Consider the following 57,136-nt stretch of genomic DNA (forward strand, 5'->3'; position numbering starts at 1 on the left):
GTCGGTGAAGACGTCGACGTAGTTGCGGAAACCGACGAAATGCCGCGAGCCCGGACGCACCAGGTTCCACGACTGGAACGAGTAGAACAAGGTGAGCAGGAACGGAATCTGCGTCACCGCGATCACGAAGATCAGCGCGGGCAACAGCGGAAGCCGCCGTTTCCCGGCCGAACCGGTCACCTTCTTCGCAGCTGGCTTGGCGGTCGCCGGCGCGGTTCCGGCGGGGACGGAGAGGGTGCTCATCGCTGCACCTCCTGATACGACTTTCCGACGGTTTCCGCGTATTTCTGCGATTGCGCGAGCGCGTCGGCCACGGAGGTCTGACCGGCGATCGCGGCGGACAGCTGCTGGCTCACCCGGGTGCCGAGGTCCTGGAACTCCGGGATCCCGACGAACTGGATGCCCGGATACGGCACCGGGTTCACCATCGTCTTCTGCTGGTTCGCCGCCGCGATGCCGTCCAGCGTCGGCTGGGCGTAGGCCTTCGCGGCTTCCTTGTACTGCGGGATCTCATACGTCGACTTGCGCGTGCCCGGCGGCACCCGGTTCCAGCCGTAAGTCTGGCCGACCTTCTTCGCGTACTCCTTGTTCGTCATCCACGCCATGAACTTCCAGGCGTCGTCCTTGTTCTTGCCGACCTTCGGAATGCCCAGCGCCCAGGTGTAGAGCCAGCCGCTCGCCTGCGTCTTGTCCACCGGCGCGGCGACGTAGCCGTTCTTTCCGCCGACGTGGCTGGTCTTCGGGTCTTCGGTGGTGCCGGTCATCGAGGTGGCGTCGTACCACATCGCGGCGTTGCCCTGGGCGTACTTCGTGCCGCATTCGGTGAACCCGGCGCTGGAGGCGCCGACCTCGCCGTGGTCGCGCAGCAGGTTCACGTAGAAGTTCGCCGCCTTGGTGAACTCCGGGCTGGTCAGCTTCGCGTTCCAGTCCTTGTCGAACCATTGCGCGCCGAAGGTGTTCGCGACCGTGGTGAACGGCGCGAGGCTCTCGCCCCAGCCCGGCTTGCCGCGCAGGCAGATCCCGGCGATGCCCGCCTGCTTGTTGTCGAGTTTCGCGGCGAAATCGGCGATCTGCTGCCACGTCGGATGCGCGGGCATGTTCAACCCGGCCTGCTGGAACAGGTCCTTGCGATAGACCACAAAGGACGATTCGCCGTAGAACGGCACCGCGTACATCTGGTTTTCATACGACAGCGACTGGCGGATGCTCGGGATGAAGTCGGCCTCGTCGTATCCCGGCGTCGCCTTCATGTGCGGTTCGAGGTTCTCCAGCCACCCGTTGGCCGCCCACTGCGGAGCCTCGTAATTGCTGATCATCACCACGTCGAACTCGCCGCCCTGGGTGGCGGTGGACGCGGTGATCTTCGCCCTGGCCTCGTTTTCCGGCAGGGAAACGAACTTGAGCTTGATCCCGGGGTTGGCCTGCTCGAACTCGCCCTTGAGCGAAATGGCGTCCTTCATCTGCGGATTGGACACGATCGCGACGACCAGTGTCCGCCCGCCGGTGCCGAGCGCCCCGGCTCCGGCGCATCCCGTCACTAACAACGCTGTCGCGGCAAGGAGGCACAGGAGTTTACGCACCGCCACCACCTCCGGGCAGCACCTGGATCTTGAGGCCGGACCCGCTGCGCATCTTCGCCAGCGCCTCGGGGTACTGCTTGAGCGGCAGGGTGTCGGTGATCAGCGCTTCGGTGTCGAGGTAACCGTTCGCGACGAGGTCGAGCGCGTTGCCGTAGCTGTTCAGCACGGCCATCGAACCGACGATGGTGATTTCGTCGTTGTAGATACGGAACGGCGAAAGCGCGACGCGTGCTTCGGCCGGAGCGACGCCGAACACGAGCAACCGGCCACCGCGGTGCAGTGCGTTGAACGCTGCCTCGATCGCGGGTGCCGCGCCGGTGCAGTCCACTGCGGCGTCGAAGCGTTCATCGTCCAGTTCGGACATGTCGGCGGCCACTGCGGCCGCGCCGAGGTCGGTCGCGCGAGGCAGCCGGGCGGCGTTGCGGTCGACCATCGTCACGTGCGCACCCGCGCGGAGCAGGAGCTGCTGCATGATCAGGCCCATCGTGCCCGCGCCGACCACGAGGAAGCGTTCGCCCGCCTCCACGCCGATCCGGCGCACGCCGTGCACCGCGCAGGAAACGGGTTCGACCAGCGCACCCTGTTCCCAGGTCATCGAGTCGGGCATCCGGTAGCAGGTGTCCGCGGGCACCGCGACGTACTCGGCGAACGCGCCGTTGACGGTGTCGCCGGTGGCGTTCCAGTTCGCGCAGAGGTTGCCGTGCCCGGACCGGCACGGGGTGCAGTATCCGCAGTAGATCGACGGGTCGACCGCGACCCGGTCACCGACCTTCCACTCGGCGGGCACGTCCGCGCCGAGTTCGACGATCTCCCCGGAGAACTCGTGCCCGGGAACGATGGGATACGGGGTCGGCGGGAAATGCCCGTCGGCGATGTGCAGGTCCGTGCCGCAGATCCCGCAGGCACCCACCTTCACGACGACCTGGCGCTCCCCGGGCTTCGGATCGGGAACCTCGCCGACCCGGATCTCCCCGGGCCGGTCCACGATCGCGGCGCGCATGCGTCATCACCTTCCAAGATGCTCGTTTGAGCGATTTTGACTTATGCCGTAGGTAACATGCGTAGGCATTAGAGGCTGCTGCCTGCGGATCCGTCAACCGGCAAAGCTCATTTTTGCGCTATCCTGCTCATGTGAGCAGGAAAAAGGGGCCACTACCGCTGACCGAAACGCTGCTGCTGGCGACCATGGCCAGGCGGTTCTACGTGCAGGGCGCCTCGAAGCTGGAGATCGCCGACGAGTTCGGCGTGAGCCGGTTCAAGGTCGCGCGGATGCTGGACGCGGCGCTCGAGTCCGGGCTGGTGCGGATCGAGTTCGACCTGCCCGCGCCGATCGACGTCGAACTGTCCGACGACATCCGCCGGGCCTACCGGCTGGAGCGCGTGCTCGTGCTCGAACGAGCATCCGAAACGGAGCCGAGGGAGATCGTCCGCAAGCAGGTCGGCGCGCTGGCCGCCCGGCTGCTGGAGGAGATCGCGACCCCGGACGACGTCATCGGGCTGTCCTGGGCGCGCTCGGTCAACGCGATGACCGAGGCGATCCGGACCCTGCCGCGCTGCCCGATCGTGCAGCTGTGCGGGGTGCAGGCCGGGATGGACATGCGCGGCCGTTCGGTGGAGACGGTCAGCCGCGTGACGTCGGTGTCCGGCGGCGATTCGTACCCGATTTTCGGCCCGCTCGTCCTGCCCGACCGGCGGACCACCGAGATCCTGCGGCACCAGCCGGGCATCGCGGAAACGTTCGCGCAGTTCGGGAAACTCACCAAGGCCGTGGTGAGTATCGGTTCGTGGGAGACCGGGGAGTCCACCGTGTACGACGCGCTGGACGAGGCCGAACGCGCCGCCATCGCCGCCCGGGGCGCGACCGCCGAGGTCGCCGCGCGGCTGTTCGACGCGGACGGCAATTCGCTCGGCACCGGCCTGGCGCACCACGTGCTGGCGATCAGCCACGAGGAGCTGATGGCGGTCCCCGAGGTGATCGCGATCGGTTACAGCCAGCCGAAAGCCGAGGCGGTGGACGCCGTACTGCGGTCCGGGCTGGTGTCGACGCTGGTCACCGACGCCGCGGCGGCCGTACCGCTGCTGGAGCTGGCGCGAGCCAGGCCACTGCCCTCGTGAGTGCTGGCTCCGGTGAGAACCGGCATTGCCACTCACGCCCCCCGGCTCTGTGCCTGCACCACCCGATCCCCGTACTCCGCCGCCCACCTTCCGAACCCCTCGATCGGTCCGAGGAAACTCACCCCCAGCCCCGTCAGCTGATACGCCCCGCCCACGCGCTCGACCAGCCCGTCGCGTTCCAGCTTGCGCACCGCCTCGGTCAGCACCTTCGCGCTGATCCCGCCGATGCGCGTGCGCAGTTCGCCGTGCCGCAGCGGGCCGTTCTTCAACGCCCACAGCACGACCGGATGCCAGGTGTTCGCCACCAGGTCGAACGCGAGCCGGGTACGGCAGTCGGCGATGAAGTCCATGGTTACCTTTCGGTTCCTGCCGGGGTTCCTAACGTCGTTTGCGTACAACCACGCGACGACAGGAGACCTTCCCATGCACATCGCCCTCTTCGGCACCGGCGCCGTGGCGTCCGCTCTCGGCAGCCAATGGACCCGGCACGACCTGACCGTGTCCGGCCGCTCCCCCGCGCACGCCGCCGCCTTGGCCGCCGAGCTTGGCGCCGAGGCCGTGGACTGGGCCGAGGCCGCCGCCCGAGCGGACGCCATCCTGCTGGCCGTCCCGACCACCGCCCTCGAAGCCCTGCTCACCCCGCTCGACCTCACCGGCAAGGTCCTCGTCGACTGCACCAACACCCCCGGTGCGACCGGCGAACCCGTTGCCGCGCGGATCGCCGAATACGCCCCGGGCGCTTCAGTGGTGAAGGCGTTCAACCTCGCCCACGTGGACGTCTGGCGAATGACCCCGCCGCTGTTCGAAGGTCGCCCGCTCGGCGTCCCGCTGTGCGGCACCCCGGAGGCCGTCGCCGTCGCGACGGAGCTGGTCCAGGACCTGGGCTGCACTCCCCTGCCCGCCGGCGGCCTCGACCGAGCCGCCCTGCTGGAAGCCGCCGCCGGGTTGGCGATCGGCCTGTGGTTCGACGGCCTGGATGCGCGTTCCATGCTCATGGCCAGCTGATCGGGCCTATCCTGGCCTGGTGCCCACAAGTGGATCGGCGGTAGTCGTCGGCGGGGGAATCGGTGGCCTGGCCGCGGCGATCGGATTGTCGCGAGCCGGCTGGCAGGTCACGGTCTTCGAACGCCTGCCCGGTGATCTGGACGACGCCGGTTCCGGAATTTCCCTTGCCGCCAACGGTGTGCGCGCCCTGGACGCGTTGGGAGCCGGCGACGCACTCCGCGCCGCCGGCTGTTTCCAGCGCAGGGTCAGCACCCGCAGCCCGCGCGGGACTTGGCTGGCCCGCATGGACGGAGCCGAACTCGAACGCGTCGCCGGCACGCCGATCGTCGGCATCGCACGGTACGAATTGCATCGGTTGCTGCGTACGCTGCTGCCCACGCCGGTGGTGCGGGAGGAGGTCACCGCCGTCGAGGGCAACGCCGTGGTCACCACCTCCGGCCGTCACGAAGCCGAGGTGATTGTCGCCGCTGATGGCGTCAACAGCCGGCTGCGCAAACGTTTCTTCCCCGCACATCCTGGCCCGGTCTACAGTGGATCGGCCGTCATCCGCGCCATCACGACCGAGCCGTTCGCACTGTCCTCTTCGGACTTCAATCTCACCTGGGGCCGAGGAGCCGAGTTCGGGCACATCGGCTTGGCGGACGGCCGAGCCGAATGGCACGCCGTGCTGACCATCCCGGCAGGCACCCGTTATCCCGACCCGATCGCCGAAATGCGCCGCCGCTTCGGTTCCTGGCACGAGCCGGTCACCGCCCTGCTCGACGCGACCGAACCGGAAGCCGTTCTGCACCACGATGTGTACGAACTGGTGACGCCGCTGCCGTCCTATGTGTCCGGTCGAGTCGCCTTGCTCGGCGATGCCGCGCACGCGATGCAACCGAACCTCGGCCAGGGTGCCTGCCAGGCGTTGGAAGACGCCGTGACACTCGCGCATGCGCTGTCCTCAACCGACGTCGACACCGCGCTCACCCGATACGACGCAGAGCGCCGCCCGCGTAGCCAGGCCATCGCCCGAGCCGCCCGGCAAACCGGCCGGATGGGCCAGCAGCTGACGAACCCGTTCGGAATCGCGATGCGGAATCTGGCGTTCCGGGCCATGCCGACGTCGGTGATGGCGCGGTCGATGCTGCGCTACACCCGCTGGCAACCGCCGGCCAAGGACGGTCCCGGCACTCAGAACTGATTGACGTCCACGATCCGCACCACCGCGCTGCCCGCCTCGTCCGACGCGCGCAGATCGACCTCCGCGCTGATCCCCCAGTCATGGTCGCCGGCCGGATCGTCGAAGATCTGCCGCACCCGCCACAGGTCCGGCTCCTGCTCGATCAGCAGCAAGGCCGGGCCGCGCGCGTCCGGGCCGATTCCGAGCGAATCGTGCTCGTCGAAGTAGTCCTCGATCGCGTCTTCCCACGCGCCGGAGTCCCAGCCGGAGGCGGCGTCCAGCGAGCCCAGTTCGTCGTACGCCCGGCGCGAAGCCAGCTCCACCCGGCGGAACAACTCGTTGCGCACCAGTACGCGGAAAGCTCGCTCGTTGCGCGTGACCGCGGGCGGCTCGGGCGGCGGCCGGTGCGACACCGGGCCTTCCTCGTCCGGATGCCGCAGCGCTTCCCATTCGTCCAGCAGGCTGGAGTCGACCTGCCGCACCAATTCGCCGAGCCATTCGATGAGATCCTGCAGCGATTCGGTCTTCGCCTCGTCCGGCACGGTGTGCCGCAACGCGTCGTAGGTGTCGGCGAGGTAGCGCAGCACCAGGCCTTCGGAACGCGCGAGCTGATAGAAGCCCACGTATTCCACGAAGTTCATCGCGCGCTCGTACATATCGCGCACCACCGACTTCGGCGACAGCTCGTAATCCGCCACCCACGGGTGCCCAGCACGATACGACTGGTAAGCCGCGTTAAGCAGTTCCTCCAACGGTTTCGGGTACGTGACGGATTCGAGCAGCTCCATCCGCTCGTCGTACTCGATCCCGTCGGCCTTCATCGCCTGCACGGCTTCCCCGCGCGCCTTGAACTGCTGCTGCGACAACACCGGCCGCGGGTTGTCCACTGTGGATTCCACAATGGACACCACGTCCAGCGCGTACGACGGCGACTCCAGGTCCAGCAATTCGATGGCAGCCAACGCGAACGGCGAAAGCGGCTGGTTCAACGCGAAATCGAACTGCAGGTCCACCGTCAGCCGGACGATGCGCCCCTCGGCATCCGGTTCGGGCAGCTTTTCCACCACACCGGCGGCGAGCAGCGAACGGTAGATCTCGATCGCCCGCAGGATCAGCTTCCGCTGTGCCGGCCGGTCCGAATGGTTGTCCTCCAGCAGATGCCGCATCGCGTCGAACGCGTTGCCCGGCCGGGAAATCACGTTCAGCAGCATCGAGTGGCTGACCCGGAAACTGGACGTGAGCGGTTCCGGATCGGCCGCGATCAGCCGGTCGAACGTGCTCTCGGTCCAGTTGACGAAGCCCTCCGGAGCCTTCTTCCGGACGATCTTCTTTTTCTTCTTCGGGTCGTCGCCCGCCTTCTCCAGCGCCTTCGCGTTCTCCACCACGTGATCCGGAGCCTGCACGACCACATAACCGTCGGTGTCGTACCCGGCCCGGCCCGCGCGTCCGGCGATCTGGTGGAACTCGCGCGCCTTCAAATGCCGCTGCCGCACGCCGTCGTACTTCGTCAGCGCCGAGAACACCACGGTCCGGATCGGCACGTTGATGCCAACGCCGAGGGTGTCCGTCCCGCAGATCACCTTCAGCAGCCCGGACTGCGCGAGCGTTTCGACCAGCCGCCGGTATTTCGGCAGCATGCCCGCGTGGTGCACGCCGATGCCGTGCCGCACGAGCCGCGAGAGCGTCTTGCCGAACCCGGCGGAGAACCGGAAGTCGCCGAGCAGGTCGGCGATCGCCTCCTTCTCCGCCTTGGTCGTGACGTTGATGCTCATCAGCGTCTGCGCCCGTTCGATGGCCGCGGCCTGCGAGAAATGCACGACATACACCGGTGCCTGGCCGCCGTGGAGCAGCTCGGACATCGTCTCGTGCAGCGGCGTGAGCGCGTACCGGAAGGTGAGCGGCACCGGCCGCTGCGCCGAAGTGACCACCGCGGTCGGCCGTCCGGTCCTCCGGGTCAGGTCCTTTTCGAAGAACGAAACGTCGCCGAGCGTGGCCGACATGAGCACGAACTGCGCGTTCGGCAGCTCGATCAGCGGGACCTGCCACGCCCAGCCGCGGTCCGGTTCCGCATAGAAGTGGAACTCGTCCGCGACGACCTGGCCGACCGGGGCGCCGGCGCCGTCGCGCAACGCGATGTTCGCCAAGATTTCCGCGGTGCAGCAGATGATCGGCGCGTCGGCGTTGACGCTCGAATCGCCGGTCATCATGCCGACCTGATCGGCCCCGAAGATCTCGATGAGCTGGAAGAACTTCTCCGAGACCAGCGCTTTGATCGGCGCGGTGTAAAAACTGCGTTTACCGTGCGCGAGCGCGGTGAAGTGCGCGCCGACCGCGACGAGGCTTTTGCCGGAGCCGGTCGGCGTCGACAGAATGACGTTGGCCCCGGAGACGACCTCGATCACCGCCTCCTCCTGCGCGGGGTACAGCTCGATACCCCGTTCGGCCGTCCACGTCGTGAAGGCTTCGAACAGGGCATCTGCGTCGGGATCCGCTGGCAGGAGGTCGGTGAGAGTCATCGTGGCGACCATCGTGCCATCCCGCCGCCGCCCGCAGGTGCAGGGGAGATCGCGGGTGCTTGCCCTAACCCGTAGGCTTCCCGTACCGCGCGCTGCCGGAGGGGACGGACAGGCGGGCGCGCACACGGGCGGTACTCGCGGAGGATTCGGCAATGGCACAGGACATCATCCCGATCGAGCTCGGGCTGCCGCAGGGCGACGTGGTCACCCTCTGGGCCCCGCGGTGGCGGGAGGACGGCGAGGAGTGGGAAGCGTTCCTCGGCGACGAGGACGACCTGTACGCCTTCCCGGACGCCGCGCACCTTGCCGCCTTCGTGCGCACAGCCGAGCAGCACGACCTGCTCGACCACCCGGCGTGGGACGCGGTGCCCGCGCTGAACGTGCCCGAGCTGATCCCCGACGACGACCACTCCTACGACCTCGTCGGCGTGCCCGAGCTGGTCGCCGAGGAGCCGGACTCGTGGACGATCGGCGAGCTGGCCGAGATCGTCGGCATCGTCCGTTCGCTCGCCGACGTGTGCGAGCTGGACGAGGTGCACGAGGTGCTCGACGCCTACGAGGGCTTCTCGCTGCTGGAGCAGGGCCGGCTGCCCTTCACCGGGCGCGAGGGCGAAGCGCTGTGGAACGACCTGTCGAAGGCCGTCTCCGAGAAGTGGGACACCGTGCTCGACGCGATCGACAACCTGGTGACGGTGCCGGACGTCGACGCCGCGGTGCTGGAGCAGACCGCCGAAGAGCTGGCCGCCTTCCACGAGGAATCCGCCGAGGCGGAGGCCGGTGAAGAGGACGGCGGGCCGGAAGACCTCGAAGCGGTCGACGCCGAGGACGAGGACGCCGAGGACGAGCCGGTCGGTTTCTGGGGCGAGGTCGGCATCGACCCGATCAAGATCGTCACCTCCGGCGCGGAGTACTACACGCTGCGCTGCTACCTCGACGACAAGCCGGTCTTCCTCGGCAACGAGGGCGAGATCGACGTGTTCAGCTCGCCGAAGGCGCTGCTCAAGGCGATCAAGGCGGGTGACGAACTCGCCGACACCGACCTCGCGAGCGTGTCCACTTGGGACGAGGTGCGCGAGAAGGCGGCGGCCGACGAGCTGGAGATCGAGGTCGACACCGACAACACCTACGTGTTCCCCGGTCTCGACGAGGACATCGCCGAGGGCCCGGAGTCGATCGACCCGACCCAGCTGGAGCTGGCCGTCGAGCTGATCACCGACGCCGCCGAATGGGCGGGCGACGACACCGTCGAAACCGCGCTGGCGGCCAACGAAAGCCTCGGCTGGCTGGTGTCGTTCGTGCTGCGGCCGGACCCGAGCCGGCTTGAGCCGAGCGCTCCGTTCGACACCGAGCAGAGCGCCTGGCGCAAGCTGGTGGAGGACTTCGAGAACCGCCTCACGGTGGTCTGAACCTGCTAGACGGCGTCGAACACGCTCTCGGCCGGGTCACCGGCGGAGAACATCTTCCAGGCGACGCCGGCGATCGCATCCGGATCCAGGGTGCGACCGCCGGCGTCGCCGTATTTTTCCCGCCCCGCGACGACCATCCGGTGAATGTCGCCGCGTTCGACCAAGCCGCCGATGATGAGGCTGCCCGCGTACACGCCGGTCCCGGCCAGCCCCTCGTGCAGCGTCCGCGCGTAGTTCCGCAACGCCGCTGACGACACCGCGAGCGCGCCGAGCGCGGGCATCGGCCGCACCGCGCTGAGCCCGCCGGCGAACAGGAATCCGCCGCTGCCGCGCTCCAGCATGCCCGGCAGCAGCTTGCCGACCACCTCGACGGCCGGATACACCCAGCTCATCGCCTTCTCGACGGCGTCGACAGTCGCTTCGGTGATGTCCGTGGGAAAGCTGTCCGGTTCGATCGCGGCCGGGCCGTAGTAGGCGACGTCGATGCCGCCGAACCGTTCGGTGACTTCGTCGAGCGTCGCTCCGATTCCGTTCCGGACGTCGCCGGCGAACGCTTCCGCGTTGTCGAGTCCGGCCAGGTAAGCCGGGTGCCGCTCAGCGGTACGCGAAACGAGCGCGACGCTGTATCCCTCCTTGGCGAACCGGTGGGCCATCGACATTCCGAGGCCGGGCCCGGCTCCGAGAACGACAGCGGTCGGGCGAGTGGTCATGGCTTGGTTTCCTTCCCCAGCATTAAGTCGAGGGCACCCTCGATTTCGTTCGCCAAGGTACCACAAAACCCGAGGACGCCCTCGACTTTGTACGATGGGCCCATGGCCACCGGATCGAAGCCGTTGCGCGCGGACGCCGCCCGCAACCGCGGCAAACTGCTGGCCGCCGCCACGCGCGCGTTCGGCGAGCACGGCCTCGACGCGCCGCTGGAGCAGATCGCCCGCAGCGCCGGGGTCAGCATCGGCACGCTGTACGCGCACTTCCCGACCCGGGACGCCTTTGTCGACGCGATCCTGCCCGCGCAGATCGCCGCACTGGACGATCTGGCGGCGAAGGCGTTGGCGGAGCCGGACCCGTGGCAGGGCTTCACCGGGTTTCTCGACGGGCTGTTCGCGTTGCAGGCCAAGGATCACGGCCTCAGCGACGCGCTCGCCCGCAGGTTGCCGTTGAGCCCGGCCGTACGGGAGGCGTGCCGCACCGGTTTCGAGCATGCGGAGCGCATTATCGACCGGGCAAAGGAATCCGGACAGCTGCGCGCCGATTTCGAACCCGCGGATCTCGCCCCGCTGGTCGCCGCGATGTCGCAGCTGATCCGCGAATCACCCGAAACCTGGCGTCGGCACTTGGCGTTCTTTCTCGACGGCCTGCGTGGCTCGTGAGTGGCGATCCCGGGGAGAACCGCGATCGCCACTCACGAGCCACCTACCTCCTCGCGCCCCTCCGCCCGCATCGGCACCACCCCTATTGCCAGCAGCGGGAAAACCGCCGCCACGCAATACGCCAGCGCGTACCGGCTGTCCCCGATCACCAGTCCCAGCAACGGCGGCGTCGCCGACGCGGCGATGTTCTGCGCGGTGTTCTGCGTCCCCATCGCGCGCCCCGACCACGCGATACCGGCCAGCTCGGCCGACGCGGTGAAGCCGAGACCGTTGTCCGCCACCGTGATCACCGCCGCCAGCACGAGCGCGGCCAGCACCAGCCACAGCCAAGTCGCGTCCCCGACCGCGACCAGCAGCATCACGACCACACTCGCGACAGCGAGCTGCCGCATCGGCCGCAACCGGCTGCCGACCCGGTCCGACCAATACCCCGACGCCAGTCGCCCGAGCGCGCCGAGCACCTGAGCCACCGCGACGAACACCCCCGCCTGCGCGGCGGTCCATTGATGCTGCGAGACCAGATAGACCGGCGCGAACGCGGACACCGCGAACTGCGGCACCACCAACAGCGCACTCGCGCCGTGCACTCGCCACAGCCACGGCTTGCGGTACGGCGACGGCGGCCGCTCCCCCTTCGCCGCACGCGGCGGCCGCGGCGGGTCCACGACGAACAGCGCCACCAAGAGCGCCACACCGACCGCCAGCACGGCAGGAAGCAGCATCGCCGCCTGGAACCCCCACTGCGCGGCCAGCGGCGGCAGCCCGAGCGCGGCCACTCCTACCCCCAGCGGCTGCGCCGTCTGCCGGATGCCCATCGCGACGCCACGCTCGGATTTGGCGAACCAGCCCATGACGACCCGGCCGCTCGCCGCGTTCACCGAAGCCGTGCACGCACCGGCTACGAGAAACACCCCAAAGAGAAGTCCGACCGGGTGGTGCCACAGGGCGGCGTACACGAGGAGTAACCCCGATACGCCCAGGCCCAGCGCCATGATGAGGCGCTCGCCGTAACGGTCCGCAGCCGCGCCCCAGGCGATGAGCGTGAGCAGCAGGCCGATGCTCGGCGCCGCGACGACCGTGCCCGCCTGCGCCAGCGTCAGATGGTCGGCCTCGCGCATGGCGGGCACGAGAAACGGCAGCCCGTAAAGAAAGGAGCAGCTGGCGGTCTGCGCGGCGAGGCCAAGCGCGAGGATCAGCCACCGTCGCGAACTGCCTTTTTGCCGCACCTGCTCCCCAGCCCCGACCTGCGCCATTCCGCCACCGTCTCAATATCTGAGATATACGTCTTACATGGTGAACGATAGTTGGCATGGCTAACGAACGCAACCGCCTTTCGGAGGCGGCCGCGTCCGACAGCTCGATGATTCAGCCGAGCGCCGCGTACCCGGGTTTGACGACCTTCTCGATCAGCTCAAGCCGCTCGTCGAAATCGAGGAACGCGGATTTCATCGCGTTGATCGTGAACCAGCGGAAGTCGTCGAGGCCGAAGCCGAACGTCTCGGCCAGCGCGGCGAATTCACTGGTCATCGTGCAGCCGCTCATCAGCCGGTTGTCGGTGTTGACGGTGACGCGGAAGCGCAGCCGGGCGAGCAGGCCGATGGGATGCTCGGCCAGCGACGGCACGGTTGCGGTCTGGACGTTCGACGAGGGGCAGATCTCCAGCGGGATCCGCCGGTCCCGGACGTAGCCCGCCAACCGTCCAAGATGGACATTTCCGTCGGCGTCGGTGGTGATGTCCTCGACGATCCGCACGCCGTGCCCGAGCCGTTCCGCGCCGCAGTACTGGATTGCCTCGCCGATCGAGGGAAGTCCGAACGCTTCGCCGGCATGAATAGTGAAGTGCGCGTTGTTCCGGCGCAAATAGTCGAATGCGTCCAGATTTCGGGTGGGCGGGAATCCGTCCTCCGGTCCGGCGATGTCGAATCCGGCCACCCCGGCGTCGCGGTAGCGCACCGCGAGTTCGGCGATCTCGAGCGCACGGGCGTGCTGGCGCATCCCGCACAGCAGGGTCCGCACCCGGATCCGCCCGCCGCCCGCGGCTACCCTCCGCATCCCTTCGGCGAAGCCCTCTTGGACAGCCTCGACCACTGCATCGAGTGACAGCCCGCGTTCCACGAAGAGCTCCGGCGCGTACCGCAGCTCGGCGTAGGCCACTCCGTCCGCGGCCAGGTCTTCCACCGCCTCGGCGGCAACCCTGACCAGTGCTTCCTCCGTCTGCATGACACCACACGTGTGGGCGAACGTTTCGAGGTACGACACCAGGGAACCGGAGTCCGCCGCGGCGCGGAACCAGCGGCCCAGCTCGTCCGGATCCGTCGCGGGAAGGTCCCGGTAGCCGAGATCCTCGGCGAGTTCGGCGACCGTGCCCGGGCGCACACCGCCGTCGAGGTGATCGTGGAGCAGGACCTTGGGGGCACGGCGCAGGATCTCCGCGCTCAGCGGGGTTACGTCCGACATCCTCCAACGGTAGCCTCGCTGTCATTCCCCTACCTGGCCGTAACCGAGAGCACCGGAACAACCCTCTGCTCAGCACTGTGCGCAAGGAATCGGCCATCCGGGTGGCACGGTCGTTATCCGCGTTCCCCGGGGGCCATACGCACAGCAATTTTCTTCATCGATAAGCTCGGGTCAGTCCCTTCCATTTTCCCCGCCGACGAAGGACACCGCAGTGACCACTGACAACCACATTGCCGCTCCGTCGTTCGACCGGATGCGCAACATGCTGGTGCGCGCGGCCGAGGTTCGTGAGAGCGAGCAGCAGCAGATCTTCGACGCGCTCGACGACATCTACGCCCGGCTCGCGCCGGTGGACTCCCTGGGCGCGGTGCGCAAGCGGCTGTCGGAACTGCCGGACCGGACCGAGGTCGGGGTGCTGGCGGAACGCCTCGACGAGGCGATGACACGGCTGGAGTCCCAGGACAACGCGATCGCCGCGCTCACGCACGCGGTGGAGAGCATCGTCGACAAGCTGGCGAAGCCCTTCGCCCAGCTCGACGGCCGCCTCGACGGCGTGGCGGCGCGGTTCGAGGGCGTCGCGGGCCGGATGGACGGGCTTGAGGACAAGCTGCAGAACATCCACCGCCGCCTCGACGAGCTGGGCGGGCACCTGGACAAGCAGGACGCGAAGCTGGAGTCGCTGCCGCAGACGACACAGGGCCCGATCCGCGACCGGATCGAGATGGCCGAGACGTCGCTGCGCGAGCGGATCGAGACCACCGACCAGGAACTGCGCTCGCGCGTGGACGAACTGGACCGCGCGACGAAGGAACGCATCGCCACCGCGACCGACGCGCTGAAGAGCGCGGTCTCCGACACCGGCGAGATGATCGACCCGGCCGCCCGCCTCGACAGCGTCGGCACGAAGCTCGAAACGATCACCCAGCGTCTCGACGACCTGTCCAGCCGCATCGACAAGGTCGAGGACGACGTCACCGGCCGCATCGGCGACCTGGACGGCTCGGTCCGCAGCGGCCTGTCGAAGGTCGAAGGCACGCTGTCGAAGCAGCCGGACACCGACGCGGTCGACTCGCTGGTGCGCCGCAGCAACGACGAATCCGTGCGGCGGATCGGCGGCCAGCTGGACGAGGCGATGGCGACCTTCGCGGAACTGATGCTGGGCGGCGGGCCCGCGGTGCAGCAGATCGCCCCGCCGCCGCCCGCGCCGCGGCAGCCTCGTCGCAGCTCCCGCAACGGGCGGTCGCCCAAGGCCGCGGACGCCAAGGCCAAGGCTGGCGGCGACGCGGACGAGCCGACTGACTGAGCTGAATGACCGAAGCCCCGTCCGGGATCCGGACGGGGCTTCGTCGTTTCCGCGGTCAGGGCCGAACGGTGTCCAGCACGATCCCCGTCGCAGCAGGTGCCTCCGCACCCACCTCGAACCCGCCCTCCAGCGCCGCGAGGGCCGCCGGGATCGCCTCCGGAGTGTCCGTGTGCAGTTCCAGCAACGGCTCCCCCGCCACCACCGCGTCGCCCGGCTTCGCGTGGCACAAGATTCCCGCCGCGGCCTGCACCGGGTCTTCCTTGCGCGCCCGGCCGGCCCCGAGCCGCCAAGCCGCGACACCCACCGCGTAGGCGTCCAGCGAAGTCAGCACCCCGGAAGCAGGTGCTGGGACGACGTGCACCGAAGAAGGTCGCGGCAAGGAGGCCGAAGGATCGCCGCCCTGCGCGGTGATCATCCGAGCCCACACCTCATAGGCCTCACCGGACGCCAGCACCTCAGCCGGATCCACGGAAATCCCCGCCAAAGCAAGCATTTCCCGCGCCAGCGCCACCGTCAGCGAGACCACGTCCGCCGGGCCACCGCCGCGCAGGACCTCGACCGCCTCCGCGACCTCGACCGCGTTCCCGACCGCCCGCCCGAGCGGCGTGCTCATGTCGGTGATCAACGCGGTGCACGCCACCCCGTGCGCGGTGCCGATGTCCACGAGCGTCCGCGCCAGCAGCTGCGCCTCCGGCACGGTCTTCATGAACGCCCCGGAGCCGGCCTTCACATCCAGCACCAGCCCCGAAGCACCCTCGGCGATCTTCTTGCTCATGATCGAGCTGGCGATCAACGGCACCGACTCGACCGTCGACGTGACATCCCGCAGCGCGTACAGCTTCTTGTCCGCCGGAGCCAGCCCCTCAGTCGCCGCGCAGACCACCGCGCCGACCGAGTTCAGCTGCGCCGCGATCTCGTCCAGCGACAAAGCCGCGCGCCAACCCGGGATCGACTCCAGTTTGTCCAGCGTCCCGCCGGTGTGGCCGAGTCCGCGACCGGACAGCTGCGGCACCGCGGCACCGCACGCGGCGACCAGCGGAGCCAGCGGCAAGGTGATCTTGTCGCCGACCCCGCCGGTCGAGTGCTTGTCCACGGTCGGGCGCGCGACGTCCAGCGACAGCCGCGAACCCGAGCCGATCATCGCGCCGGTCCAGCGCGCGATCTCGCCGTCGTCCATGCCGCGCAAGAAAATGGCCATGGCCAGTGCGGCCATCTGCTCTTCCGCGACCACTCCGCGGGTGTAGGCGTCGACGACCCAGTCGATCTGTTCGTCGCTCAGCCGTCCGCCGTCACGCTTGGCCCGAATGACATCTACCGCGGCGAACGTCACGGCAGGTCCTCCGGCCCGAACGCGTCCGGCAGCACCTCCGACATCGGCAGCACCCCGCGCGGAGTGTCCACCAGGCACGAAGATCCGCCAAGCTCAAACAGAATCTGGCGGCAGCGTCCACAAGGCATCAACAGCTCACCCGCGCCGCTGCGGCAAGCCACGGCGACCAAACGGCCACCGCCGGACAGTCGCAATTGACCGGCCATTGTGCACTCAGCGCACAAACCCAAACCGTAGGAAGCGTTTTCGACGTTGCAACCGGTCACCTGACGGCCATCGTCCACAATGGCCGCGACGCCGACGTGCAGTCCCGAATAAGGCGCGTACGCGTGCGAAGCCGCCTTGACCGCCTCAGCTCGCAGAGCTTCCCAGTCCACTTCGGACATCAGTCGCCCTCACCTCGCCGATACTGCGCACCGTCCGCCTTGGGCGGCCGAAGTCGTTGCGACGCAACAGCTAGCACGATCAACGTCACGAAATGCGCGGTGTAGGGGATCAAGTCGCTCGGCAGCGTGTCGTTGGTCCAGTAGATCGCGTACAGAATGCCGGCGCCGACCACGCCGAGCGCGGCCGCGAGCCAACGCTTCCGGATCAGCTGCACGATCACGATGATCGCCAGCAGAATCACCGCGCCGTACAGCAACGCCAGCACCGCGTCACCGCCGCCGGCGAGCTGCAGACCGTCGGAGTACCCGAACAGCGCGGCACCGCCGAGCAGCCCGCCCGGTCGCCAGTTGCCGAAAATCATCGCGGCCAGACCGATGTACCCGCGGCCGTTGGTCTGGTTCTCCAGGTAGTCCGCGCCGCCCTTGAGCAGCACCAGGGAGGCACCGCCCATGCCCGCGAAGCCGCCGGAGATCAGCACGCCGACGTACTTGTAGCGGTACACGTTCACGCCGAGCGACTCCGCCGCGACCGGGTTCTCACCGCACGAACGCAGCCGCAGGCCGAACCGGGTGCGCCAGAGAATCCAGTAGCTCACCGGGATCAGCACGATCGCGAGCATGGTCAGCGGCGCGACCCCGGTCACCAGCCCGCGCAAAATGCCCGCGACGTCGGACAATCCGACGCGCTGCTGGTCTTCCAGCGAGCCCAGCCAGTCCGAAAGCCCGGCCGCCGAATAGGTGTCGAACTTCGGCACCGGCGGCGACTGGCGCGGGTTGCCCGACAGCGGCTCGAAAATCAGGTTCGCCAGATACTTCGCGACACCGAGCCCGAGCAGGTTGATCGCGACCCCGGAGACGATGTGGTTGACGTTGAACGTCACCGTCGCCACCGCGTGCAGCAGCCCGCCCAGCGCGCCGAACGCGATCGCGGCCAGCAGGCCGACCCACGCGCCGCCGTAGTACGCACCCCAGGCCGCGCCCCAGGTGCCGAGGATCATCATGCCTTCGAGGCCGATGTTGATCACGCCGACGCGCTCGGCCCACAGCCCGCCGAGCGCGCACAGCAGGATCGGCAGCGCCAGCCGCAGCGCGGTCGACGCGGTGTTGCTGGACGTCAGCGCCGAAACACCGGTGGCGTACGACGCGGTCGACATGACCGCGATCGCGACCACGGCCCAGATCACGCCGCGCAGCCAGCCGGGAATCCGCGGCCGCTTGCGCTTGACCGGCACCGGCATCCCTGACTCCGGTCCTGGCCTCGACAGTTCTGTGGTGGTCACACCGCACCGCCTTCCGCGACCGAGGCGCCCTTGCGGCCGTTGCCCGCGAGCGCCCTGCCCACCCTGCGCTGTTCCGCGGCGAGGTCGGCCCGGCGCACGATCTCGTACGCCACGACGACCGAGAGCACGATGATGCCCTGCATGATCGTCGCGATCTCCTTGGACACGTTGATCTGCTCCAGCGACACCGCCGAGGTGTCCAGGAACGCCCACAGCAGCGCGCCGAACGCGATGCCGCCGGGGTGGTTGCGGCCGAGCAGCGCGACCGCGATGCCGGTGAAGCCGTACATCTGGGTCGCGGTGATGCCGTAGCTGTAGTCGCGGCCGAGCAGTTCCGGCATGGCGACCAGACCGGCCACCGCACCGGAGAGCAGCATCGCGATGAGCGTCATCTTCTTCGCGCTCACGCCGCCGGCCGCGGCGGCCGTCGCGGACTCGCCGCTGGCCTTCAGCTCGAAGCCGAACCTGGTGCGGTTCAGCATGAACCAGTACGCGCCGCCGATCACGATCGCGATGAACACGAACCCGAACAGCGTGCCCGACCCCAGCGGGATGCCCGGGATCCGGCCGGACGGCGCGATCACCCTGGTCCCGATGTTGTTGCCGGTCTGCACGCCGAACTGGTCGGCGTTGATCAGGAAGGCGATGATGCCGGCGACGATCGAGTTCAGCATGATCGTCGAGATGACCTCGCTGACGCCGCGGGTCACCTTGAGCACCGCCGGGATCGTCGCGTACAGCGCGCCGGAAAGGATGGCCACCAGCAGGATCACGATGGTGTGAATGACCGGCGGCAATTGCAGCGCCCCGCCGACGATCGCGGCGATCACGGCGGCGAACCGGTACTGGCCCTCGACGCCGATGTTGAACAGGTTCATCTGGAACCCGATCGCCACGGCCAGGCCGGACAGGTAGTACACGCATCCGAGGTTCACCGTGTCGACCGCGGTGGAACCCTTGAACAGCTGGCCGATCATCGTCCCGTACGCCTGCAACGGGTCGGCGCCGGAGATGACGAGCGCGATCGCGGACAGGATCACCGCGAACGCGATCGCGAGCAGAGGCGGCAACAGCCGCGTGCGCCACGAACTCATGAGTCTTCACCTTCTTCGGCGCCGGTCATGGCGGAACCGAGTTCCTGCGGGGTAACGGTGGCGGGGTTGGCCTCGCTCACGAGCCGGCCGCGCAGCATCACGCGAATGGTGTCGGACAGTCCGATCAGCTCGTCGAGGTCCGCGGAAATCAGCAGCACGGCGAGGCCGTCGGCACGCGCCTGGCGGATCTGTTCCCAGATCAGCGCCTGCGCGCCGACGTCGACGCCGCGGGTCGGGTGCGAAGCGATCAGCAGCACCGGGTTGCCGGACAGTTCGCGGCCGACGATCAGCTTCTGCTGGTTGCCGCCGGACAGCGCGGCGGCCGGAACGTCGATGCCGGGCGTGCGGACGTCGTACTCGCGCACGATCCGCTCGGTGTCCTCGCGCGCGCCCGCGATGTTCAGCAGTTGGCCGCCGGACACCGGCTCGCGCGTCTGGTAGCCGAGAATCCGGTTGACCCACAACGGTTGCGTGAGCAGCAGGCTGTGCCGCGTGCGGTCCTCGGCGATGTAGCCGATGCCCGCCTCGCGCCGGGCGAGCGTGCCCAGCTTGACCAGATCGTGCGTCTTGCCCTCCGGTGGGGTCAGCTCGATGTGGCCGCCGCTCGCCTTGCGCATCCCCATGATCGTCTCGACCAGTTCGGTCTGGCCGTTGCCCTCGACGCCCGCGATGCCGAGCACCTCGCCCGCGTGCACGGTGAACGAGATGTCGTCCAGCACGTTGCGCTCGGACCCTTCGGCGGACAGCCGCAGCTCGCGCACCCCGAGCACCTCGCGGTCGGTCACCGTCGACTCGCGCGTCTCCGGGCTCGGCAGCTCCGAACCGACCATCATCTCGGCCAGCTCGCGGCTGGTGATCCTCTTCGGATCCGCGGTGCCGACCGTGGTGCCGCGCCGGATCACGGTGACCGTGTCGGCGATCGCCCGCACCTCGTCGAGCTTGTGCGAGATGAAGAGGAACGTGTAGCCGTCGGCCTGCATCTCGCGCACGGTCGTGAACAGCGCGTCCACTTCCTGCGGCACGAGCACGGCGGTCGGCTCGTCGAGAATGATGATTTTCGCGCCGCGGTAAAGGACTTTGACGATCTCGACGCGCTGGCGGTCGGCGACGCCGAGTTCCTCCAGCAGCGCGTCCGGCTTCGCGTGCAGCCCGGTCCGCTTCGACAGTTCCGCCAAGCGCGTCCGCGCCGCGCGGCCGATGCCGTGCAGCGCCTCCGCGCCGAGGAACACGTTTTCCGCGACGGTCAGGTTGTCGGCGAGCATGAAGTGCTGGTGCACCATGCCGATCCCGGCGCGGATGGCGTCCTGCGGGTTGCGCAGTCTCACCTCGCCGCCGTTGATGGCGATGCTGCCCTCGTCGGGCTGCTGCATCCCGTACAGGATCTTCATCAGGGTCGACTTGCCCGCGCCGTTCTCGCCGCACAACGCGTGCACCTCGCCCGCCGCGACGGTGAGGTTGACGTCGGAGTTCGCGACGACGCCGGGGAACCGCTTGGTGATCCCGGTCAGCTGGACGGCAGGCACGCCCCGGTCGGGGACGGCTTCGGCCTCGATCTCGGTCATCGGAGGGGACATCCCGTTCTGTCGGAAACGCGTGAGGGCCCGGAAGGAAGATCCTTCCGAGCCCTGCCGCGTCGTGAGCGTTACTTGGCCGGCTTGTCCGAAACCTTGATGGCGCCGGAGACGATCTGGGCCTTGTACCCGTCGAGCACGTCCTTGATGTCGTCGACCTTGCCGCCGGAGGTGGAGTAGCCGACCCCGTCGGACTTGAGGTCGAAGCGCTTCGGCACCGTGCTCAGGTCGCCCTTCGCGACGGCCTGGAGGTACTCGAAGACCGCGACGTCGACGCGCTTGATCATCGAGGTGATGATGATGTCCTTGTCGGCGGCGACCGTCTTCTGGTTGTACTGGTCGGAGTCGACGCCGATGGCCAGCGCGTTGTTCTGCTTCGCCGCGTCGAACACGCCCTTACCGGAGGCGCCTGCCGCGTGGTAGACGACGTCCGCGCCGCGGGAGATCTCCGCGGCGGCCTTCGCGTTGCCCTTCGGCGGGTCCTGGAAACCGGAGAAGTCGCCGGCCGGCGTCAGGTACTCGTCCTCGACCTTGATCTTGCTCGAAACGGCCTTCGCGCCCTGCAGGAAGCCCGCCTCGAACTTCTGGATCAGCGGGGTGTTCACGCCGCCGACGAAGCCGACGTGGCACTTCTTGCTCTTGTACGCGGCGGCGACACCGGCCAGGAACGAGCCCTGTTCCTCGGCGAAGACCAGCGGCGTGACGTTCGGCAGGGTGATCGAGTCGTCGTCGACGATCGCGAACTTGGTGTTCGGGTACTTGGCGGCGATCGCCTTGACCGACGGCGCGTAGGCGAAGCCGACCGCGATGATCGGGTTCAGGCCCGACTGCGCCATCTGCTCAAGCCGCTGCTGCTTGGCGGCTTCGCTCTCGCTCGCGCTCGCGGTGCTCTCGTTGACCGTCGGGACGCCGAGGTCGGACTTCGCCCGGTCGGTGCCCGCGGCGGCCGCGTCGTTGAAGGAAGCGTCACCGCGACCGCCGACGTCGAAGGCCAGGCCGACCTTGAGCTTGCTGCCGTCGACCTTGCCCGAGGCGGCGCTGCTGCTCGTGGCGGCGGCAGGCGCGGCGGGCGGCTTCGGGGCGGTGATGCAGTTCGAGCCCGAATTGCCATCCGTTCCGGACGCGTTGTTGTTGCTTCCCCCGGTGTCCTTCGCGCACCCGGCCAGTGCAAGCACCCCAGCCATGGTCGCGGCGGCCAGCGCGGTTCCACGCATGCGACGCACCGTGTGTCTCCCTCCCCGCTGATCCAGCGGACGATCCAGGAACGGCCCGGTCACGGTCGCCGGGCTCAACTGGCAGACCGTACCCAACCGCCGGGTAACCGCCATAGGAACGGCACGCTACGTAACACAAACGTTTACTCGGAGGTTCGATCCGCGACCGATCCGGCGCCGACCGTGATCAACAGCCGTCCTCGCGACCCGCGCGCTCACTCCCCGTGGCACCGCCGGTCCCGGGAACTGTCCGGGCAGGACTCCTTGCGGGAATCCGGTTCCCGGAATAAGCCCCGCACGGCCAGCTCAGACGTGCTCCAGACCACACGTCCGAGTGGTCTGCCTGGTCACCGGTGTCTGGTCTGTCACAGAGAGGAACCCGGAGGTGAGCCGCGCGTAGGGGTCGGGTCTAGCATCCATTCATCCACGCTCGATGGCCCCTGATCTCGGCACCGTCGCCGGAGTTGTCCCCAGTGGACCGACCCCGGCCGCGGGTGCGGACCTCACCGGTCACCCGGGCACGACAGTCATGACGTTGGAGGCCGTTCACCGATGTCCACCACGGCGAGCACTGCCACCGAAAGCGGGGCAGGAGCTGGCGATCGGGCGGGTGCCTCACGCCGGCAGGGAACTTTCTACCGGGGCGACCCCGGCATGTGGTCCTGGGTGCTGCACCGCATCACCGGCGTGCTGACCTTTTTCTTCCTGTTCGTGCACGTGCTCGACACCGCGCTCGTGCGCGTGTCGCCGAACACCTACGACCAGGTCATCGAGACGTACAAGACGCCGATCGTGAACCTGCTCGAGGTCGGCCTTGTCGGCGCGGTGCTGTTCCACGCGCTCAACGGGCTGCGCGTCCTGCTGGTCGACTTCTGGGCCAAGGGCCCGAAGTACCAGAAGACGATGCTCTGGGTCATCGGCGTCGTGTGGGTGGTCGTGATGGTTCCGGGTGCGTTCTTCATGCTGAAGCGCACCGTCGAGACGCTTTTCGGGGGTGCCTGATCCCATGGCCGACGCTCTGATCCTCGAGAAGCCGCGCTCGCCGCGGCGCCCGTCCGCCCGGCGCAGCAACTTCGAGCTCTACAGCTGGCTGTTCATGCGCATCTCCGGGCTCGCGCTGATCATCCTGGTGCTGGGCCACCTGTTCATCATGAACATCCTCGACGGCGGCGTGCACCGCATCAACTGGGGCTTCGTCGCCGGCCGCTGGGCCTCGCCGTTCTGGCAGTTCTGGGACCTGGCGATGCTGTGGCTCGCCGAGATCCACGGCGGCAACGGGCTGCGCACGATCATCGACGACTACGCGCGCAAGGACTCCACCCGGTTCTGGCTGAAGATCCTGCTCTACGTCTCGATGGCGCTCATCCTGGCCGTCGGCACGATGGTGATCTTCACCTTCGACCCCGAGATGCCTGCCTCCTGAAGGCGCACCCACCACTAGCTAGCGGAGTCTTTCCCTATGCAGTTCCACAAGTACGACGTGGTGATCGTCGGCGCGGGCGGCGCGGGCATGCGCGCGGCCATCGAATCCGGTCAGCGCGCCCGCACCGCGGTCCTCACCAAGCTGTACCCGACCCGGTCCCACACCGGCGCGGCCCAGGGCGGCATGTGCGCCGCGCTGGCGAACGTCGAAGAGGACAACTGGGAGTGGCACACCTTCGACACCGTCAAGGGCGGTGACTACCTGGTCGACCAGGACGCCGCGGAGATCATGGCCAAGGAGGCCATCGACGCCGTCCTCGACCTGGAGAAGATGGGCCTTCCGTTCAACCGGACGCCCGAGGGCAAGATCGACCAGCGCCGGTTCGGCGGGCACACCCGCGACCACGGCAAGGCCGCGGTGCGCCGCGCCTGCTACGCCGCGGACCGCACCGGGCACATGATTCTCCAGACGCTGTACCAAAACTGCGTCAAGCACGGCACCGAGTTCTTCAACGAGTTCTACGTGCTCGACCTGGTCCTGTCCGAGGGCGAGGACGGCAACCCGATCGCCACCGGCGTGGTCGCCTACGAGCTGGCCACCGGCGAACTGCACGTGTTCCAGGCGAAGTCGATCGTGTTCGCCACCGGCGGCGCGGGCAAGATCTTCAAGACCACCTCGAACGCGCACACCCTCACCGGCGACGGCCTCGGCATCATCTTCCGCAAGGGCCTTCCGCTGGAGGACATGGAGTTCTTCCAGTTCCATCCGACCGGCCTGGCCGGCCTCGGCATCCTGATCTCCGAGGCGGTGCGCGGCGAGGGCGGCATCCTCCGCAACGCCGACGGCGAGCGGTTCATGGAGCGCTACGCCCCCACCATCAAGGACCTCGCCCCGCGCGACATCGTCGCCCGGTCGATGGTCCAGGAGGTACTGCAGGGCCGCGGCTGCGGGCCGAACAAGGACTACGTCGTCCTCGACGTGACCCACCTGCCGGTCGAGGTCCTGGAGACCAAGCTGCCGGACATCACCGAGTTCTCCCGCACCTACCTGGGCGTCGACCCGGTCAAGGAGCCGGTGCCGGTGTTCCCGACCTGTCACTACGTGATGGGCGGCATCCCGACCAACATCCACGGCGAGGCGCTGCGCGACAACGAGCACGTCATCCCCGGCCTGTACGCCGCGGGCGAGGTCGCCTGCGTGTCGGTGCACGGTTCGAACCGCCTCGGCACGAACTCGCTGCTGGACATCAACGTGTTCGGCCGCCGCGCGGGCATCGCCGCCGCGGAGTACGCGCTGGCGCACGAGCACGTCGAGCTGCCGGAGAACCCGACCACCCTGGTCGAGGAACAGCTGGAGCTGCTGCTGTCGGAGCACGGCGACGAGCGCGTCGCCGACATCCGCAAGGAAATGCAGCAGACGATGGACTCGCACGCTTCGGTGTACCGCACCGAGGACACGCTGAAGCAGGCGCTGACCGACATCCAGGCGCTCAAGGAGCGCTACCAGCGGATCACCGTGTCGGACAAGGGCAAGCGGTACAACACCGACCTGCTCGAGGCCGTCGAGCTCGGCTTCCTGCTGGAACTGGCCGAGGTGCTGGTCGTCGGCGCGATCGCGCGCAAGGAGTCCCGCGGCGGCCACGCCCGCGAGGACTACCCGAACCGCGACGACACGAACTTCATGCGGCACACCATGGCCTACAAGCAGGGCGAGGGGCTGTCGTCCGACATCCGGCTCGACTACAAGCCGGTCACCTTCACCCGCTACGAACCGATGGAGCGGAAGTACTGATGACGACGGCCACCCCTGAAGCGCCTTCCGCCAAGGCGTCCGACGAGCACACGCCGATCCAGGTCACGCTGAAGATCCTGCGGTTCAACCCGGAGGTCGACCAGGAGCCGCACTGGGAGTCCTACGACGTCCCGGCACAGCCGACCGACCGCGTGCTGAACCTGCTGTTCTACGTCAAGGACTACCTCGACGGCACGTTCTCCTTCCGCCGCTCGTGCGCGCACGGCGTGTGCGGTTCGGACGCGATGCAGATCAACGGGATCAACCGGCTGGCCTGCAAGGTGCTGCTGAAGGACCTGCTGGAAAAGAACGGCAAGAAGACCGAGATCACCATCGCCCCGATCAAGGGCCTGACGACGTTGAAGGACCTCTACGTCGACATGGACCCGTTCTTCGAGGCGTACCGGGCGATCAAGCCGTACCTGATCACCTACGGCAACGAGCCGACCCGCGAGCGGATCCAGTCCCAGGCCGACCGCAACCGGTTCGACGACACCACCAAGTGCATCCTGTGCGCCTGCTGCACGTCGTCCTGCCCGGTCTACTGGAACGACGGCTCGTACTTCGGCCCGGCGGCGATCGTCAACGCCCACCGCTTCATCTTCGACTCCCGCGACGAGGGTGCCGAGGAGCGGCTGGACATCCTGAACGACGGCGAAGGCGTGTGGCGCTGCCGCACGACCTTCAACTGCACCGACGCCTGCCCGCGCGGCATCCAGGTGACCAAGGCCATTCAGGAAGTAAAACGCGCCCTCCTCTTCAAGCGCGTCTGACCTCCGAAGGTACGTGAGGGGAACCCTGGGGGAATCTGATTCCCTCAGGGTTCCCCTCACGTACGTCAGTGGACCGCGTCCAGCGCGTTGACCAGCCCGTGTCCGTAGAAGGAGTTGTTCCGCGCCGGTCCGGAGCATTCCGACACATCGCAAGCCACCGGATCCGCCTCTGCCGTAAGCAAAGCCGCCAAAGCGCGCGGCGGTGCGTGCCGATGCGTGGAAGCCAACAACGCCGCAACCCCAGCCGCATGCGGCGAAGCCATCGAAGTGCCGCACTTGGTGCCGTAAGCGCCGTTAAAGACCGTCGACAGCGGGCACCCTGCGCCCTGGCCAGAAGGCGGAGCCTGTCCCGAGTCACCACCCGGCGCAGTCACAGTGACCGAGCCGTAGTTGGAGTAGTAAGCCTTCGTCCCCGCGTAACCAACCGCAGACACCGTCACCACGCCGTCGATCGCCTTAGGCAGGATGCCGCACGAAGAGTCAATCTTGTGTGGACGGTTCGGGTCGACAGTCTGCTTCGTGACGTCGAAGCCCGAGTTGCCCGCCGCAGCGACATTGAGAGTCCCACGCTGCGTCGAGTAAGTCACGGCGCGCCGTACGGCCTCGTACGCGGCAGCATCGCCCGCTTCGTTGCGGCAGTAGAACATCCCGGGGTCGATGTAGTAGCTGTTGTTCGTCACCTGGAAACCGTGCTTCGCGGCCCAGACAAAGCCACAGACCGCTGCCTCCGGGAAGATGTAGCCGTCGTCGTTCACGACCTTCACCGATGCCAGCCGCACGCCCGGCGCGATGCCGGTGAAGCCGCGCGACGGGTCCTTGCCCGCGATGGTGCCGGCGACGTGTGTGCCGTGATCGGAGTTCGTCGGGGCCCACCCGGAAGCGTCCGGCGCGCCGGTGACACAGCCGGTCGACGAGCGCGCATCTACCGCATTCGCGAGCGCGGGGTGTTTGGCGTCGATGCCGGAATCCAGCACGCCGACGGTGACCGACCGCGAACCGGGGTTGATCTTGTTCGCTTCGGGAGCGTGGATGGCCCGCATGTCCCATTGCTGAGCCGACAGATCGTCACCGGCGGCGACGCTCTCCGTCCGCTCCAGCATCCCGACCGCCGAACGCAGTCCGGCACGGGCGGCGGCCTTCGCGGCGACGTCCTTGCCCCCTGAGTAGGCCCGCTTCACCCCGATCCGGTCGGCGAAATCCGCGTTGCGCGAGCTGGCGACCGCGACGCCGATCTCCGGGTAGTACGCGATCCGCTTGCCGCATTTGGCGGTCAGCTCCGCGTCGACCGAACGCTGCTTCTCGCCCGGTTGGTACAGCACGACGTAGCTGTACTGGGTGCTGGTGGTGTCGCACGACGGCGCGGGCGCGGCGGACGCTGGCACGGCCACCGCACCGGCGGCGACGCCGGCTACCGCGACCGGAACGAGCAATCGACGTAAACGGGACATTTAGCCTCCATGGTCGGTCGCCCGAAACTAAGCCAGCCCGGACGCGCCCCGCCACCGACCAAAGGACGCTTCGCCGGATCAGGTGTTCGCGCGTTCCTTCGAGGTCGCCCGGATGCCGCGCCAGCCGAGCACCCCGATCGCGGTGCCGAGCACGAACGAAACCACGGTCAGCACCGCGTGCACGATGAAGTACCCCGTGGGTGAACCGTCCGCCGCCCACGACTGGTTGCTGGCCCACAGATTCTTGGCGAACGTGATCCAAATGATCCAGGACCAGATGCCGAAAGCGAACAAGGCCATCGCTGTACCTCGTGAAATGCGCATGTCTCGAGTATGCCGCCGGACCATCGGCGCTAGATTGCGTGGGTGCACCCCGCTTTCGCCCGGTCGCTGCGAGCATTCGCCGCGACACTCGCCGCAGCCCTCGTAGCCGTCGCCGTGCCCGTCGCCCTCGCCGCGCCGGCGCTGGCGGAGCAATGCACTGAGCACGCCGTGCCGCCGGCACCGGTGGACACCTCGGAGAAGCCGAAGCCGGGCCAGATCGTCCCACCGCCGCTTCCGGTGCCCGCCCAGCCGGTCGGCGGCGACCGCTTGGGCGGCTGCGGCCCGATCCTCCCGCCGGGCGCGCCCGTGCTGCCTCCTGGCGACACCTCGGCGTCGTGGGTCCTCCAGGATCTCGACACCGGTGCGGTCGTCGCGGCGAAGGACCCGCACGCGCGGGAGCGGCCCGCGTCGCTGATCAAGACACTGCTGGCGCTGGTCGTGGTCACTGAGCTGAAGCCGGACCAGGTCATCGTCCCGACGAAGGAGGACGCCGAGCAGGAATGCACCTGCGTCGGCATCACCGCGGGCGGGCACTACACGGTCGACCAGCTGCTGCACGGACTGTTGATGCACTCGGGCAACGACGTGGCGCACGCCTTCGCGACGGCGCTGGGCGGCGTCGACGCGGCGGTCGCCAAGATGAACGCGCTCGCCGCCCGCATCGGCGCGACGGACACTCGCGCGGCGACCCCGTCCGGTCTCGACGGACCGGGCATGTCGACCTCGGCGTACGACCTGAGCATGGTCTTCCACCATGCGATGAAGCAGCCGGAGTTCGCCAAAGCGGTCGCGACGAAGGCGTACACGATCCCGGCGATCGACGGGAAGCCGCCGATCCCGGTGTTCAACGACAACAAGCTGCTCGGCGTGTATCCGGGTTTCCTCGGCGGGAAAACGGGCTTCACGGACGACGCGCGGCACACCTACGTCGGCGGCGCGGAACGCGACGGCCACCGCCTCGCGATCGTGATGATGCGGGCCGAGCAGCGTCCGACGCGAGTGGTGGACCAGGCGGCGAAACTGCTCGACTACGGCTTCGCGCTGGAGAAGAACGGCGCGCAACCGGTCGGTCAGATCGCCTACCAGCCGCTGACCGCCGACTCCGCCCCGATGTCCGGCAAGGAAGTCACCCCCGCGGGCGCGACGAGCGCGGCGGCGCGGAAACCGGACCCGTTCGGGACGACCGGCTGGGTGCTGACGGTAGCGGTGCTCGTGATCATTGTGGCCGGGTTCGTCCTCAGCTATCAGCGGAAGCGCAACGTCCGCTCGTAATGACGACGGAAAAGGGCCTCCTTGATTCGCTCAAGGAGGCCCTTTCCGCATCAGCCCTTCCGCCTGCCCAGCCAGGCCAGCAGCGCACCGGCGCTGAACGCGCCCGCCACCGAGCCGAGCCCGAGCCCGTGCTGCACCGTCACCCGCGGCTCCAGCAACACCGGAGCGGGCGGCTGCACGACGCGCCGCTGGTTCTCCCGCGCGGTCGCCGTCCAGGCCGTCACCAGCAGCAGGAACCGCGACACCAGGTTCGCGAACACCAGCAATCCGATCACCGGCCCGAACAACGCGGACGACGGCGACTTCGTGACGCTCGTCAGGTACACCGTCGCGACCTGCTGCAGGATCACGAAGCCGATGGAGGCGAAGATCGCGCCCTTGACCGCACTCCGCAACGCGACGTGCTCCCGCGGCAGCCGGGCGATCACCCAGAGGAAGACCAGCGCGTTGGCGATCAGGCTGAGCACGATCGTCGCGACGTGCAGCAGCAGCTTCGCCCACCCCTGGCCTTCCAGCCCGACCAGCTTCAGCAGCAGTTCGCCGAGACCGCTGCCCGCCGCGGTGATCGCGAACGACACGATCAGCGCCAGCCCGAGCCCGATCAGCGACAGCAGGTCCTTGATCGTCTTGCTGACGAACGGTTCCGCTTTCTTCTCCTGGCCCCACTGCGCGGTGAGCGCGTCGCGGAGGTTGGCCATCCAGCCGACGCCGGAGTAGAGCGCCAGCAGCAGCCCGAAGATCCCGATGCCGCTGCCGGACTTCAGCGCCGCGTCGGTGATCTGCTTGACCAGGCCGCGCAGGCCCTCCGGCACCGAAGTGTCGATCCCGTGCGTGATCTGGGCGATCACCGCCTCGTTGTGCCCGAGCACCATGCCGACGATCGCGAACCCCACCATGAAGATCGGGATCACCGACAGCACGCTGAAATACGTGATCGCCGCCGCGTAATGGTTGCCGTAGTTTTCGTTGAAGGAGTCGTTGGCGCGGATCAGGTGATCCAGCCACGGGTACTTCCGCCGCAGCCGGGGCAGCAGCTTTTCCTTGTCACCAGTCTCGTTCGCCACTGGAAAACGCTAACTACGCCAACCGGACCCCGCAACGCGAGCGTGCCCGCGCGGTTACTGGTCGGGGAAGGCGGAGAGCATCTTCCGCGCGGCGGGAACCAGCAGCCGGGTCGCGTCCGCGCCGCTGATGCCGTCCGGGGCGGCGTTGTGGTCGGCGAGGTAGAGCTTGAACACGAAACGGCCCTTGCGGAACAGCACCTCGCCGTGGGTCTGGCCCTTGCTGCGCACCTGCCCCTCGTCTCCGACCTGGGCGGGCGCGGACTGGCCGTCGTTCGGCGCGGATCCGAGGTAGCTCTTCGCCGCGTCTTCGCCGAGGAAGCTGATCGCGGTCAGGTGCAGCGCGCGCCGGTCGATGCCGTTGTCGTGACCGGTGCCGCGCTCGCAGTCGATCCGCACGTAGTTGTGCTTGGTGCTGTTGGTCATGATCATGTCGCCGACCGCGGTGCCGGGAGTTTCGGCGACCATCGGCGAAGCATCGGTGCCGATCGCCGGGGTCACCGCGTCGGGCGTGAGCATCGGGCAGGGCTGCGCGACCGATTTGGGGAATGCCGCGCTGTCGTAGCCGATGACGTTCGCCCCCGCCGGCGCGCTCACCTGCTTCGCGAAGTTCTCGGCGACCTTCTTGCCGAGATCCTGCAGCTTGCCCGCGCTCTTGTCCGCCTTCAGGTCGAAGTCCAAGTCGACCAGCGTGTCCCCCAGCACCAGCACCGCGTCCCCGGAAGCGTCCGACGGGCTCTCCGTCTTGCGGCGCTTGGAGAAGACCTTCACCGGGCCGACGGTCAGGCTGGGCTCCGCGTCGGCGAGGTAGGGCTTGGTGTCCACGGTCGGCACGTACGCCGGCTGGGACACCGCGACCGCCAGCTCCTCCTGCGTCTGATTGCCCTGGTTGTCTTCCAGGCTGTAGACGCAGTGGTTCACCCCCGAGGTCAGCGCCTTGGCGTAGGTGATTTCGGACGACCGCAGCGGTCCCGAACCGTCCCCCACCAGGTAGCGGCGCTCGAAGGTGGCCCCGTTGGGGTCCGGCCGCGAGGCGGCCCTGATCCCGAGCGAGACGAGGTCCGCGACGGTCAGCAGGTTGCACGCCTGGACCACCGGCTTGCCGCCGATCCGCACCGCCTGCGGGTTCGCTTTTTCCTTGATCGGGGCAGGGTCTGGATACTGCGAGTTCGCATAACCCGGCCGTTGCACGGTCTGGCCGTCGCCGTTCGGGTCCTTCGCGTTTTCGACGTCCGATCCAGACATTCCGCCGCACGAGGTGACCAGCACCAGCGTCGCGGCACTGATCGGCCACAGACCGGTTGTGAACTTCACGCTGTTCCATCCCCCCGGACCAGAACTTAGTGTGTGCGCCCCGCTCAGCCCGCGGGAAGAAACCCGATCCGCTCGTAGACCGATGCGAGCGTGGCCGACGCGACCTCGCGCGCCCGGTGCGCACCCGCGGCGAGGATCCGGTCCAGCTCGGCGACATCGTCCAAGTAGGACTGCACGCTCTCCTGCAGCGGCGTGACCCAGTCGACCAGCACCTCGGCGAGGTCCTTCTTGAGGTCGCCGTAACCCTTGCCCTCGTAGGCGGTTTCGAGGTCGGCGACGGTGCGGTCGGTCAGCGCGGAGTAGATCGTGAGCAGGTTGGAGACGCCTGCCTTCTCCTCGCGGTCGAAGCGGACCTCGCGGCCGGTGTCGGTGACCGCGGAACGGATCTTCTTCGCCGAGCGCTTCGGGTCCTCGAGCAGCTCGACGAGCCCGTTGCCGGTCGCCGCCGACTTGCTCATCTTCGCTGTCGGTTCTTGCAGGTCGTAGATCTTCGCGGTGTCCTTGACGATGAACGGCTCCGGCATGACGAACGTCTTGCCGAACCGGCTGTTGAACCGCTGCGCGAGGTTGCGGGTCAGTTCGAGATGCTGCCGCTGGTCCTCGCCGACCGGCACCGCGTTCGTCTGGTACAGCAGGATGTCCGCGGCCATCAGCACCGGGTAGGTGAACAGGCCGACGCTCGCGTGATCGCTGCCCTGCTTGGCGGCCTTGTCCTTGAACTGGGTCATCCGCCCGGCCTCGCCGAAGCCGGTCTGGCATTCGAGCACCCAGCTCAGCTGAGCGTGCTCGGGCACGTGGCTCTGCACGAACAGGGCGCTGCGCGCCGGGTCGACCCCGATCGCGAGCAGCTGCGCGGCAGAACGCCGCGTCCGCTCCAGCAGTACCTTGGGGTCCTGCTCGACGGTGATCGCGTGCAGGTCGACGACGCAGTAGAAGGTCTCGTGGGTGTCCTGCAGCCGCACCCACTGGCGCAGGGCGCCCAGGTAGTTGCCGAGGTGGAAGGAGTCGGCTGTCGGCTGGATCCCGGAAAGCACCCGCAGGCGCCCGTTCTGTTCGTCGGACACGCCGAGATTCTTTCAGGCTGCGGAGGAAGCGCTGCCGCGGGCCCGGCGGTTCACTGGACGGACGGGCGGACGAGACGTTTCGACGGTCTGCTTGCTTCCGGGCAGGAGCTGCTACCGGAGAGATTCAGGAGGTGAGAGTGCGGCCCAGCTCGCCGATGCCGCCGCAGTCCGCTGGCGATGCAGCCGTCGAGGCGGCGAGGCGGCGAGGCGGCGAGGCGGCGAGGCGGCGAGGCGGCGAGGCGGCGAGGCGGCGAGGCGGCGAGGCGGCGAGGCGGCGAGGCGGCGAGGAAAAAGTAGCGGAGTCCGCCGTTTGGCCCGTCTGGAGCCGGAGTAGATCTCTGCTGCCGGAGAAACCGGCCAGTGACTAGGACTGCCGCAGCTTGAGCGCGGCCGGAGCCGGTTCCAGCGGCCGGGTCGGCTCCTCTTCGAGGGTCCCGGCGGCAGCGATCGCCTCGATCGCCTTCGCGCGCGCCTTGCGCCGCTGCCGGACGACGCCCAGCGCCATCCCGATGACGCCGAAACCCACCGCGACCAGGCCGACCGGTCCGAGCATCCCGAACCCGGTCGACGTCGTTTCCGCCCGGACGACGTTGTCGTCCGCGAACGCCGCGGCACCCGTCCCGACGGCCGCGACCAGGATCGTCGCCAGCACCGCCAGGACTCGCCCGCCCGCAATGACCAGGGAACGGCTGCCGCGACCGGCCCGCGCCGCGCCGCGAGCCGGAGTCAGCTCGGCCGCCCTCGTCCCGGACACCCCCGATGGGGTGGCGGACGAGCGAAGCGCTGGACGGCCAAGAGCCAGCGTGGACCGTGTCACGAACCGGCCTGGGTTGCGCACCGGAGTGCCTCCCGCGAGGTGACTGTTCTGCGCGAGTGTCTCACCCGTAAGGATGAGTTCTCGACGTGCTACTGGTCAGAAAACTACCGAGCGTGTCAAGACCTGTCGGATCTGATCAACTCGGGTGCCGAGGCTAGCGCCCACTCGGGGAGTAACCGAGGCCACCCCTGCCGTCTCGGTGTCGTCGGTGGTCAGCGCCGTGCGCCAGAGGCGGAACCACGCACAGTGTCCGCAGACCCCGCCAAACCGGACAAAATCTCCCCGCAGAACAAACCCGAACTACCCTCAGCAGGCCATTCACCTACTAGCCGCCAGCCGGACAACCAAGCTCAGCCCGGGAACGGCACGTCGTAGGTCGCGGTGACCGGCGCGTGGTCCGACCAGCGCTGGTCGTAGGACTCTGCCCGTTCGACCACCACCGACTTCACCTTCTCCGCGAGGCCGGGCGTCGCCAGCTGGCAGTCGATGCGCCAGCCCGAGTCGTTGTCGAACGCCTTGCCCCGGTAGGACCACCACGTGTAGGGACCAGGACCCTCGGGGGCGAGACGACGCTGGACGTCGGCGTAGCCCGCCTCGTAGACACGGCCCATCCACTCGCGTTCCTCCGGCAGGAAGCCGGAGTTCTTCTGGTTGCCGCGCCAGTTCTTGAGGTCGACGGTGTCGTAGGCGATGTTCCAGTCGCCCACCACGACGACCTCCCGGCCCTCCGCGGCCGCCTTCGCGCGCAGGTCGACCAGGTAGGGCAGGAACGCGGCCATGAAGCGTTCCTTCTCGTCCTGCCGGTCGGTGCCGACCTCGCCGCTGGGCAGGTACAGGCTCGCCACGATCACGCCGGGCAGGTGCATTTCCAGGTACCGCCCGCTGTCCTCGAACTCGGGCTCGCCGAACCCGGTCCGCACCTCGTCCGGCTCGACGCGGCTGTACAGCGAGACCCCGTTGCGCCCCTTCGCGGCCGAAGGCGCGTGCGCGGCGAACCACCCCTCCGGCGCGACGACGGACGCGGGCAGCTGCGCGGCCTCAGCCCGCACTTCCTGACACGCGACGACATCCGCCTCAGTGGCGGCCAGCCACTCGACGAAGCCCTTCTTGACGGCAGCCCGGAGGCCATTGACGTTGACAGTGGAGACGATCAGCACCCCGCGCACGCTACCCGGCGGGTCCGACAATTTTCCGCGCCCGGCGGGTCCGGCGAGGTCCAGAATGACCGCCATGCCTCGCCTGACTGTCCTCGGCACCTGCGGCGCCTGGCCGGAACCCGGTCGCGCCTGCGCCGGATTCCTGCTGTCCCACGAGGACTTCCACGTCGCGCTCGACCTCGGCTACGGAGCCGCGCCGCGGCTCTTCCAGCACGTCCCCGCCGACCGGCTCGACGCGATCGTCGTCACGCACGAGCACCCCGACCACCTCGCGGACGTCAGCGCGCTCGGCCGGGCCCGCTACAACACGACCGATCGCAAGCTCCCGATGCACTGCACTCCCGGCACCGTGCGCAGGCTCGCCGCGATGGAGCCCAGCCCGGCCCCCGCCGAGAACTTCGACCTCCACGACCTCGGCCCCGAGACCGACCTCGGCCCGTTCCGGCTCACCACCGCGCTCCTGCCGCACCACGTGCCGAATTACGGAGTCCGGCTCACCACACCCGGCTACGTCCTCGCCTACACGGGCGACACCGGTCCCGCTCCGCACCTGCGGGACCTGGCCCGCGACGCCGACGTCCTCATCTGCGAAGCAACCCTGCAAGGCGCACCGCCGGACGGTCCCCGGCACCTGATGACCGCCGCGGAAGCAGGCCGGCTCGCCGCCGCGGCGAATGTGCGGACGTTGTTGCTCACGCATTTCTGGCCCGGTTCGGACCGGGCGGTTTCCGTAGCCGAAGCCCGCGCCGAGTTCGCCGGGGAAGTACTCGCCGCGGAAGAAGGACTCATGCTGAATCACGCATAATCGCACGTTCCGCACAACAACCACGATCAACATTCACACTGCACGCTTTCACCCGGCACCGCTCGGCGCAAAAGCGCGAACCGAGCCAGAGCAGGTGCGGCAAAGGCATCCGGCAAAGGCATCCGGCAATCGCGAACGCGCCGAGCCATGCGGGACGCATCGGCTCGACCGACCGGCGGCATTCCCGCTTGGCCAACCGAAGCCGTCCCACCGCATGGGACGCACCAGCGAACAGTCACCGCAGCCAGTACACACCCGGCCCACACCCGCACAGCCCCAGGCGAACCACACCCGCACAGCCCCAGGCGAACCACACGTCGCAGCAAACCCGGCAACCACGCGAACCTCAGCGCGGCAACGGACTCCGCGCGCACCAGCGTCACCGCACCAACCGCTCAGCACCTCGGCCAGGCACCAGCGCGAAACAGACTCAGCACTTGGCCCCGGAGACCGGCGTCACGAAGCTGTTCGCGACCCACTTCCCGTCCGCGATCTTCCGGAACCCGTTCTGCACCATGGGTTGCGCGTCGAATTCCGCGCCACGCAAGTACTTCCCGTTGCCCGCGGCGGTTTCCCGCGCGTTGAGCACGTCGGCGGTCACCGAGACCTTGCAGCCGGTCGGGGATCCCTGCGCGTCGGCCTGCCCTTTCTGACCGAACGCGTAGATGACCACGACCGCAGCGATGACTCCGATAATAATCAGTGTCTTCTTGGGCAAACCCAGAATCACGGCCGCTCCTCAGTCGCGAAAAACCCCTTGTCCAGAGTAGGCAGTCCGACCGGACCCGGACAGGTTCCTGACCCCATTCCACCCGGAGGTGCCAATCCTGTCACCGACACAACACGAAGAGTGACAAAAAGAGAAGGGCACCTCGGAAGACTCCTCCGAGGTGCCCTTCTCGCCAACGGCTAAAGAAAGATCAGCCCTGCGCGATCTTCTTGGCCAGGTTCTCGTCCAGCGTCGCGAGGAAGTCCTCGGTCGTCTGCCATTCCTGGTCCTTGCCGACCAGCAGCGCGAGGTCCTTGGTCATCTTGCCGCCCTCGACGGTGTCGACGACGACCTGCTCCAGCTTGTTCGCGAAGCCGATGAGCTCCGAGTTGCCGTCCAGCTTGCCGCGGTGCTCAAGGCCGCGGGTCCACGCGTAGATCGAGGCGATCGGGTTCGTGGAGGTCGGCTTGCCCTGCTGGTGCTGGCGGTAGTGCCGGGTGACCGTGCCGTGCGCGGCCTCGGCCTCGACGGTCTTGCCGTCCGGCGTGCGCAGCACCGAGGTCATCAGGCCGAGCGAACCGAAGCCCTGCGCGACGGTGTCGGACTGGACGTCGCCGTCGTAGTTCTTGCACGCCCAGACGTAGCCGCCCTCCCACTTGAGCGACGCGGCGACCATGTCGTCGATCAGCCGGTGCTCGTAGGTGATGCCCTTGGCGTCGAAGTCCGACTTGAACTCGGTCTCGAAGATCTCCTGGAACACGTCCTTGAACATGCCGTCGTAGGCCTTGAGGATGGTGTTCTTGGTCGAGAGGTAGACCGGGTACTCGCGGTCGAGGCCGTACTGCAGCGACGCGCGCGCGAAGTCCTCGATCGACTTGCGGTAGTTGTACATCCCCATCGCGACGCCGCCGCCCTCGGGGAAGTTCGCGACCTGGAACTCCATCGGCTCGGAGCCGTCTTCGGGGGTGTAGGTCATCGTCAGCGTGCCCGGGCCAGGGACCTTGAAGTTGGTGGCCTTGTACTGGTCGCCGTGCGCGTGCCTGCCGATGATGATCGGCTTGGTCCAGCCGGGTACCAGCCGGGGGACGTTCCGCATGACGATCGGCTCGCGGAAGATCACGCCGCCGAGGATGTTGCGGATGGTCCCGTTCGGGGACACCCACATCTTCTTGAGGCCGAACTCCTCCACGCGCGCCTCGTCGGGCGTGATCGTGGCGCACTTGACGCCGACGCCGTGCTGCTTGATGGCGTTGGCGGCGTCGACCGTGATCTGGTCGTCGGTGCGGTCCCGCTCCTCGATGCCCAGGTCGTAGTAGTCCAGGTTGACGTCCAGGTACGGGTGGATCAGCTTGTCCTTGATGAACTGCCAAATGATGCGGGTCATCTCGTCGCCGTCGAGTTCGACAACGGTGCCCTGGACCTTGATCTTGGCCATGAGCAGCGGTGCTCCTTCCGCGGATCTTCGCGTTCGCTTCTTCGCTCTCCGATAGCGGTACAAGCGTACTGCTTAACAGAGCTGGATGGTTCCAGAAGTGGTCGGAATCAAGTCTCTACCACCCTTGACCCGGCCTTCCGACCGGGCACGATCCGGCTGCCCCGGCGGAGGGAACCGGACGAGTCCGGCGCTCATCCCATCGCGTAACCACAGCCTGGGAGGTCACTGTCATGTCGTACCCCGCGCCCTACCCCGCCCAACCGGCGATGGCGGGCCAGCCGAGCAGCCGCGCCGTCGCTCGTGTGCTGAGCGGACTGTCCGGCCTCGTGCTCACGCCGATCGCGATCGGCGTGCTGGCTTACGGCGGCTACCGCCAGCAGGCGAAAGTGTCCGCGACCTTCGCCGAGCACGGCGACAGCCTCGGCACCACGCTGCTAGCGATCGGCGCGCTGCTGCTGATCGGGGTGGCGGTGCTCGGCGCGTGGTCGTCGGCCGGGCCGATCGTCGGCGGCGTGGTCTGGGGCGTGCTGCCCGGGGTGACCACCCTCGTGTCGCCGCGGACGGGATACGACCTGCTGCGCCTGCTGCCCGGCGACGAACTGGCGGCCGGATTCGCCGGTTGGCTGGTTTCCGGCGCGCTGCTCGGTGCCGGATTCCTGCTGGTCGGCACGGGTCTCGCGACGACGATGGCGCGTCGGCGCAGGTAGCGGCGGATCGGCGCGGGCCCGGTGAGACTATTTGCAGATGGGATTGTTCACCGTAGCCGAGGCCCGCACCGAACTCGCCCGGTTGCTTCCCGTGCTCGCCGAGCTGATCCGGGTCCGCGCCGACGCCGCCGAACTCGCCGCGTCCCTGCGGCCGGGCGGGCGGGACACCAGCATCGGCGGCCTGCCGGAGTGGAAGGCCGCGCAGGCGAGGCTGGACGACCTGATGACCGCGATCCAGGCGACCGGGGCCGAGCTGAAGGGGTTCGCCCCGCTGCTGGTGGACTTCCCGGCCTCGCTCGACGGCGACGACGTGCTGCTGTGCTGGCTCGAAGGCGACCGCGAACTGTCCTGGTACCACCGGGCCGACCTCGGTTTCGCCGGCCGTCGCCGCTTGCCCGGATAATCACTGGTCAGCCGCACTACGGTGGCTAGGTGAGCACACTTTTCGACGCCGACGCGGCGGGATACGACGAGGACGCCTTCCACCCGTATGTGGCCGAGCAGCTGATCGGCGGCCTCGCCCCGAAGCCCGGCCTGCTGGTCGACGTCGCCGCGGGCACCGGCGCGGCAGCCTTCGCGGCACTGCGCCTGGATCCGGCCGCGGTGTTCGCGATCGACCTCTCCCCCGCGATGATCGAGATCGCCCGAGCCAAGGCCGCCGACCGCGACCCGGACGGCCGGATCACCTGGCGGGTCGGCTCCGCGGTCCCGCTGCCGATCGGCGACGGCGAGGCGGACGCGGTCGTCTGCGCTTCCGCACTGCACTTCCTCGGCCCGCGCGCCTTGGCCGACTGGCGGCGAGTGCTGCGCCCGGGCGGGCAGCTGGCGTTCAGCATGGTGTCGTCGGAACGCTTCAAGCCGACCGGCAGATTCGCCGACGTGGTCCCGCGTGACCTGCGCGTCCCGGGCACCCTCGAAGAAGCCGCCGCGCTGGCCACCAACGCCGGATTCAGCTCGGCGACGGCTCAGCACGTGCTGCTCGATCAGGGTGACCGGATACGGCAGGTTTTCGCGGTTTTCGCGGCGGCCTAACGGTGGAAATGCGCCTCGCCGCTGGTGGCGACGGAGGTGCAGTGCAGGACGAAGGTGACGTCGAGGTCGGTCACCGCTCCGTCTGCCGCACGGGTTAGGCGGGAGACGGTGAAGTCAGCGGTCGACCCCGGCTCGGCGCAGGCACCCGTGCCGCCCGCCCGGGTACCGCGAAACGCGATGAAGCCGGGAGTCGCGAGCTGCGGCGGGACCGCGGCGTTCGAGCAGGTTCCCTCGTGCAACTGCTGTCCGGCAGGCGCGCTGAGTTCCAGCCGGGCCCAGTCCCAGCAGTCGGGCGTGTCGGCGTCCAAGAACTGCCTTCAAACGGATACGCACCGGCTTCCGAGACGTCGCTGAAGCCGACCTGGTCCGCGTGCGCGACCGATGCCGTCCCGCACGCGAGGCCCGCCGCAGCGACGACCGCCAAGATTCTTCGCCTGATTCCCCCGTTCAGCCATGCAGCTGAGCACCCTTGAGGATCTTGTCCACCGCGTTCTTCGGCCCGTGCACGGCCAGCCCCGCCAACGCCAGCTTCTCCGTCGGCACCGCCCGCACCGCCGCGCGATTGCCGATGTCGTCGCCGGTCTGGAACAGCTCGTCGGTGAAGATCGAGAACCGCAGACCCCGCGAGAGTGCGCGGCTGTGCGCCTGCGCGAGCGTCTCGGCGGTGCTGGCGAACACGAGTACCGGCTGGCGGAACATCGGCAGGTACTCGGTGTCGTCGGCGTCGAGGTAGGGCTCGCCGATCAGTTCAGGCGTCGTGTGGGGCCACGCCGCTCACCAGGAATGCCGTGACGTTCAGCCGTTGCCACGAGGCCAGGTCGTCCCGCAGCAGCACGGCGATCTTCGTGTCGAATCGGTTCATGCGGGACAGCGTCGGCTCGGCGCCGCGTGCGGGTCTTGTACGTTTTGAACATGACGGTGTCGGCCTGGCGTCCTTCGGTGCCCGGAATCGCCGAGGCGTTCCACGCCCGGTTCACCGACCACGCCTACCCCGCGCACACGCACGACACCTGGACGCTGCTGATCGTCGACGACGGCGCGATCAGCTACGACCTCGACCGGCACCATCACGGCGCACTCGGCACGGCCGTCACGCTGCTGCCGCCGAACGTCGCGCACGACGGGCGCGCCGCGACCAGCCGGGGCTTCCGCAAACGCGTGCTCTACCTCGACGCCGATGTCCTCGGCGACGACCTGATCGGGGCCGCCGTCGACCAGCCGAGCCTGCCGGATCCGTTGCTGCGCACCAGAATCCACCAGCTGCACCAGTCGCTGGCCGAACCGCTGGAGGCCGAAAGCCGCCTCGCCATGGTCGCCCAGCGGCTGCGCGCCCACCTCGGCCGCCCGGCGAGCGCGCCGCCCGACCGCAGCCTGGCCGACGACCTGCGCAACCTCCTGGACGAACGCCTGCCGGATTCCCTCACCCTGGCCGACGCCGCGGAGGCACTAGGCGCACACCCAGTCCACCTGGTCCGCGCCTTCGGCCGCCGTTTCGGGCTGCCGCCGCACCGGTACGTCACCGGCCGCCGTGTCGACCACGCCCGCCGCCTCCTGCTCGACGGCACCCCGCCCGCCACCGTCGCCACGACCGCCGGGTTCACCGACCAGGCCCACCTGACCCGGCACTTCCGCCGTTATCTCGGCACCACCCCGGCCCGCTTCGCACGCGGCTGACCGGGCGGTTTGTGCGAAGATGGCGCCATGCTGCGCGAACTGCACCTGACCGGCGACCCGGCGGCCGACAAGCTGCTCAACGACGACCCGTTCGCCCTGCTCACCGGGATGCTCCTGGACCAGCAATACCCCATGGAACACGCCTTCGCGGGCCCGCGGAAGATCGCCGACCGGATGGACGGCTTCGACCTGCGCAAGATCGCCGCGACGGACGTCGACAAGTTCGTCGAAATGTGCGTGGTGCCACCGGCGATCCACCGCTACGGCGGCTCGATGGCGCGCCGGGTGCACGCGCTCGCGCTGCACATCATCGAGAACTACGACGGCCGCACCGAAGGCATCTGGCTCGACGGCCGTCCCAAGCCGGACGGGGAGGAAGTCCTGAAGCGGCTCAAGGCACTGCCCGGTTTCGGCGAGCAGAAGGCGAAGATCTTCCTGGCGCTGCTGGGCAAACAGCGCGGCGTCGCCCCGAAGGGCTGGCGCGAAGCCGCCGGCGCGTACGGCGACCGCGGCTCCCGTCGGTCCATTGCAGACGTGACGGACGCCAAGACGCTCGGCGAGGTGCGCGCGTTCAAGAAGGCCGCGAAGGCCGCCGCCAAGGCGAACTGACTCAGCCCCGCGCGAACCAGACCACGTCCGGTTCCCCGCGCGGCACCGGAATCTCCACCACGTCCACCTCAGCGAACCGCTCCCTCAGCCGAGCCGTGAACCCCGGTGCCGCGCCCGCGCTCCACACCGCCAGCACTCCGCCGGGACGCAGCAGCTGAGACAACCTCTCCAGGCCGGAAGCCGCGTACAGCGAGGCATTCCCCTCGGTGACCGTCCACTCTGGACCGTTGTCGATGTCCAGGCACAGCGCGTCGAACGGCTCGCTCGTCGTCCGCAACCACTCCAGCAGATCCGCCTCGACGACCGTCACCCGCGGATCGTCCAGTGCCGCACCATGGACTTCGCGCAATGGACCAGTGCGGTTCCAGGCGATCACGGCAGGTTCACGTTCCACCACGACCACGGAGCCGACCGCAGCGTGGTCCAGCGCGGCACGCAGCGAGAACCCGACGCCGAGGCCGCCGATTAGCATTCGTGCGCCAGAGGCGAGCCGGTCGGCCGCTCCGGTCACGAGCAGCCGTTCCGACTCGCCGTTGCGGGTGTCCATCAGGAACATCCCGTTTTCGATCACCTCGAACTCGGCGCCGTCGCGCCGGAGCACCAGTTCGCCGCCGTGCCCGGGCACGGTTTCCAGTACCTCTGCCACGCCCGGCAGCTTCTCAGACCGCGACCTCTTCGCGGACCTCAGCCCGCGTCCGCGCGCCCCAGAAGAACACGACCACGAGCATCGCCGCGGCGGCGAGAATCGCGGCGATCTCCGGCAGGACGGTCGGCCCGGCCGAGGTCAGCACCGCGCCGCCGACGACGCCGGACAGCCCGACGCCCAGGTAGATCGCCGACGCGTTGAGCGACAGCGCGAGACCGGCGTGCCCCGGCGACAGCTCGATGAGCCGGTGCTGCAGCGGCGGGCTGAACGACCAGTTCGCCAAGCCCCACACGAACAACGTGATCCCGGCCCCGACGACCGTCGTCGCGGTGAACGGCAGCAGCACCATCACGGCGGTGAACCCGATGAGCACGATCAGCAGCGGCTTGCGCGCGCCCCACCGGTCGGCCGCGCGACCACCGGCGAAGTTGCCGATCGCACCGCCGATGCCGTAGCAGAACAGCAGCACCGTGATCGTCCCGCCGGAAACGCCCGCGGTGGCGGACAGCACCGGCGACACCAGCGTGTAGACCATGAACGCGGCGAGGCAGGCGAGCGTGGTGGTGACCAGCAGCGCGAGCACTCGCTTGTCCCGCGCGACCGCGAACCGCTCGGCGAGCCCGACCACCGGCGGCGGCGCGACCTTCGGCAACGCGACCCGCACCCCGATCGCACCGAGCAGCGAAAGGATGCCGACGAACAGGAACGCGCCCTCATAGCCGAACTGCTGGGAGATCACGCTGCCCAGCGGAACTCCGAAGATCAACGCGATGGTGAGCCCCCCGAACACCAGCGAAACGGCCCGTCCGCGACGTTCCGGCGTGGTCAGCTCAGCAGCGACGGCAGTGGCGGCCGGGGTGTAGACAGCTGCCCCGATCGCCGTGACGACCCGCGCGATCAGCAGTGTGGTGTACCCCGGTGCGACGGCCGCGAAGACGTTGCCGACCGCGGCCACCGCGAGCGCGGCGACCAGCAGCGTGCGCCGTTCCCACCGGCCGGTGGCAGCGGCGAACAACGGCGAGCCCACCGCGTACGCGATGGCGAACGAGGTGACGAGCTGCGCCGCGGCCGTCGCGGAGATGTGCAGCTCGGAGGTCAGCGCCGGCAACAGCCCGGCCACGATGTAGCCGCTGGTGCCGACGCCGAAGGCCCCGAACGCGAGCACCGAGTTCCGGGCCGCCGCCGAGGACGAGACGCTGGACATGAATGTCCCCCCATAAAGCCTGAACGGATAGTTCGACGAACGTCGTAGTTCGATGACGACCGTACACGGACCCGCCGAAAATTTCGACAGTCGTCGTACTATGGACCCATGCCCGCCTCCGCGCCCCTGCCGCCGCTCGCCTACCCGGACCGCGACGAGATCACCGTCGAAGCGGTGCTGCGCGCGCTGGCCGACCCGGTCAGGCTGGCGATGGTCCGGCAGCTGGCGAACTCCGAAACGGAGATCTCGTGCAGCGCGTTCGAGGTGCCGGTGACCAAGTCCACACTCACCCATCACCTCGCGACGCTGCGCCAGGCCGGGGTGATCGTCGGCCGCCAGGAAGGCACGACCCGGTACAACTCGTTGCGCCGCAACGATCTCGACGCGCTGTTCCCCGGCCTGCTCGACGGCGTGCTGGCCGCGCCCCGCTGACCGGTCGCGCTACGTGGCGGGCCTCACCCGAATACCGGGATGACAAGGCCGCCCTCCATCGGTTCAACTGGAGCGAGACAGCACGACGACGTCGGGGCTGTCTAGTTTTTTGCCCTTGTTCTAAAGCGCTTCAGAAGCCTGTGCCCCAGGCGCTGAGCAATCGTTTTCTCCAGGAAGGGAGAGCCGTGCCCGTCGCGTTGCTCGCGCTCGCCGTCGGTGCCTTCGGCATCGGTACCACCGAGTTCGTGATGATGGGTGTGCTGCCCCTGACCGCCGCGGACTTCCACATCGACATCCCGTCCGCGGGCTACTTCATCTCCGCCTACGCGCTCGGCGTGGTGATCGGCGCGCCGCTGCTCACCGCGCTGGCCGTCCGGCTGCCGCGCAAGACCATGCTGCTGGCGATGATGGGCCTGTTCACGGTCGGCAACGCGCTGTTCGCACTGTCGCCGAACCAGGACTTCGGCATCGCGTTCCGGTTCCTCGCCGGCCTGCCGCACGGCGCGTTCTTCGGCGCGGGCGCGGTCGTCGCGTCCAGCCTCGCGCGACCGGGCCAGCGCGCGAAGGCCGTGTCGATGATGTTCATGGGCCTGACGCTGGCGAACGTCATCGGCGTCCCGCTCGGCACGCTGCTCGGCCAGCAGGTCGGCTGGCGCGCGACGTTCGGCGTCGTCGCGGTGATCGGCCTGCTCGCCATCGCCGCCATCGCGAAACTGGTGCCGCACCAGGGCCGCCCGGCCGACCCGTCGATCCGCGGCGAACTCGGCGCGTTCCGCCGCCCGCAGGTGTGGCTGGCGCTGGCGATCGTGATGTTCGGGCTCGGCGGCGTCTTCGCCTGCATGTCCTACATCGCGCCGATGCTGACCGACGTCGCCGGATACTCGCCCGCCAACGTCACCGTGCTGCTTTCGCTGGCCGGTGTCGGCATGACGATCGGCAACTACCTCGGCGGACGGCTCGCGGACAAGAAGTTGATGCCGAGCCTGTACGTGGCGCTGCTCTCGCTGGCGACGGTGCTCGCGATCTTCACCGTAACCGCGCAGGGCAAGGTCGGCGCGGCGGTCACGATCTTCTTCGTGGGTGTCGCGGGCTTCATGATCGGCCCGATGATGCAGGCGCGGATCATGGAGAAGGCAGGCGGCACGCCGTCGCTGGTCTCGGCCGCGGTGCAGTCGGCGTTCAACATCGCCAACTCGATCGGCGCGTACCTCGGCGGCCTGGTCATCGCGGGCGGGCTCGGCCTGCTGGCCCCGAACTGGGTCGGCGCGATGCTGGCCGTGCTCGGGGTGTCGATCGCCGCGGTGTCCGGATTGCTGGACCGGCGCGAGGCGCGGGTCCAGAAGGAACTCGCGCTCGCGTCCTGACGGTGCTTGCTCAGGAGGAGGCGTCGAACGGGCCGCCGACGATCGTCAGCGCGATGTAGAGCACGGCGGCGCACAACGCGCCGTAGGTGAGGATGTCGACGGCCTTGCCGCGAATCGCGAGCAGCCCGACGCGCTCCTCCGGCAGCACCGCACGCAGCACACCGGCCACGAACAAGGCCACGCCGACCAGCACCGCGCCCTCGCGCCAGTGGTACTGCAGCGCCCGCACCACGGCCGCCGCCAGCAGCAGCATGATCACCGCGAACGGCACGTGGACGAGCCAGGGACGATCGCTGCGGTGCCGTTGCCCGGTCATCGCCATCAGCGGCCGGCCGCGCGTTCCGCAGCCTCGACAACGTTGGTGACCAGCATCGCCCGCGTCATCGGGCCCACGCCGCCGGGGTTCGGCGACAGCCAGCCGGCCACCTCGGCGACCGCCGGGTCGACGTCGCCGGTGAGCTTGCCCTCGACGTGCGAAACGCCGACGTCCAGCACCGCCGCGCCGGGCTTGACCATGTCCGGCTTGATGATCCCGGGCACGCCCGCCGCGGCGATCACGACGTCCGCGCGGCGCACCTCGGCGGCGAGGTCACGAGTGCCGGTGTGGCACAGCGTGACGGTGGAGTTCTCGCTGCGCCGGGTGAGCAGCAGACCGAGCGTGCGACCGACGGTGATGCCGCGGCCGACCACAGTGACCTGCGCGCCGTTCAGCTCGACACCGTGCCGCTTGAGCAGCTCGATGATTCCGTAAGGGGTGCACGGCAGCGCGCCAGGTTCGCCGAGCACGAGCCGGCCGAGGCTGATCGGCGCGAGGCCGTCGGCGTCCTTCTCCGGATCGATGCGCTCCAGGACGCGGTTCGCGTCGAGGTGCTTCGGCAGCGGCAACTGGACGAGGTAGCCGTGGCAGGCCGGGTCCGCGTTCAGCTCGTCGATGACGGCTTCGAGCTTCTCCTGCGAGATGTCCGCGGGCAGGTCGCGGCGGATCGAGTTGACGCCGATCTTCGCGCTGTCCGCGTGCTTCATCTTCACGTAGGAGTGGGAACCGGGGTCGTCGCCGACCAGCACCGTGCCCAGCCCAGGGGTGATCCCCTTCTCCGCGAGCGCGGCCACCCTCGGGCGCAGCTCTGCGAAAATGGCGTTCTTCGTGGCCTTGCCGTCGAGAATCTTCGCCGTCACGGCGGCCATTGTCGCAGAGCCGCCGGAGACCGCCGGTCAGGCGTGGGTTCCGCACTCTGTGTGCCCACCACACCACCCGATCGGCCCGCGCGTCTTCCGTCGAATCAGCCGCCCCGCGTCTTAAGCTGGAGAGACTCCACCGCATCACCCACCCCGGCGTGTGACCCGTGCCATATCGCGTCCGCCGAGGTCAGCGGGCACGTCCACCGGCCCGAGGGTGGCAAAAGCCCTATGCGGGGTGCGTTCGTGCGCGCGAACAGTCAAAATGTTCTCTGTGGCACAACCGACGACGCAGCTGAACGCGACGGAGCAGGACACTCTGGTCAAGCAGATCGGACTGGCCCTGCTGCGCGCCGCCCCGCGCGACTGGCGCAAAGTCTCCGCGGAGTACCGAGCGGTCGGCCGGTACCACGAGCTGACCGGCGAGATCGTGCTCGAGGACGGGTCCGCCCAGGAATGGATCGCGACGCACGACATCGCGACGCTGTTCGGCAGACTCCGCGCGGGCATGTACCGCGACGGCCGCGGCACCTGGTTCAACGCGCGCTACCAGCTGGACCACCCCTCCAGCTACAACCTCGAATACAACCGCGACGAGCCGCAGTGGCACCTCGCGCCGCCGCCCCAGGCGTACTCCGACGAGCTGCGCATGTTCCCGCGCACCGAGGAGAACGTGCCCGAGTGGCTGATCCGCCGCATGTCCGGCCTCGGCCCGGAACAACCCGGACCGCACTTCCGCATCGCCCGGATCTTCGACACCATCGGCCCGGCCGGCCGCCCGGTCATCAACCGCCCTGACCTGGACGTCGACGAGCAGGACCGGCTGCTGGACTACCTCGACCACGCCCCCGTCGTGGTCCAGGACCGCGGCTACGACATCGACCGTCTCGCGCAGACTCCCGAAGCGACGGTCCCCGTCGCCTTCCACAGCGACGGCCACTGGATCTGGCCTGCCGCGGTGAACTTCTACCTCCGCACATACGGCGTCTCGCCGGAAGCGGATCTGATCGAGCACATCCGGGCGAACGCGTTCCAGCTTCCGCAGGTGGACGAGCTGACACTGCAAGGTGCGGCGGCGTATCTGACTCGCGGGAACCAGACTCCGCAGCAGCGACCCGCTCCTGGCGGCGGGCCTGGTGCTGGTGGTCCTGGCGCAGGTGGGCCCGGCGCAGGTGGGCCCGGCGCAGGTGGCCCCGGCTCGGGCGGGCCTGGCGCAGGTGGGCCCGGCTCGGGCGGTCTCGGCTCGGGCGGGCCTGGCGCGGGTGGGCCCGGCGCGGGCGGTGCCGGTGGCCCTGGTGGCCCCGGCTCTGGTGCTCCGGGCTCCGGCGGCCCCGGTCCTGGCGGCCCCGGTGCCGGTGGCCTTGGCGGCTCGGGTGCGGCTGGTGGGCCAGGTGGTGGAGTTCCGGGCGGCCCTGGCGGACCTAACGGTCCTGGCGGCGCGGGTGCACCGGGCGGCCCTGGCGCTGGCGGGCAGAACGGCGTCGGCGGACCTGGTTCCAGCGGCGCTGGCGGATTCGATGCCAACGGAGCTGGTTCGGGCGGCCCCGGCGCAGCCGCGGCTGGACTCGGCGCGGCCGGTCTCGGAGCAGCCGCGCTCGGAGCGGCAGGCGGATCTGGCAACCACGACGACTTCCACCCGGCCGACGAATTCGACCGCCCCGATTCCGGCAGGCCAGGAGCGCCCGGCGGACCGGGTGCCCCTGGTCCCGACCGACGCGGCCCATCCGACGAATTCGACAGCCGCGACCCCGGCAGGCCCAGCCGGCCGGAAAGTCCTGACAGCTTCCGCCCCGCCGACGACTTCAGCAGGCCCGGCGCGGCCGACCGGCCGGAAGGCGCGTTCCACCCGGCAGACGAATTCGGCAGGCCCGGCCCAGCCGGCGACCCGGAGGACGCTTTCCACCCCGCCGACGAATTCGGCAGGCCCGGCCTAACGGATGGCCCCGGCTTCGACGACCGCGGCGACGCGGAAGACCGCTTCGAGCCCCACCGCGGCGGCTCGGACAGGACTGGTCCGCAAGGTCCTGGCCCGCAGGGTTCCGCGGGCGGTCCGCAGGGCACGCGAGTCTCCGCGGCGGAGAGCCCCGGCGGGTCGCGCGGACTGGGCGCAGCCGCTGCGGCGGCTGGAGCAGCGGGCGCGGTGGGAGCCGCGAGCGGCACTCGCTCCGAATCCGGCCACGCGCACGAGGCTGGTTACGACGAGCACCCCGACGCGTCCGGCTACGACGACCGGGCCCACAACGCCGCCGGCCACGACGACGGCTACGCGGACGACTACGACCGGCAAGACCGCGGCGAAGACGAGCGCGGCCAGGCCGATGGCTACGACCAGCACGACGAGGGTTACGACGGCTACCGCAACCCCGCACCCCATGGCGACTACGACGAATCCGCGCCGCACGACGGATACGACGCCGAGCCGTACGACGACCAGCACGGGTACGAGGACATCGCCTCCCACGAGGCCGGTGCGTACGCTGAGCCGCACGGCCACGATGAAGCGGGGTACGACGAACCCGCGCACCACGTCGACGACCGCAACCGCGACGCGGCCGGCTACGACGACGCCCACGGGTACGACGACCACCTCGACAACCACGGGAGCAAAGTCCCTGGCGTCGGCGCGTTCGAACAGCCCGTGGCTCCGAACACGGAGGACGGGCTGATCGGCGCGGACGGCCTCATCGATGCCGACGGGCTCATCGGCGCGGACAGCTCCGCCGACGAACCCGCTGCCCCGAACCGGCACACCGCCGAGCCGGACGCAGGCCGGCGCGGTGCGGCACCGGACGACAGCCGTGACCAGGAGGGTGGCCGTCGGCGAGCCCAGCCGGACATCGAAGCGGACGACGGCCGCCGGGAAGACGTGCGGCTGAACGCCGAGGACGGCGGACGGCGCAGCGCCGAACCCGAGAGCCAGGCCGAGCCCACGGACGAGCGCGGCAGTCACGTCGGTGCGGCTGCGGCCGGGGTCGCCGCGGCCGGTGGGCTGGCTGCGGCCGGGCTCGCCGCCGCGCACGGCCGGGGTCGGGAGAAGGAGGCCGAGGGCCGCCACGGCACCGCGCCGGAGCGTCCCGCGGAGCCGCCGTTCGAGCAGGACTTCGACGGCGCGCAGTACGACCACTACGACGACGGCCACTACGACGACGAAGACCACACCGACGTCCACCACGACCTCGTCCCCAGCCGCAACGGGACCGGTCCGGGCCACCCGGACGACGCCGAGGACGACACGGACGTTCACCAGCCGGTCGATGCCGAGCACGACGAGCCGGTGCTCTTCACGCACGGCAACGAACCGTCCCGCGACGACGACGAGCAGCGTGCCGAACTGTTCACGCACTCCAGCGGTTACGAGGACGACAACCGCCGCGAGGCCGAGTACGACGCGGGCCCGCCGACCGCGATGATCATGCCGGGGTCCGAGATCCCCGGCGACCTTCCGGTGCCGGAGATGCCGGTGCCCCCGCCGTCCGGCGGGCGGCGCGCGGCTCGGGAGCAGGCCGAACCGGCTCCGGTCGCGCGGCGCGAGCAGCCCGCTCAGCCGGAGCTGGCCCAACTGCAAGCGAAGCTCGACGAGCTGGACGTCCCCGAGGCCGCGTACCGGCTCGGCGGCCCCACCGAACGCGGGTGGAGCGTCGAGCAGGTGGGCGAAGGCTGGCGCGTCGGCTGGTACGACGGCGAGCTGATCAACCCGGCGGTGTTCGGCGACGCGGAGGACGCCGCGGCGTTCATGCTCGGCAAGGTGCTGCTGTACCCCGACGGGTATGTCGCGGCGGAAGCCCCCGCACCGGCTGAGCAGCCAGTCGCGGACGCGCCGAAGCCGCCGGTGGTGGCGACGTTGTCGCCGGAGGTCGCGACGGGCTCGTTCCCGGTCCGGCCGCGCGAGAACGTGCCGCCGCAGGAGCAGACCGCGTTCACGCCTGCTGATCAGCTGCTGGCCGACGACGAACCGCCAGCCCGGCAGACCCCGCCGCCTGCCCCGCCGACGCAGGTCGCGGCACCGGTGAGCCCACCGACCCAGGTGGCTCCCCCGGTCAGCGCCCCGCCGACGCAGATCGCCTCGCCGGTCAGCGCACCGCCCACCCTCCTCGCGCCGCCGGTCAGCCCGCCGCCGCGGCGGGAACCGCCGGTGCGGCGCGAGGAACCGGCGCGCGCCAACGGAACCGGCGGCAGCGGGCAGTGGCCGATCGCGCCGCTGTCCGGGGAACCGCCGCTGACCCTGTTCCGCGGCAAGGAACTGCGCGAACTGCCCGCGGGCAGCGAACTGGACCGCTTCGGCGGCCCGAACGGCAACCTGACCTACGCGGCGGGCACCCCGTTCGAGGAGCGTTCGCTGGTGCCGGAGTGGGTGAACCGGCCCTACCACGTGTACCGCGTGCAGCGGCCGCTCGAAACCCTGGCCGGGGTCGCGATCCCGTGGTTCAACCAGCCGGGCGGCGGGTCGGCGTACCTGCTTCCGGCGAGCATCGAAGAACTGCTCGCCGAGGGCGACCTGATCGAACTCGACCCGGGTGAACCGCCGATCGACTGACGACGCGGAAAAGGGGCGGGGCCAGCGAGCTTCGCCCCTTTTCCGTGCCCGGAAGCGCCCTACTTGACGACCAAGCCGTTGGCCGCGGCGAACGCCACCGCCAGTTCGACGTCCACGTACGCGCCGCGCAGGTCCGCCTGCACCAGCCCGTTCGCGTCGACCACCGCGCCGCGCAGGTCGGCTCCGGGAAACTTCGTGCCGATCATCCGGGACCCGGACAGATCCGTGCCCCGCAGGTCGGAATCCGTCAGATCCGCCTCGTTGAGGTTCACTTCCCGCATCCGCAGGCCGGACAGATCCAGTTTCCGCAACCAGCCGCGCGCGAACGACGCGAGCGACAGATCGCATTCGGTCAGCGCGATCCCGGTGTATCGACAGTCCACAAAGGATGAACCAAGCAGCGAGCACGACGACCATCGGCTGTCGGCGAGCACCGAGCGATCGAACGTGCAGGAGCGGAACGCCGACGCGTCGTGCCGCGAACCGGCGAGATCGACCTTGGTGAAGTCGCAGTTGTCGAAGGTGCAGCCGCGGGTGTGCAGGTCGCGCAGGTCCGCTTCGGTGAAATCGCACCCCGCGAACTGGCGTTTTTCCCACCACTGGCCGGAAAGTCGTGCTTCGGTGTAGTCCTCGCCGGTCTCCGTCACCCGGACAGGATGACATCAGCCCCGGTGCCGGCTTTTCGACGGGGTGGCTGCGAGCCGCCGGAAGGCGTGTGTCCACGAACTGTCCGCCGGTCATCGGAAGTCCCTCGATCTCGTGGGGATCCGCAGCCTCAGCTGCTCCAGTTTCTGCGCGCGCACGCTCGCGACGCCGTCCGCTTTTTCGAGCACTCCGTGCACCAGCAGCGCCGCACTGCCCCGCGCGATCCGGTGGAACCGTTGCCACAGCCCGAGTGTGCAGATCACGTTCACCATGCCGGTCTCATCCTCGATGTTCAGGAACGTGACTCCGCCGGCAGTCGCCGGTCGCTGGCGGTGCGTGACCGCTCCCCCGACGAGCACTCGTTCCCCGTCGGACCGGTCCAGCAGCTTGCCTGCGGTGATGACCCCGAGCGCGTCGAGCCGGTCGCGGATGAACTCTGTCGGGTAGCTGTCCGGCGAGATCCCGGTGGCCCAGACATCGGCGGCGGCGACGTCGAGCCCGTCCATTCCGGGCAGCATCGGCGCGTCCACGCCGGCTCCGGTGCCGGGCAGTTTCTCCGGCCGGTCCTGCGCGACCGCGCCCGCGGACCACAACGCCTGCCGCCGGTCCGGACCGAACGCGCTGAACGCCCCCGCGGTGGCCAGCGCTTCCAGCTGCGGCGTGGTGAGCCGGACGCGCCTGCCGAGGTCGGACATGCTCCCGTACCGGCCGTTCGCCTGCCGTTCCGCCACGATCTCCTTGGCCAGCGTTTCACCGATCATCCGGACGGTACTGAGACCGCCGCGTACCGCGTGGAGTTTTCCGTTGTCCGGCAATGCTTCCAGGGTCGCGTGCGGGAGACTCAGGTTGATGTCCGGGCCGAGTGTGGTGACGCCGTGCCGACGCGCGTCCGCCACCAGCGACTGCGGCGAGTAGAACCCCATCGGCTGCGCTCGCAGCAGGCCCGCGCAGAACGCGTCGGGGTGGTAGTGCTTGAAGTACGCGCTCGCGAACACCAGATGCGCGAAGCTCAGCGCATGGCTTTCGGGGAAGCCGAAGTTGGCGAACGCCTTGAGTTTCTGGAAGATTTTCTCCGCCAGCTCCGCGTCCACCTTGTTGGCGATGGCTCCGTCGAGGAACCGCTTGTGCAGCCGTTCCATCTTCCGCTGCGACCGTTTCGACCCCATCGCGTGCCGAAGCTGGTCAGCCTCGGCCGGGGTGAAGTTCGCGACGTCCAGGGCGATCTGCATCATCTGCTCCTGGAACAGCGGCACTCCCAGCGTTTTCTCCAGAGCGGTCTCCAGCAGCGGATGGTCGTACTCCCACTTCTCGCGCCCCTGCTTGCGGCGGATGTACGGGTGCACCGAACCGCCTTGGATCGGGCCCGGGCGGATCAGCGCGACTTCCACGGCCAGGTCGTAGAATTCCGTCGGCCGCAACCGAGGCAACGTCGCCAGCTGGGCTCGGCTCTCTACCTGGAACACGCCGATCGCGTCGGCGCGGCAGAGCATTTCGTAGATGTTCTTGTCGGTGAGGTCCAGTTCGGCGAGATCGATCGTCTCGCCCTTGTATTCCTTGACCAGATCGAGCATGTAGTGCAACGCGGAGAGCATGCCGAGCCCGAGCAAATCGAACTTCACCAGCCCGACCGCGGCACAATCCTCCTTCTCCCACTGCAGAACGCTGCGGTTTTCCATCCGCGCCCATTCGACCGGGCACACCTGGCTCACCGGTTCCCGGCACATCACCATGCCGCCGGAGTGGATGCCGAGGTGCCGCGGGAAGTCTTCGAGGGCGAAGGCGAGCTGCACGACGTCGTTCGGGATGTCGTGGTCGTGGTCTTTCTCCGTGCTGCGCAAGGCTCCCCAGCGGTCGATCTGCTTGCTCCACGCGTCCTGCTGACCCGGTGAGTAGCCGAGCGCCCTGGCGGCGTCGCGGATCGCGGAACGGGCGCGGTAGGTGATCACGTTCGCGACCTGCGCGGCATTGAGCCTGCCGTGTTTGCCGTAGACGTATTGGATCACCTCCTCGCGCCGGTCGGACTCGATGTCGAGGTCGATGTCCGGGTAGCCGTCGCGATCGGGCGCGAGGAACCGTTCGAAGAGCAGGTGGTACTCGATGGGGTCGACCTTGGTGATGCCGAGCGCGTAACAGACCGCCGAGTTGGCCGCGGAACCCCTTCCCTGGCACAGGATGTCGCTTCCCCGGCAGAACCGCACGATGTCCGCGACGATCAGGAAGTATCCGGGGAACTCCAGTTCCTCGATCACCGCCATCTCGTGCTTGATCTGCTGCCGCGCCTTGTCCTCATGGGCTTTGCCCGAGTAGCGCTCCTTGAAGCCTTCCTTGACGAGGTTTCGCAGGTGCGTGGTCTCGTTCTCGCCGTCCGGCACGTCGAACGGCGGCAGCTCCGGCGCGAGCAGCTTCAACGGGAAAGCACATTCCATGCCCAGCAGGGCCGACCGCTGCACCGCGCCCGGGTACCGCCGGAAAACTTCCGCCATTTCGTTGCCAGAGCGCAAGAACGCGGCGGCGTCGCCGGGCAGCCAGCCTTCGAGATCGTCGATGCTGCGCCGGGCGCGGATGGCAGCGACGGCGTCCGCGAGCCTGCCTCGTTCCGGGCGAGCGTAGTGCGCCGCGGTGGTCGCGACGGTGGGCAGCTTGAGTTCGCCGGCCATCTCGGTCAGCAGGTCGTTGTGCGTGCTGTCGAGCGGCTGGCCGTGGTCGATCAATTCGACGTAGACCTGGGTCTGGCCGAAGAGCTCGACCAGACGGCGCAGTTCGGCGAACGCGGCGTCCGGGCCTTCGCGCACCAACGCCGAACGCACGGATCCCTTGCGGCAACCGGTAAGCACCGCGCATTGGCCCGCGACTTCCTCCGCCACGGCGGACAAGTCGTAGATCGGGCGGCCTTTTTCGGCCCGCTCCGCGTCTTCGTCGTCGTGGCCGCGCAACTGTCCGGCGGTGATCGCGCGGCACAGGCTGCGGTAACCGTCGCTGCCGCGGGCCAGCAGCAGGAGATGTTCGCCTTCGGGGTCGGCGACACCGTTTTGCGGCGCGGACAGCCCGAAGCTCAGCTCAGTGCCGAACACCGTGGCGACGCCTAGTTCTTTGGCCGCTTCGGCGAACCGGACCACGCCGTACATGCCGTCGTGATCGGTGAGCGCGATCGCGTCGAGCCGCAGCCGCGCGGCTTCCTCCACCAGTTCCTCGGGGTGGCTGGCTCCGTCGAGGAAACTGAAGTTGGAGTGGCAGTGCAGTTCGGCGTACGCCACTCGCGGCCCGGCTTCCAGGTCGCTGCGCGGCGGCGGGATGTCGGCGGGGCGGCGGTACGCCTCGCGTTTGCGTCCCCACGCGGGACTGTCGCCGTGGTCGCCGGGCGGCATCCCGCCCGACAGCGCCCGCGCGAGGTCCTTCCACGGGACCGGCGGGTTGTTCCAGCCCATCGTCAGTCCATCCGGTTCTCGGGTGATCGGCGGGGTTCCGGGATCAGCAGCGCGACCGGCACCGGGTCGAACGGGCACGGCGGTTCGACCGGGACACGGGGCGCCGGCAGGTCGTGGTCCATCAGGTGCGCATTCCTTCCGTTGACTCCACCGGGTTTTCGGGTTTCTTGGCAGATCGGTTCAGTCGTAGCTTCCCTCCACTGTCCACACTGGATTTTCCGTTCCGGAGCAGAGGACGAGCACCGCCTCCGGCGCTTCGTTCTCCCCTGCCGCGAGCAGCAGTTGCAGCCGGGCTTGCTGCGCTCCGGCCGACCGGCGGCCCGAGGTGACCGGCCACGGACCGGCCCATCCGGTGATCGGCCGCGGCGGCCCGCCCGCGACGCACAGTCCGTGCGGCGGCGCGGTCAGCCGTTTGCGCGAGGTGAGACCTACTGGCCGCCCCTGCTCGTCGATGACCTGGACTGGCAACGGTTGTTCCAGCACCGTCGCGGGGGACGGAGACGGCAACCGGGCAGGCCACGTGGCGTCCGGCGGTCCGGCGGGTTCCCGCGGATCGCCCCACGGAATGAGCCGGACCCGGCTCGCCGGATCGCGCCCGCCGTCGAGCAGCGGCGTGACCACGCCCTCCGGACCGAGCAGACCTTGCACCCGCACGAACGCGCGGCCGGCCCGCTCGGCAGCCAACTCCTCGTCCTCGCCTGGACCGGCCCCGGGATCGCTCCCCCGCCACAGCCCCAGCTGCAATGACCTCCCTTCGACAGTCTCTTCCGGTTCGAGCCGCAACCGCGCGACCCCGGCCGTGGGCCGTTCGCCGGGCGCGGCCTTGAGCCAGCCCTCGAACTGCCACCGGACCCGGTCCGCAACCCCTTGCGGCGTAAGTGGTTCCGCACAACGCCAGACGCGACCGAGCTGCTCGCCGTTCTCGGTGGTCGCGTATATACCCAATCGAGTGCATGCGAGCCCGCGATCGGCGAGCGCGGCGTGGAACCGCGCGCCGAGTTTTTTGGCCGTGAACGCGGCGACGTCCACCCGGGCAAGCACCGGATCGAACGATTCGGCAAGCGACAGTTCCGGCGGCGGACTGCGGCGCAGCGGCGGCCGGTCGGACAGCCCCCGGGCCAGCCGATGCGCGAGCACGCCGGTGCGCCCGAACCGAGCGGCCACGTCCCGCTCGCCGAGTTCGGCGAAGGCACCGAGCGTGCGCAACCCGAGCCGGACGAGCAGACCGGCCAGATCCGCTCGCTCGGCATCCGGCTGGTCCAGCTCAGTCACCGGCAACGGGGCGAGAAATTCGGCGCTCCGCCCGGGTTCGACCAGCGTCCCCTGCCGCGCGGCGAGGGTCGCCGCGAACAGTCCTTCCGCCACGCCGACCTGGCATTCGACCCCCGCTGCCGCGGCCACCTGGTCCACCAGTTTCTCCGCGAGCCGCGGTTCGCCGCCGAAATACCCGGCCGCACCCGCGACGGGAACCGCGAGCAGTCCGGGCCGCACCACTTCCAGCCCGACGACCAGCTCCTCCACCGCCGCCGCGACATTCTCGAAAAACCGCGCGTCCCGCGCCTCGTCTACCCCGAACACCGCCAGGTCGGGGCACTGGGATTCCGCTTCTCGCCGCCGCATGCCGCGCCGGATGTTCCGCGCCCGCGCGACCGCGGTGCACGCCACGACCCGGTTGGCATGGAACACCGCCGCCGGCCGGGTAAGCACGCTCCCCGCCGCGGCTACGGCAGCGACCGCGGGCCAGTCTGGGCACCACAGGACCAGCATCCGCACCGGATGACGGCGCGGATCTTTTTGTCCTTTGTGGACACTCTGGTTCACCCGACCGCCTCTTCCCGTGCCACGACGCGCTTCTCTCCCCGGGAAACCCGGCCGTCCTGGCCGGGCAGAAGCATCGATGCCGACCGAGGCCGGGCCGCCGCACCGCGTCCGCGGGCGTGCACCTCGACCGGACGGGAACGGAGGTGCCCGGCGCCGTGTTCGAGCACCCCGGTCCAGGCACCTGGGGTGCAGTGCAGCTCGACGTCGGCGGAAGGCCAGTGCCCCAGCGAAAGCAGCACCGCCCCGCGATGCCGAGCCCGCGCCGCGAGCCTCCGCGCGACGTCCGGCCGAACTGACCGAGGCTCGGTGACGACGAGGTCGACGCCGTCGAGCAAAGCGGCCAGCACCGCCTGGTATTCGGCCCCCGGCCACGGAACCAACGCGAGCCGCGAAACGGCGACGCCCTGTTCGGCCGCCGCGACGATTCCCAGCGACGGGGCCCCGACCACCGCGGCCCACGCCCCGGCGACGGTCGCCTCCGCGAGCAACGCGAACAGCAGCGAGGTGGAGTGGTGAACCGCGACGACGCTTCCGCGGCGCAACCCGGCCCCGGGGAGGAGATCGGCCAGGGCTGGGGCCACCGGAAGCATCCGCCCGGCAGCCTGACCCCAGTCGGCCCGGGTAGCCCGCTCGGCGGCGACGGTGCTGGCGGTGCTGACGCCGGGGAGTGCGGTCAGTTTGGCCA

The 57,136-nt window shown here is 69.1% G+C and carries 52 protein-coding genes and 1 pseudogene (1 of these 53 only partly in view); 20 read left to right on the top strand and 33 right to left on the bottom strand.

Features of this window, described 5'->3' with window-relative positions:
- The 3 genes in view from BM362_RS33490 to BM362_RS33500 are tightly spaced (each overlapping or abutting the next) and all read right to left on the bottom strand, a layout consistent with a single transcriptional unit that may run on beyond the window.
- Positions 1-243: the 5' end (the start) of a carbohydrate ABC transporter permease gene (locus BM362_RS33490; protein WP_067589616.1), read on the bottom strand. 690 nt of this gene lie to the left of the window's left edge; the window shows 243 of its 933 coding nt (coding positions 1-243); it begins with the start codon at positions 241-243; its stop codon lies off the left edge, out of view.
- Complete coding sequence (locus BM362_RS33495; protein ID WP_067589613.1) at positions 240-1,586, bottom strand: ABC transporter substrate-binding protein; 1,347 nt, start codon at positions 1,584-1,586, stop codon at positions 240-242. The genes BM362_RS33490 and BM362_RS33495 overlap by 4 nt, the downstream gene beginning before the upstream one ends.
- The gene (locus BM362_RS33500) at positions 1,573-2,580 is read right to left on the bottom strand and encodes a zinc-dependent alcohol dehydrogenase family protein (protein WP_067589610.1); all 1,008 of its coding nucleotides are present in this window, start codon (positions 2,578-2,580) and stop codon (positions 1,573-1,575) included. Before BM362_RS33500 ends, BM362_RS33495 begins: the two co-directional genes overlap by 14 nt.
- Positions 2,581-2,765: 185 nt before the next feature.
- Here BM362_RS33500 and BM362_RS33505 point away from each other — a divergent pair, with 185 nt between their 5' ends.
- A complete protein-coding gene (locus BM362_RS33505; protein WP_067589607.1) occupies positions 2,766-3,695 on the top strand; it encodes a sugar-binding transcriptional regulator in 930 nt (309 codons plus the stop codon).
- Positions 3,696-3,727: 32 nt separating this feature from the next.
- Here the strand turns inward: BM362_RS33505 and BM362_RS33510 are convergent, their stop codons facing one another.
- Positions 3,728-4,045: a winged helix-turn-helix transcriptional regulator gene (locus BM362_RS33510; RefSeq protein WP_067589604.1), complete on the bottom strand. Its 318-nt coding sequence runs from the start codon at positions 4,043-4,045 to the stop codon at positions 3,728-3,730.
- 73 nt (positions 4,046-4,118) lie between these two features.
- Between BM362_RS33510 and BM362_RS33515 the strand changes: the two genes are divergently transcribed.
- Positions 4,119-4,700 carry an NADPH-dependent F420 reductase gene (locus BM362_RS33515; RefSeq protein ID WP_067589601.1) on the top strand — a complete coding sequence of 194 codons (582 nt, stop codon included), beginning with the start codon at positions 4,119-4,121 and terminating at the stop codon, positions 4,698-4,700.
- A 19-nt stretch (positions 4,701-4,719) separates the two neighbouring features.
- Complete coding sequence (locus tag BM362_RS33520; protein WP_208865415.1) at positions 4,720-5,883, top strand: FAD-dependent monooxygenase; 1,164 nt, start codon at positions 4,720-4,722, stop codon at positions 5,881-5,883.
- Here BM362_RS33520 and BM362_RS33525 read toward each other — a convergent pair.
- On the bottom strand, positions 5,874-8,378 hold the full coding sequence (locus BM362_RS33525; RefSeq protein WP_067589981.1) for a DEAD/DEAH box helicase: 2,505 nt from the start codon (positions 8,376-8,378) through the stop codon (positions 5,874-5,876). The genes BM362_RS33520 and BM362_RS33525 overlap by 10 nt on opposite strands.
- Positions 8,379-8,530: 152 nt before the next feature.
- Here BM362_RS33525 and BM362_RS33530 point away from each other — a divergent pair, with 152 nt between their 5' ends.
- Positions 8,531-9,784: a hypothetical protein gene (locus BM362_RS33530; protein ID WP_037816131.1), complete on the top strand. Its 1,254-nt coding sequence runs from the start codon at positions 8,531-8,533 to the stop codon at positions 9,782-9,784.
- A 5-nt stretch (positions 9,785-9,789) separates the two neighbouring features.
- On the opposite strand, the gene BM362_RS33535 is transcribed toward BM362_RS33530, so the two are convergent.
- The gene (locus BM362_RS33535; RefSeq protein WP_093575897.1) at positions 9,790-10,494 is read right to left on the bottom strand and encodes an SDR family NAD(P)-dependent oxidoreductase; all 705 of its coding nucleotides are present in this window, start codon (positions 10,492-10,494) and stop codon (positions 9,790-9,792) included.
- Between the two features lie 102 nt (positions 10,495-10,596).
- On the opposite strand from BM362_RS33535, the gene BM362_RS33540 reads away from it, so the two are divergent.
- Positions 10,597-11,154: a TetR/AcrR family transcriptional regulator gene (locus tag BM362_RS33540; protein ID WP_093575898.1), complete on the top strand. Its 558-nt coding sequence runs from the start codon at positions 10,597-10,599 to the stop codon at positions 11,152-11,154.
- 32 nt (positions 11,155-11,186) lie between these two features.
- Here BM362_RS33540 and BM362_RS33545 read toward each other — a convergent pair whose 3' ends face one another.
- Both BM362_RS33545 and BM362_RS33550 read right to left on the bottom strand, forming a co-directional pair.
- Entirely contained in the window at positions 11,187-12,407 is a 1,221-nt protein-coding gene (locus tag BM362_RS33545; protein ID WP_093575899.1) for an MFS transporter, read from the bottom strand.
- Between the two features lie 112 nt (positions 12,408-12,519).
- Complete coding sequence (locus BM362_RS33550; RefSeq protein ID WP_067589586.1) at positions 12,520-13,611, bottom strand: adenosine deaminase; 1,092 nt, start codon at positions 13,609-13,611, stop codon at positions 12,520-12,522.
- 211 nt (positions 13,612-13,822) lie between these two features.
- Here BM362_RS33550 and BM362_RS33555 point away from each other — a divergent pair, with 211 nt between their 5' ends.
- Positions 13,823-14,914 (top strand): PA containing protein, encoded by a 1,092-nt coding sequence (locus tag BM362_RS33555; RefSeq protein WP_067589583.1) that lies wholly within the window; start codon positions 13,823-13,825, stop codon positions 14,912-14,914.
- 55 nt (positions 14,915-14,969) lie between these two features.
- Here the strand turns inward: BM362_RS33555 and BM362_RS33560 are convergent, their stop codons facing one another.
- The 6 genes from BM362_RS33560 to BM362_RS33585 all read right to left on the bottom strand — a co-directional run bounded on the left by BM362_RS33560 (position 14,970) and on the right by BM362_RS33585 (position 21,789).
- Positions 14,970-16,244 (bottom strand): thymidine phosphorylase, encoded by a 1,275-nt coding sequence (locus BM362_RS33560; RefSeq protein WP_067589580.1) that lies wholly within the window; start codon positions 16,242-16,244, stop codon positions 14,970-14,972.
- On the bottom strand, positions 16,241-16,630 hold the full coding sequence (locus BM362_RS33565; RefSeq protein ID WP_067589577.1) for a cytidine deaminase: 390 nt from the start codon (positions 16,628-16,630) through the stop codon (positions 16,241-16,243). Before BM362_RS33565 ends, BM362_RS33560 begins: the two co-directional genes overlap by 4 nt.
- Positions 16,630-17,868, bottom strand: coding sequence for an ABC transporter permease (locus BM362_RS33570; RefSeq protein WP_093575900.1), 1,239 nt, complete (start codon positions 17,866-17,868; stop codon positions 16,630-16,632). The genes BM362_RS33565 and BM362_RS33570 overlap by 1 nt, the downstream gene beginning before the upstream one ends.
- Positions 17,869-17,906: 38 nt before the next feature.
- Positions 17,907-19,004 (bottom strand): ABC transporter permease, encoded by a 1,098-nt coding sequence (locus tag BM362_RS33575; protein WP_067589570.1) that lies wholly within the window; start codon positions 19,002-19,004, stop codon positions 17,907-17,909.
- A complete protein-coding gene (locus BM362_RS33580) occupies positions 19,001-20,566 on the bottom strand; it encodes an ABC transporter ATP-binding protein (RefSeq protein WP_093575901.1) in 1,566 nt (521 codons plus the stop codon). The genes BM362_RS33575 and BM362_RS33580 overlap by 4 nt, the downstream gene beginning before the upstream one ends.
- Positions 20,567-20,646: 80 nt before the next feature.
- Positions 20,647-21,789, bottom strand: coding sequence for a BMP family lipoprotein (locus BM362_RS33585; RefSeq protein WP_093575902.1), 1,143 nt, complete (start codon positions 21,787-21,789; stop codon positions 20,647-20,649).
- A 552-nt stretch (positions 21,790-22,341) separates the two neighbouring features.
- Here BM362_RS33585 and sdhC point away from each other — a divergent pair.
- From sdhC to BM362_RS33605, 4 genes are read left to right on the top strand one after another with little or no spacing between them, the layout of a single operon-like run.
- Positions 22,342-22,791 carry a succinate dehydrogenase, cytochrome b556 subunit gene (gene sdhC / locus BM362_RS33590; RefSeq protein WP_093575903.1) on the top strand — a complete coding sequence of 150 codons (450 nt, stop codon included), beginning with the start codon at positions 22,342-22,344 and terminating at the stop codon, positions 22,789-22,791.
- A 4-nt stretch (positions 22,792-22,795) separates the two neighbouring features.
- Complete coding sequence (locus tag BM362_RS33595; protein WP_067589564.1) at positions 22,796-23,212, top strand: succinate dehydrogenase hydrophobic membrane anchor subunit; 417 nt, start codon at positions 22,796-22,798, stop codon at positions 23,210-23,212.
- 36 nt (positions 23,213-23,248) lie between these two features.
- A complete protein-coding gene (gene sdhA / locus BM362_RS33600; protein WP_093575904.1) occupies positions 23,249-25,003 on the top strand; it encodes a succinate dehydrogenase flavoprotein subunit in 1,755 nt (584 codons plus the stop codon).
- Entirely contained in the window at positions 25,003-25,776 is a 774-nt protein-coding gene (locus tag BM362_RS33605; RefSeq protein ID WP_067589558.1) for a succinate dehydrogenase iron-sulfur subunit, read from the top strand. Before sdhA ends, BM362_RS33605 begins: the two co-directional genes overlap by 1 nt.
- Positions 25,777-25,841: 65 nt before the next feature.
- Here BM362_RS33605 and BM362_RS33610 read toward each other — a convergent pair whose 3' ends face one another.
- Complete coding sequence (locus BM362_RS33610) at positions 25,842-27,224, bottom strand: S8 family peptidase (protein WP_093575905.1); 1,383 nt, start codon at positions 27,222-27,224, stop codon at positions 25,842-25,844.
- Positions 27,225-27,302: 78 nt separating this feature from the next.
- Positions 27,303-27,548 (bottom strand): SCO4848 family membrane protein, encoded by a 246-nt coding sequence (locus BM362_RS33615; RefSeq protein ID WP_093575906.1) that lies wholly within the window; start codon positions 27,546-27,548, stop codon positions 27,303-27,305.
- Between the two features lie 42 nt (positions 27,549-27,590).
- Between BM362_RS33615 and BM362_RS33620 the strand changes: the two genes are divergently transcribed.
- On the top strand, positions 27,591-28,820 hold the full coding sequence (locus tag BM362_RS33620; protein ID WP_067589549.1) for a D-alanyl-D-alanine carboxypeptidase family protein: 1,230 nt from the start codon (positions 27,591-27,593) through the stop codon (positions 28,818-28,820).
- 50 nt (positions 28,821-28,870) lie between these two features.
- Here the strand turns inward: BM362_RS33620 and yhjD are convergent, their stop codons facing one another.
- The 5 genes from yhjD to BM362_RS33650 all read right to left on the bottom strand — a co-directional run bounded on the left by yhjD (position 28,871) and on the right by BM362_RS33650 (position 34,242).
- Entirely contained in the window at positions 28,871-29,884 is a 1,014-nt protein-coding gene (yhjD, locus tag BM362_RS33625) for an inner membrane protein YhjD (protein ID WP_067589546.1), read from the bottom strand.
- A 54-nt stretch (positions 29,885-29,938) separates the two neighbouring features.
- The gene (locus BM362_RS33630) at positions 29,939-31,195 is read right to left on the bottom strand and encodes a hypothetical protein (RefSeq protein WP_093575907.1); all 1,257 of its coding nucleotides are present in this window, start codon (positions 31,193-31,195) and stop codon (positions 29,939-29,941) included.
- A 44-nt stretch (positions 31,196-31,239) separates the two neighbouring features.
- Positions 31,240-32,259, bottom strand: a complete 1,020-nt coding sequence (trpS, locus tag BM362_RS33635; protein WP_093575908.1) for a tryptophan--tRNA ligase — start codon at positions 32,257-32,259, stop codon at positions 31,240-31,242.
- 364 nt (positions 32,260-32,623) lie between these two features.
- On the bottom strand, positions 32,624-33,013 hold the full coding sequence (locus BM362_RS49490; protein WP_425285741.1) for a hypothetical protein: 390 nt from the start codon (positions 33,011-33,013) through the stop codon (positions 32,624-32,626).
- 413 nt (positions 33,014-33,426) lie between these two features.
- Positions 33,427-34,242, bottom strand: coding sequence for an exodeoxyribonuclease III (locus BM362_RS33650; protein WP_093575953.1), 816 nt, complete (start codon positions 34,240-34,242; stop codon positions 33,427-33,429).
- A gap of 64 nt (positions 34,243-34,306) precedes the next feature.
- On the opposite strand from BM362_RS33650, the gene BM362_RS33655 reads away from it, so the two are divergent.
- Complete coding sequence (locus tag BM362_RS33655) at positions 34,307-35,038, top strand: MBL fold metallo-hydrolase (RefSeq protein WP_167545548.1); 732 nt, start codon at positions 34,307-34,309, stop codon at positions 35,036-35,038.
- A gap of 430 nt (positions 35,039-35,468) precedes the next feature.
- Here the strand turns inward: BM362_RS33655 and BM362_RS33660 are convergent, their stop codons facing one another.
- Together BM362_RS33660 and BM362_RS33665 are read right to left on the bottom strand one after the other, a co-directional pair.
- Entirely contained in the window at positions 35,469-35,768 is a 300-nt protein-coding gene (locus BM362_RS33660) for a hypothetical protein (RefSeq protein ID WP_093575912.1), read from the bottom strand.
- A gap of 190 nt (positions 35,769-35,958) precedes the next feature.
- Positions 35,959-37,182 (bottom strand): NADP-dependent isocitrate dehydrogenase, encoded by a 1,224-nt coding sequence (locus BM362_RS33665; RefSeq protein ID WP_037816160.1) that lies wholly within the window; start codon positions 37,180-37,182, stop codon positions 35,959-35,961.
- 230 nt (positions 37,183-37,412) lie between these two features.
- Here BM362_RS33665 and BM362_RS33670 point away from each other — a divergent pair, with 230 nt between their 5' ends.
- Genes BM362_RS33670 through BM362_RS33680 form a run of 3 tightly spaced genes read left to right on the top strand, consistent with a single transcriptional unit; the run spans position 37,413 to position 38,921 of the window.
- Positions 37,413-37,889, top strand: a complete 477-nt coding sequence (locus BM362_RS33670; protein ID WP_232791840.1) for a hypothetical protein — start codon at positions 37,413-37,415, stop codon at positions 37,887-37,889.
- 37 nt (positions 37,890-37,926) lie between these two features.
- A complete protein-coding gene (locus BM362_RS33675; RefSeq protein WP_067588146.1) occupies positions 37,927-38,292 on the top strand; it encodes a DUF2203 domain-containing protein in 366 nt (121 codons plus the stop codon).
- A 29-nt stretch (positions 38,293-38,321) separates the two neighbouring features.
- On the top strand, positions 38,322-38,921 hold the full coding sequence (locus tag BM362_RS33680; protein WP_067588144.1) for a class I SAM-dependent methyltransferase: 600 nt from the start codon (positions 38,322-38,324) through the stop codon (positions 38,919-38,921).
- On the opposite strand, the gene BM362_RS33685 is transcribed toward BM362_RS33680, so the two are convergent.
- Together BM362_RS33685 and BM362_RS33690 are read right to left on the bottom strand one after the other, a co-directional pair.
- Positions 38,918-39,229: a hypothetical protein gene (locus BM362_RS33685; RefSeq protein WP_093575913.1), complete on the bottom strand. Its 312-nt coding sequence runs from the start codon at positions 39,227-39,229 to the stop codon at positions 38,918-38,920. The genes BM362_RS33680 and BM362_RS33685 overlap by 4 nt on opposite strands.
- A gap of 139 nt (positions 39,230-39,368) precedes the next feature.
- A pseudogene (locus BM362_RS33690) lies at positions 39,369-39,783 on the bottom strand (DUF2000 family protein).
- A 50-nt stretch (positions 39,784-39,833) separates the two neighbouring features.
- Between BM362_RS33690 and BM362_RS33695 the strand changes: the two are divergent.
- Both BM362_RS33695 and BM362_RS33700 read left to right on the top strand, forming a co-directional pair.
- The gene (locus BM362_RS33695) at positions 39,834-40,595 is read left to right on the top strand and encodes a helix-turn-helix transcriptional regulator (protein WP_093575954.1); all 762 of its coding nucleotides are present in this window, start codon (positions 39,834-39,836) and stop codon (positions 40,593-40,595) included.
- A gap of 27 nt (positions 40,596-40,622) precedes the next feature.
- Positions 40,623-41,204, top strand: a complete 582-nt coding sequence (locus tag BM362_RS33700) for an HhH-GPD-type base excision DNA repair protein (protein ID WP_009072508.1) — start codon at positions 40,623-40,625, stop codon at positions 41,202-41,204.
- A 1-nt stretch (position 41,205) separates the two neighbouring features.
- On the opposite strand, the gene BM362_RS33705 is transcribed toward BM362_RS33700, so the two are convergent.
- Both BM362_RS33705 and BM362_RS33710 read right to left on the bottom strand, forming a co-directional pair.
- Positions 41,206-41,850, bottom strand: coding sequence for a spermine/spermidine synthase domain-containing protein (locus BM362_RS33705; protein ID WP_093575914.1), 645 nt, complete (start codon positions 41,848-41,850; stop codon positions 41,206-41,208).
- A gap of 13 nt (positions 41,851-41,863) precedes the next feature.
- Positions 41,864-43,054, bottom strand: coding sequence for an MFS transporter (locus BM362_RS33710; RefSeq protein ID WP_093575915.1), 1,191 nt, complete (start codon positions 43,052-43,054; stop codon positions 41,864-41,866).
- A gap of 108 nt (positions 43,055-43,162) precedes the next feature.
- Between BM362_RS33710 and BM362_RS33715 the strand changes: the two genes are divergently transcribed.
- Together BM362_RS33715 and BM362_RS33720 are read left to right on the top strand one after the other, a co-directional pair.
- Positions 43,163-43,486, top strand: coding sequence for an ArsR/SmtB family transcription factor (locus BM362_RS33715; protein WP_093575916.1), 324 nt, complete (start codon positions 43,163-43,165; stop codon positions 43,484-43,486).
- Between the two features lie 185 nt (positions 43,487-43,671).
- Positions 43,672-44,850, top strand: coding sequence for an MFS transporter (locus BM362_RS33720; RefSeq protein ID WP_093575917.1), 1,179 nt, complete (start codon positions 43,672-43,674; stop codon positions 44,848-44,850).
- A 10-nt stretch (positions 44,851-44,860) separates the two neighbouring features.
- Here the strand turns inward: BM362_RS33720 and BM362_RS33725 are convergent, their stop codons facing one another.
- Positions 44,861-45,172, bottom strand: a complete 312-nt coding sequence (locus BM362_RS33725) for a DUF3017 domain-containing protein (RefSeq protein WP_093575918.1) — start codon at positions 45,170-45,172, stop codon at positions 44,861-44,863.
- Complete coding sequence (locus BM362_RS33730) at positions 45,172-46,026, bottom strand: bifunctional methylenetetrahydrofolate dehydrogenase/methenyltetrahydrofolate cyclohydrolase (protein ID WP_067588181.1); 855 nt, start codon at positions 46,024-46,026, stop codon at positions 45,172-45,174. Before BM362_RS33730 ends, BM362_RS33725 begins: the two co-directional genes overlap by 1 nt.
- Before the next feature lie 265 nt (positions 46,027-46,291).
- Between BM362_RS33730 and BM362_RS49495 the strand changes: the two genes are divergently transcribed.
- A complete protein-coding gene (locus BM362_RS49495) occupies positions 46,292-50,560 on the top strand; it encodes a glycohydrolase toxin TNT-related protein (RefSeq protein ID WP_244287367.1) in 4,269 nt (1,422 codons plus the stop codon).
- 59 nt (positions 50,561-50,619) lie between these two features.
- Here BM362_RS49495 and BM362_RS33745 read toward each other — a convergent pair whose 3' ends face one another.
- The 4 genes from BM362_RS33745 to BM362_RS33760 form a co-directional block, all read right to left on the bottom strand.
- Positions 50,620-51,207, bottom strand: a complete 588-nt coding sequence (locus tag BM362_RS33745) for a pentapeptide repeat-containing protein (protein WP_093575919.1) — start codon at positions 51,205-51,207, stop codon at positions 50,620-50,622.
- A 90-nt stretch (positions 51,208-51,297) separates the two neighbouring features.
- Positions 51,298-54,630, bottom strand: a complete 3,333-nt coding sequence (locus tag BM362_RS33750) for an error-prone DNA polymerase (protein ID WP_093575920.1) — start codon at positions 54,628-54,630, stop codon at positions 51,298-51,300.
- 180 nt (positions 54,631-54,810) lie between these two features.
- Positions 54,811-56,397, bottom strand: coding sequence for a DNA polymerase Y family protein (locus BM362_RS33755; protein WP_167545553.1), 1,587 nt, complete (start codon positions 56,395-56,397; stop codon positions 54,811-54,813).
- A 50-nt stretch (positions 56,398-56,447) separates the two neighbouring features.
- Positions 56,448-57,041: a hypothetical protein gene (locus BM362_RS33760; RefSeq protein WP_067588179.1), complete on the bottom strand. Its 594-nt coding sequence runs from the start codon at positions 57,039-57,041 to the stop codon at positions 56,448-56,450.
- Between the last annotated feature and the right edge of the window lie 95 nt (positions 57,042-57,136).

Origin of the sequence: Amycolatopsis rubida (assembly GCF_900115345.1) — a bacterium.
Lineage (GTDB): Bacteria > Actinomycetota > Actinomycetes > Mycobacteriales > Pseudonocardiaceae > Amycolatopsis > Amycolatopsis rubida.

Coding starts and splice junctions, on each gene's coding strand:
- BM362_RS33725 (WP_093575918.1), bottom strand. CDS start 45,172: ATGGCGATGACCGGGCAACGGCACCGCAGCGATCGTCCCTGGCTCGTC.
- BM362_RS33655 (WP_167545548.1), top strand. CDS start 34,307: ATGCCTCGCCTGACTGTCCTCGGCACCTGCGGCGCCTGGCCGGAACCC.
- BM362_RS33760 (WP_067588179.1), bottom strand. CDS start 57,041: ATGCTTCCGGTGGCCCCAGCCCTGGCCGATCTCCTCCCCGGGGCCGGG.
- BM362_RS33615 (WP_093575906.1), bottom strand. CDS start 27,548: ATGCGCATTTCACGAGGTACAGCGATGGCCTTGTTCGCTTTCGGCATC.
- BM362_RS33675 (WP_067588146.1), top strand. CDS start 37,927: ATGGGATTGTTCACCGTAGCCGAGGCCCGCACCGAACTCGCCCGGTTG.
- BM362_RS33570 (WP_093575900.1), bottom strand. CDS start 17,868: ATGCCGGTGCCGGTCAAGCGCAAGCGGCCGCGGATTCCCGGCTGGCTG.
- BM362_RS33580 (WP_093575901.1), bottom strand. CDS start 20,566: ATGACCGAGATCGAGGCCGAAGCCGTCCCCGACCGGGGCGTGCCTGCC.
- BM362_RS33665 (WP_037816160.1), bottom strand. CDS start 37,182: ATGGCCAAGATCAAGGTCCAGGGCACCGTTGTCGAACTCGACGGCGAC.
- BM362_RS33750 (WP_093575920.1), bottom strand. CDS start 54,630: ATGGGCTGGAACAACCCGCCGGTCCCGTGGAAGGACCTCGCGCGGGCG.
- BM362_RS33565 (WP_067589577.1), bottom strand. CDS start 16,630: ATGTCCGAAGTGGACTGGGAAGCTCTGCGAGCTGAGGCGGTCAAGGCG.
- BM362_RS49495 (WP_244287367.1), top strand. CDS start 46,292: ATGTTCTCTGTGGCACAACCGACGACGCAGCTGAACGCGACGGAGCAG.
- BM362_RS33585 (WP_093575902.1), bottom strand. CDS start 21,789: ATGCGTGGAACCGCGCTGGCCGCCGCGACCATGGCTGGGGTGCTTGCA.
- BM362_RS33505 (WP_067589607.1), top strand. CDS start 2,766: ATGGCCAGGCGGTTCTACGTGCAGGGCGCCTCGAAGCTGGAGATCGCC.
- BM362_RS33540 (WP_093575898.1), top strand. CDS start 10,597: ATGGCCACCGGATCGAAGCCGTTGCGCGCGGACGCCGCCCGCAACCGC.
- BM362_RS33500 (WP_067589610.1), bottom strand. CDS start 2,580: ATGCGCGCCGCGATCGTGGACCGGCCCGGGGAGATCCGGGTCGGCGAG.
- sdhC (WP_093575903.1), top strand. CDS start 22,342: ATGTCCACCACGGCGAGCACTGCCACCGAAAGCGGGGCAGGAGCTGGC.
- BM362_RS33755 (WP_167545553.1), bottom strand. CDS start 56,397: ATGCTGGTCCTGTGGTGCCCAGACTGGCCCGCGGTCGCTGCCGTAGCC.
- BM362_RS33695 (WP_093575954.1), top strand. CDS start 39,834: ATGACGGTGTCGGCCTGGCGTCCTTCGGTGCCCGGAATCGCCGAGGCG.
- BM362_RS33525 (WP_067589981.1), bottom strand. CDS start 8,378: ATGACTCTCACCGACCTCCTGCCAGCGGATCCCGACGCAGATGCCCTG.
- BM362_RS33535 (WP_093575897.1), bottom strand. CDS start 10,494: ATGACCACTCGCCCGACCGCTGTCGTTCTCGGAGCCGGGCCCGGCCTC.
- BM362_RS33510 (WP_067589604.1), bottom strand. CDS start 4,045: ATGGACTTCATCGCCGACTGCCGTACCCGGCTCGCGTTCGACCTGGTG.
- BM362_RS33605 (WP_067589558.1), top strand. CDS start 25,003: ATGACGACGGCCACCCCTGAAGCGCCTTCCGCCAAGGCGTCCGACGAG.
- BM362_RS33550 (WP_067589586.1), bottom strand. CDS start 13,611: ATGTCGGACGTAACCCCGCTGAGCGCGGAGATCCTGCGCCGTGCCCCC.
- BM362_RS33670 (WP_232791840.1), top strand. CDS start 37,413: ATGTCGTACCCCGCGCCCTACCCCGCCCAACCGGCGATGGCGGGCCAG.
- BM362_RS33545 (WP_093575899.1), bottom strand. CDS start 12,407: ATGGCGCAGGTCGGGGCTGGGGAGCAGGTGCGGCAAAAAGGCAGTTCG.
- BM362_RS33700 (WP_009072508.1), top strand. CDS start 40,623: ATGCTGCGCGAACTGCACCTGACCGGCGACCCGGCGGCCGACAAGCTG.
- BM362_RS33530 (WP_037816131.1), top strand. CDS start 8,531: ATGGCACAGGACATCATCCCGATCGAGCTCGGGCTGCCGCAGGGCGAC.
- BM362_RS33515 (WP_067589601.1), top strand. CDS start 4,119: ATGCACATCGCCCTCTTCGGCACCGGCGCCGTGGCGTCCGCTCTCGGC.
- sdhA (WP_093575904.1), top strand. CDS start 23,249: ATGCAGTTCCACAAGTACGACGTGGTGATCGTCGGCGCGGGCGGCGCG.
- BM362_RS33575 (WP_067589570.1), bottom strand. CDS start 19,004: ATGAGTTCGTGGCGCACGCGGCTGTTGCCGCCTCTGCTCGCGATCGCG.
- BM362_RS33595 (WP_067589564.1), top strand. CDS start 22,796: ATGGCCGACGCTCTGATCCTCGAGAAGCCGCGCTCGCCGCGGCGCCCG.
- BM362_RS33710 (WP_093575915.1), bottom strand. CDS start 43,054: ATGTCCAGCGTCTCGTCCTCGGCGGCGGCCCGGAACTCGGTGCTCGCG.
- BM362_RS33715 (WP_093575916.1), top strand. CDS start 43,163: ATGCCCGCCTCCGCGCCCCTGCCGCCGCTCGCCTACCCGGACCGCGAC.
- BM362_RS33610 (WP_093575905.1), bottom strand. CDS start 27,224: ATGTCCCGTTTACGTCGATTGCTCGTTCCGGTCGCGGTAGCCGGCGTC.